Annotated in this window: 44 protein-coding genes, 2 tRNA genes and 2 pseudogenes (1 of these 48 running past the window's edge); 24 read left to right on the forward strand and 24 right to left on the reverse strand. The window is 68.4% G+C overall.

Annotated elements, in window-relative coordinates:
* On the reverse strand, nucleotides 1-361 hold the 5' portion of the coding sequence (locus FFS23_RS05800) for a hypothetical protein (protein ID WP_137897837.1). 134 nt of this gene lie to the left of the window's left edge; 361 of the gene's 495 nt are visible here — the first part of the coding sequence; it begins with the start codon at nucleotides 359-361; its stop codon lies off the left edge, out of view.
* A complete protein-coding gene (hisI, locus tag FFS23_RS05805) occupies nucleotides 358-717 on the reverse strand; it encodes a phosphoribosyl-AMP cyclohydrolase (RefSeq protein ID WP_137897838.1) in 360 nt (119 codons plus the stop codon). The genes FFS23_RS05800 and hisI overlap by 4 nt, the downstream gene beginning before the upstream one ends.
* Nucleotides 718-824: 107 nt before the next feature.
* Between hisI and FFS23_RS05810 the strand changes: the two genes are divergently transcribed.
* Genes FFS23_RS05810 through FFS23_RS05820 form a run of 3 tightly spaced genes read left to right on the forward strand, consistent with a single transcriptional unit; the run spans nucleotide 825 to nucleotide 4,395 of the window.
* Nucleotides 825-2,099 (forward strand): MFS transporter, encoded by a 1,275-nt coding sequence (locus tag FFS23_RS05810; protein ID WP_038659083.1) that lies wholly within the window; start codon nucleotides 825-827, stop codon nucleotides 2,097-2,099.
* Nucleotides 2,096-3,016 carry a cysteine synthase A gene (gene cysK, locus FFS23_RS05815; protein WP_038659080.1) on the forward strand — a complete coding sequence of 307 codons (921 nt, stop codon included), beginning with the start codon at nucleotides 2,096-2,098 and terminating at the stop codon, nucleotides 3,014-3,016. Before FFS23_RS05810 ends, cysK begins: the two co-directional genes overlap by 4 nt.
* A 26-nt stretch (nucleotides 3,017-3,042) precedes the next feature.
* Entirely contained in the window at nucleotides 3,043-4,395 is a 1,353-nt protein-coding gene (locus FFS23_RS05820) for a cell wall hydrolase (protein ID WP_137897869.1), read from the forward strand.
* Nucleotides 4,396-4,561: 166 nt separating this feature from the next.
* Here the strand turns inward: FFS23_RS05820 and FFS23_RS05825 are convergent, their stop codons facing one another.
* A complete protein-coding gene (locus FFS23_RS05825; RefSeq protein ID WP_137897839.1) occupies nucleotides 4,562-4,813 on the reverse strand; it encodes a DUF7218 family protein in 252 nt (83 codons plus the stop codon).
* Nucleotides 4,814-4,937: 124 nt separating this feature from the next.
* Here FFS23_RS05825 and purF point away from each other — a divergent pair, with 124 nt between their 5' ends.
* Entirely contained in the window at nucleotides 4,938-6,395 is a 1,458-nt protein-coding gene (gene purF / locus FFS23_RS05830) for an amidophosphoribosyltransferase (protein ID WP_038659073.1), read from the forward strand.
* 3 nt (nucleotides 6,396-6,398) lie between these two features.
* On the forward strand, nucleotides 6,399-7,106 hold the full coding sequence (locus FFS23_RS05835) for an SDR family NAD(P)-dependent oxidoreductase (RefSeq protein ID WP_137897840.1): 708 nt from the start codon (nucleotides 6,399-6,401) through the stop codon (nucleotides 7,104-7,106).
* Nucleotides 7,107-7,254: 148 nt separating this feature from the next.
* Here the strand turns inward: FFS23_RS05835 and FFS23_RS05840 are convergent, their stop codons facing one another.
* Together FFS23_RS05840 and FFS23_RS05845 are read right to left on the reverse strand one after the other, a co-directional pair.
* Nucleotides 7,255-8,445 (reverse strand): SAM-dependent methyltransferase, encoded by a 1,191-nt coding sequence (locus FFS23_RS05840; protein ID WP_249340541.1) that lies wholly within the window; start codon nucleotides 8,443-8,445, stop codon nucleotides 7,255-7,257.
* 42 nt (nucleotides 8,446-8,487) lie between these two features.
* Complete coding sequence (locus tag FFS23_RS05845) at nucleotides 8,488-9,384, reverse strand: histone deacetylase family protein (protein ID WP_137897842.1); 897 nt, start codon at nucleotides 9,382-9,384, stop codon at nucleotides 8,488-8,490.
* A 54-nt stretch (nucleotides 9,385-9,438) separates the two neighbouring features.
* Here FFS23_RS05845 and FFS23_RS20035 point away from each other — a divergent pair, with 54 nt between their 5' ends.
* The 10 genes from FFS23_RS20035 to FFS23_RS05890 all read left to right on the forward strand — a co-directional run bounded on the left by FFS23_RS20035 (nucleotide 9,439) and on the right by FFS23_RS05890 (nucleotide 18,499).
* Nucleotides 9,439-9,603, forward strand: a complete 165-nt coding sequence (locus FFS23_RS20035) for a hypothetical protein (RefSeq protein ID WP_171009379.1) — start codon at nucleotides 9,439-9,441, stop codon at nucleotides 9,601-9,603.
* A complete protein-coding gene (locus tag FFS23_RS05850) occupies nucleotides 9,600-10,100 on the forward strand; it encodes an RNA pyrophosphohydrolase (protein WP_137897843.1) in 501 nt (166 codons plus the stop codon). The genes FFS23_RS20035 and FFS23_RS05850 overlap by 4 nt, the downstream gene beginning before the upstream one ends.
* 49 nt (nucleotides 10,101-10,149) lie before the next feature.
* Nucleotides 10,150-11,082, forward strand: a complete 933-nt coding sequence (locus FFS23_RS05855) for a DUF481 domain-containing protein (RefSeq protein WP_137897844.1) — start codon at nucleotides 10,150-10,152, stop codon at nucleotides 11,080-11,082.
* A 54-nt stretch (nucleotides 11,083-11,136) separates the two neighbouring features.
* Nucleotides 11,137-12,342, forward strand: coding sequence for a hydrolase (locus FFS23_RS05860; protein ID WP_171009380.1), 1,206 nt, complete (start codon nucleotides 11,137-11,139; stop codon nucleotides 12,340-12,342).
* Nucleotides 12,339-13,355: an arginine N-succinyltransferase gene (locus FFS23_RS05865; RefSeq protein WP_137897845.1), complete on the forward strand. Its 1,017-nt coding sequence runs from the start codon at nucleotides 12,339-12,341 to the stop codon at nucleotides 13,353-13,355. Before FFS23_RS05860 ends, FFS23_RS05865 begins: the two co-directional genes overlap by 4 nt.
* Nucleotides 13,349-14,587 (forward strand): N-succinylarginine dihydrolase, encoded by a 1,239-nt coding sequence (locus FFS23_RS05870; protein WP_137897846.1) that lies wholly within the window; start codon nucleotides 13,349-13,351, stop codon nucleotides 14,585-14,587. Before FFS23_RS05865 ends, FFS23_RS05870 begins: the two co-directional genes overlap by 7 nt.
* A gap of 76 nt (nucleotides 14,588-14,663) precedes the next feature.
* Nucleotides 14,664-14,882 (forward strand): hypothetical protein, encoded by a 219-nt coding sequence (locus tag FFS23_RS05875; RefSeq protein ID WP_038659049.1) that lies wholly within the window; start codon nucleotides 14,664-14,666, stop codon nucleotides 14,880-14,882.
* A gap of 58 nt (nucleotides 14,883-14,940) precedes the next feature.
* Entirely contained in the window at nucleotides 14,941-15,840 is a 900-nt protein-coding gene (gene cysD, locus FFS23_RS05880) for a sulfate adenylyltransferase subunit CysD (RefSeq protein WP_137897847.1), read from the forward strand.
* Nucleotides 15,840-17,753: a sulfate adenylyltransferase subunit CysN gene (cysN, locus tag FFS23_RS05885; protein ID WP_137897848.1), complete on the forward strand. Its 1,914-nt coding sequence runs from the start codon at nucleotides 15,840-15,842 to the stop codon at nucleotides 17,751-17,753. Before cysD ends, cysN begins: the two co-directional genes overlap by 1 nt.
* Nucleotides 17,750-18,499 (forward strand): 3'(2'),5'-bisphosphate nucleotidase CysQ, encoded by a 750-nt coding sequence (locus FFS23_RS05890; RefSeq protein ID WP_137897849.1) that lies wholly within the window; start codon nucleotides 17,750-17,752, stop codon nucleotides 18,497-18,499. Before cysN ends, FFS23_RS05890 begins: the two co-directional genes overlap by 4 nt.
* Here the strand turns inward: FFS23_RS05890 and FFS23_RS05895 are convergent.
* Complete coding sequence (locus tag FFS23_RS05895; RefSeq protein ID WP_137897850.1) at nucleotides 18,489-19,484, reverse strand: bile acid:sodium symporter family protein; 996 nt, start codon at nucleotides 19,482-19,484, stop codon at nucleotides 18,489-18,491. The genes FFS23_RS05890 and FFS23_RS05895 overlap by 11 nt on opposite strands.
* A gap of 102 nt (nucleotides 19,485-19,586) precedes the next feature.
* Nucleotides 19,587-19,663, reverse strand: a tRNA-Arg gene (locus FFS23_RS05900).
* An 82-nt stretch (nucleotides 19,664-19,745) separates the two neighbouring features.
* Here FFS23_RS05900 and FFS23_RS05905 point away from each other — a divergent pair.
* Entirely contained in the window at nucleotides 19,746-20,249 is a 504-nt protein-coding gene (locus FFS23_RS05905; RefSeq protein ID WP_137897851.1) for a hypothetical protein, read from the forward strand.
* Here the strand turns inward: FFS23_RS05905 and FFS23_RS05910 are convergent.
* The gene (locus FFS23_RS05910) at nucleotides 20,246-22,432 is read right to left on the reverse strand and encodes a hypothetical protein (RefSeq protein ID WP_502702115.1); all 2,187 of its coding nucleotides are present in this window, start codon (nucleotides 22,430-22,432) and stop codon (nucleotides 20,246-20,248) included. The two genes, FFS23_RS05905 and FFS23_RS05910, sit on opposite strands and share 4 nt — an antisense overlap.
* A gap of 16 nt (nucleotides 22,433-22,448) precedes the next feature.
* On the reverse strand, nucleotides 22,449-23,441 hold the full coding sequence (gene hemB, locus FFS23_RS05915) for a porphobilinogen synthase (protein ID WP_038659025.1): 993 nt from the start codon (nucleotides 23,439-23,441) through the stop codon (nucleotides 22,449-22,451).
* Nucleotides 23,442-23,529: 88 nt separating this feature from the next.
* Here hemB and FFS23_RS05920 point away from each other — a divergent pair, with 88 nt between their 5' ends.
* A complete protein-coding gene (locus tag FFS23_RS05920; protein ID WP_137897853.1) occupies nucleotides 23,530-24,414 on the forward strand; it encodes a diacylglycerol/lipid kinase family protein in 885 nt (294 codons plus the stop codon).
* Nucleotides 24,415-24,545: 131 nt separating this feature from the next.
* On the opposite strand, the gene FFS23_RS05925 is transcribed toward FFS23_RS05920, so the two are convergent.
* The 6 genes from FFS23_RS05925 to FFS23_RS05950 form a co-directional block, all read right to left on the reverse strand.
* Complete coding sequence (locus FFS23_RS05925) at nucleotides 24,546-25,979, reverse strand: MATE family efflux transporter (protein ID WP_137897854.1); 1,434 nt, start codon at nucleotides 25,977-25,979, stop codon at nucleotides 24,546-24,548.
* 321 nt (nucleotides 25,980-26,300) lie between these two features.
* Nucleotides 26,301-28,991 (reverse strand): valine--tRNA ligase, encoded by a 2,691-nt coding sequence (locus FFS23_RS05930; RefSeq protein ID WP_137897855.1) that lies wholly within the window; start codon nucleotides 28,989-28,991, stop codon nucleotides 26,301-26,303.
* A gap of 56 nt (nucleotides 28,992-29,047) precedes the next feature.
* Nucleotides 29,048-31,084 carry an alpha/beta hydrolase family protein gene (locus tag FFS23_RS05935; protein ID WP_137897856.1) on the reverse strand — a complete coding sequence of 679 codons (2,037 nt, stop codon included), beginning with the start codon at nucleotides 31,082-31,084 and terminating at the stop codon, nucleotides 29,048-29,050.
* Between the two features lie 120 nt (nucleotides 31,085-31,204).
* Nucleotides 31,205-31,744 (reverse strand): DUF2497 domain-containing protein, encoded by a 540-nt coding sequence (locus FFS23_RS05940; protein WP_137897857.1) that lies wholly within the window; start codon nucleotides 31,742-31,744, stop codon nucleotides 31,205-31,207.
* Between the two features lie 40 nt (nucleotides 31,745-31,784).
* Nucleotides 31,785-33,290, reverse strand: coding sequence for a TolC family outer membrane protein (locus tag FFS23_RS05945; protein WP_137897858.1), 1,506 nt, complete (start codon nucleotides 33,288-33,290; stop codon nucleotides 31,785-31,787).
* A gap of 18 nt (nucleotides 33,291-33,308) precedes the next feature.
* A complete protein-coding gene (locus FFS23_RS05950) occupies nucleotides 33,309-33,989 on the reverse strand; it encodes a protein-L-isoaspartate O-methyltransferase family protein (protein ID WP_137897859.1) in 681 nt (226 codons plus the stop codon).
* Nucleotides 33,990-34,145: 156 nt separating this feature from the next.
* Here FFS23_RS05950 and FFS23_RS05955 point away from each other — a divergent pair, with 156 nt between their 5' ends.
* On the forward strand, nucleotides 34,146-34,490 hold the full coding sequence (locus FFS23_RS05955; protein ID WP_137897860.1) for a hypothetical protein: 345 nt from the start codon (nucleotides 34,146-34,148) through the stop codon (nucleotides 34,488-34,490).
* A gap of 7 nt (nucleotides 34,491-34,497) precedes the next feature.
* Here the strand turns inward: FFS23_RS05955 and FFS23_RS05960 are convergent.
* Both FFS23_RS05960 and FFS23_RS05965 read right to left on the reverse strand, forming a co-directional pair.
* Nucleotides 34,498-34,571, reverse strand: a tRNA-Cys gene (locus FFS23_RS05960).
* A 42-nt stretch (nucleotides 34,572-34,613) separates the two neighbouring features.
* On the reverse strand, nucleotides 34,614-35,060 hold the full coding sequence (locus FFS23_RS05965) for a (deoxy)nucleoside triphosphate pyrophosphohydrolase (protein ID WP_249340542.1): 447 nt from the start codon (nucleotides 35,058-35,060) through the stop codon (nucleotides 34,614-34,616).
* Nucleotides 35,061-35,091: 31 nt separating this feature from the next.
* Between FFS23_RS05965 and FFS23_RS05970 the strand changes: the two genes are divergently transcribed.
* Complete coding sequence (locus FFS23_RS05970) at nucleotides 35,092-35,292, forward strand: Flp family type IVb pilin (protein WP_038658998.1); 201 nt, start codon at nucleotides 35,092-35,094, stop codon at nucleotides 35,290-35,292.
* 123 nt (nucleotides 35,293-35,415) lie between these two features.
* On the forward strand, nucleotides 35,416-35,583 hold the full coding sequence (locus FFS23_RS05975) for a Flp family type IVb pilin (protein WP_038666264.1): 168 nt from the start codon (nucleotides 35,416-35,418) through the stop codon (nucleotides 35,581-35,583).
* Between the two features lie 70 nt (nucleotides 35,584-35,653).
* Here FFS23_RS05975 and FFS23_RS05980 read toward each other — a convergent pair whose 3' ends face one another.
* The 4 genes from FFS23_RS05980 to FFS23_RS20575 all read right to left on the reverse strand — a co-directional run bounded on the left by FFS23_RS05980 (nucleotide 35,654) and on the right by FFS23_RS20575 (nucleotide 39,652).
* Nucleotides 35,654-36,601 (reverse strand): acetyl-CoA carboxylase carboxyltransferase subunit alpha, encoded by a 948-nt coding sequence (locus tag FFS23_RS05980; RefSeq protein ID WP_038658995.1) that lies wholly within the window; start codon nucleotides 36,599-36,601, stop codon nucleotides 35,654-35,656.
* A gap of 10 nt (nucleotides 36,602-36,611) precedes the next feature.
* On the reverse strand, nucleotides 36,612-37,529 hold the full coding sequence (locus tag FFS23_RS05985) for a tyrosine-type recombinase/integrase (protein WP_283214442.1): 918 nt from the start codon (nucleotides 37,527-37,529) through the stop codon (nucleotides 36,612-36,614).
* On the reverse strand, nucleotides 37,526-39,319 hold the full coding sequence (locus tag FFS23_RS05990) for a hypothetical protein (RefSeq protein ID WP_171009382.1): 1,794 nt from the start codon (nucleotides 39,317-39,319) through the stop codon (nucleotides 37,526-37,528). Before FFS23_RS05990 ends, FFS23_RS05985 begins: the two co-directional genes overlap by 4 nt.
* A gap of 207 nt (nucleotides 39,320-39,526) precedes the next feature.
* Nucleotides 39,527-39,652: a hypothetical protein gene (locus tag FFS23_RS20575; protein ID WP_283214443.1), complete on the reverse strand. Its 126-nt coding sequence runs from the start codon at nucleotides 39,650-39,652 to the stop codon at nucleotides 39,527-39,529.
* Nucleotides 39,653-39,737: 85 nt separating this feature from the next.
* On the opposite strand from FFS23_RS20575, the gene FFS23_RS05995 reads away from it, so the two are divergent.
* The 3 genes from FFS23_RS05995 to FFS23_RS06005 are packed head-to-tail and all read left to right on the forward strand — an operon-like array spanning nucleotide 39,738 to nucleotide 41,544.
* A complete protein-coding gene (locus FFS23_RS05995; protein ID WP_081974304.1) occupies nucleotides 39,738-40,307 on the forward strand; it encodes a shikimate kinase in 570 nt (189 codons plus the stop codon).
* Nucleotides 40,304-41,404: a 3-dehydroquinate synthase gene (gene aroB, locus FFS23_RS06000; protein WP_137897862.1), complete on the forward strand. Its 1,101-nt coding sequence runs from the start codon at nucleotides 40,304-40,306 to the stop codon at nucleotides 41,402-41,404. The genes FFS23_RS05995 and aroB overlap by 4 nt, the downstream gene beginning before the upstream one ends.
* Nucleotides 41,404-41,544 (forward strand): DUF2256 domain-containing protein, encoded by a 141-nt coding sequence (locus tag FFS23_RS06005; RefSeq protein WP_081974303.1) that lies wholly within the window; start codon nucleotides 41,404-41,406, stop codon nucleotides 41,542-41,544. The genes aroB and FFS23_RS06005 overlap by 1 nt, the downstream gene beginning before the upstream one ends.
* 77 nt (nucleotides 41,545-41,621) lie before the next feature.
* Here FFS23_RS06005 and FFS23_RS06010 read toward each other — a convergent pair whose 3' ends face one another.
* Together FFS23_RS06010 and FFS23_RS06015 are read right to left on the reverse strand one after the other, a co-directional pair.
* Nucleotides 41,622-41,957, reverse strand: coding sequence for a hypothetical protein (locus tag FFS23_RS06010; protein WP_137897863.1), 336 nt, complete (start codon nucleotides 41,955-41,957; stop codon nucleotides 41,622-41,624).
* A 110-nt stretch (nucleotides 41,958-42,067) separates the two neighbouring features.
* Complete coding sequence (locus FFS23_RS06015; protein WP_249340544.1) at nucleotides 42,068-44,122, reverse strand: putative bifunctional diguanylate cyclase/phosphodiesterase; 2,055 nt, start codon at nucleotides 44,120-44,122, stop codon at nucleotides 42,068-42,070.
* Here FFS23_RS06015 and FFS23_RS20705 point away from each other — a divergent pair.
* Nucleotides 44,071-44,226: pseudogene (locus FFS23_RS20705) on the forward strand (hypothetical protein); the annotation flags it as partial. The gene FFS23_RS06015 and the pseudogene FFS23_RS20705 sit on opposite strands and share 52 nt — an antisense overlap.
* Here the strand turns inward: FFS23_RS20705 and FFS23_RS06020 are convergent.
* Nucleotides 44,170-44,628: pseudogene (locus FFS23_RS06020) on the reverse strand (GAF domain-containing protein); the annotation flags it as partial. The pseudogenes FFS23_RS20705 and FFS23_RS06020 sit on opposite strands and share 57 nt — an antisense overlap.
* Nucleotides 44,629-44,848 lie beyond the last annotated feature (220 nt).

The raw sequence follows: 44,848 nt of genomic DNA on the forward strand, positions 1-44,848 counted from the left end.
CGGGCATCGCGGCAGGGAAGACGATGCGTTCACCGTCGAAATGCGCATCGAAGCGGCAGGGGCCGAAGGCGACCGTGACGGTCTCTCCGCGCCGGCGGGCGGTGCCGGCAGCGGCGCAGCCCTGCCCCTCGCCGTAATCGATCAACGCGCCGATCCGGAAGAGGTCGCGGCCGGCGGGGACGATGCAGAGCCGGTCGGTGTCGGCGGCCCACGATCCGGCGAGGCTGGCGCGCGCGGGATCGCCGACGAGGCCGGCACGCAGCGCCGCGCGCTCCAACCGGCTGCCCGGCGTGTCTTGCGGCGCCGGTGGCGGCGATCCGCAGCCGGCGAGCAGCAGCGCCGCGAACAGCGCGCGCCTCATCCGATCGCCTGCAACCGATCGCCGTCGACCCGGCGGTAGAAACAGCTAGCCGCGCCGGTATGGCAGGCGGGGCCGGCGGGATCGGCGATGATCCACAGCGCATCCTGATCGCAGTCGATGCGCATCTCGACGACGCGCAGCACGTTGCCCGACGTCTCGCCCTTCTTCCACAGCCGCGCGCGGCTGCGCGACCAAAAGGTCGCCTCGCCGCTCGCCTGCGTCGCGGCGAGCGCCTCGGCGTTCATGTGCGCGACCATCAGCAGCGCGCCGTCGCGGGTGGTGACGACCGCGGTGATCAGCCCCGCGCCGTCGTATTTGGGATCGAGGACGAGTTCGGTTTCGCGGGGATCGGCCATGCCAGCGTCTATAGCGAGTGCGGAGGCGGCGTCATCCTCCCGTGCATCCGCTGAAAAGCGCAACTATGTTGCCCTTCGGTTGCGCACGCGGCAAAGCTGCGCGCCACATGGCCACCCACCCCTTCCGTATCGCCAATTTCCGCAGTTATTGGCTGTCGCGCCTGTCCGGCACGATCGCGCAGACCGCCTTGGCGATCGTCATCGGCTGGCAAGTCTATGGCCTGGCGCGCGAAACGATGGACGTGCGGCAGGCGGCGTTCCTGCTCGGCATGATCGGCGCGGCGCAGTTCGTGCCTTTGTTCCTGCTCACTCCCGTCACCGGCCTCGTCGCCGACAGCGTCGACCGGCGCTGGATCGTCCGCGCCACGACAGCGGTGATCGCGCTGGTCGCGGCGTTCCTGGGCGTGCTGACCTGGCTCGGCGAGCTGACGCTGCCGGCCTTGTTCTTCGCGGCGGTGGTGATCGGCGTCGTGCGCGCCTTCACCGGCCCGGCCTATTCGGCGCTCGCCCCCAATCTGGTGCCGCGTGAGAGCCTGCCGACCGCGATCGCGATCTCGTCGATCGCGTGGCAGGTCGGCTCGATCGCCGGGCCGAGCGTCGGCGGGCTGCTTTATGCGATCCATCCCGACGTCGCCTATGCGACGATCACGGGGCTGTTCGTTCTGGCGCTGGCGACGATGTTCCTGATCGGGCCGGTGCCGCAGCCGCCGGCGCAGACCGACAAACACCCGCTCACCCGCATCCTCGACGGTTTCCAGTACGTCCGCAACAACCGGCTGGTGCTCGCCACGATCACGCTCGACCTGTTCGTCGTGCTGCTCGCCGGCGCGACCGCGCTGCTGCCGATCTACGCACGCGATATCCTGCACGTCGGCGCGCAGGGGCTGGGCGTGCTCGCCGCCGGCATGGGGATCGGCGCGGCGGTGACCGCGGTATGGTTCTCGGTGCGGCCGATGGACAGCAACGTCGGCACCAAGATGCTGATCGCGGTGGTCGTCTTCGCCGTGGCGGTGCTGACCTTCGGCCTGTCGACCTCCTTCCCGCTCAGCCTCGCCGCGCTCATCGTCGCGGGCGGCGCCGACATGGTGTCGGTCTACGTCCGCCAGTCGCTGATCCAGCTTCACACGCCCGACGAGATGCGCGGCCGGGTGAGCGCGGTGTCGCAGCTCACCATCTCGGCATCGAACGAACTGGGCGAGGCGGAAAGCGGGCTGATGGCGTCGCTGCTCGGTCCGGTCGGCGCGGTCGCGTTCGGCGGGATCGCGGCGATCGTCGTCACGTTGCTCTGGGCGCGGCTGTTCCCCGAACTGCGCGCCGCACGGACCTTCGACCCGCCAGACATGTTACAGATCGAACCGCAGCACGGAGAAGCCAAGCCATGAAGGCCAACACCATCCTGGAAACGATCGGCAACACGCCGCACATCCGCGTCGCCAAGCTGTTTCCAGATTCGGAAGTCTGGATCAAATCCGAACGCTCCAATCCGGGCGGCTCGATCAAGGATCGCATCGCGCTGGCGATGATCGAGGCGGCGGAAGCCAATGGCGATCTCAAGCCCGGCGGCACGATCATCGAGCCGACCAGCGGCAACACCGGCGTCGGCCTGGCGATGGTCGCCGCGGTGAAGGGCTACAAGCTCGTCCTCGTCATGCCCGAATCGATGTCGCTCGAGCGGCGGCGGCTGATGCTCGCTTATGGCGCGACCTTCGACCTGACCCCGCGCGAGAAGGGGATGAAGGGGGCGATCGAGCGCGCGATCGAGCTGGTCCATGCGACGCCGGGCGCGTGGATGCCGCAGCAATTCGAAAACGGCGCCAACATCGATGTCCACACCCGCACGACGGCGCAGGAGATCCTCAACGATTTCCGCGACTCGCCGATCGACGTCATCATCACCGGCGTCGGCACCGGCGGCCATATCACCGGCGTCGCCGAGACGCTGAAGAAGCATTGGCCGAACCTCAAGGTCTTCGCGGTCGAACCCGCCGCCTCGCCGGTCATCGCCGGCGGCCAGCCGGGGCCGCATCCGATCCAGGGGATCGGCGCCGGCTTCATCCCGCGCAACCTGCACACGCAGGCGCTCGACGGGGTGATCGAGGTCGACGCCGCGGTCGCCAAGGACATGGCGCGCCGCTCGGCGACCGAAGAGGGTATCCTCGTTGGTATCTCGTCGGGTGCGACGCTCGCCGCGATCCTCCAGAAGCTGCCGGACCTGCCCGACGGTGTCCGCGTGCTCGGTTTCAACTATGACACGGGCGAGCGCTATCTGTCGGTGCCGGACTTCCTGCCCGAACAGTGACGGTTCCTTCCCAGGCGCGCAGCCCGATGTGGCTGCGCGCGGTGCTGGCGGCGACTGCGATCGTCGCGGTCGCCGTCCCCGCCCTCGTCGTCACCCATCCGCCCGCGATGCCGCAGCCGCACAAGCGTGTCGTGCTGCAACGGCGGGTCGTGCCGCCCGCCGAACTGCCGCCGGTCGAACCGGTGACGTTCATCGATCTGACGCCGGAGGACGCCAAGGCGTTCAACGCCGGCGTACCCTTCTCCGATTTGCCCAATCCGGCGGCGCGGCCGTTCCGCTTCGCCGGCGGCGCGGAGGATCGCGCGCGGGCGACCGACTGTATGGCGGCGGGCGTGCTCTACGAGGCGGGCGACGATACCGAAGGCGAGCGCGCGGTCGCGCAGGTGGTGCTCAACCGGCTGCGCCATCCCGCCTTCCCCAAGACCGTCTGCGGCGTGATCTTCGAGGGGCAGGAGCGCAGCACAGGCTGCCAGTTCAGCTTCGCCTGCGACCATGCGCTGACCCGCTGGACGCCGACCGCCGACGCCTGGCGGCGGGCACGCGAGGTGGCGACGATGGCGCTGGGCGGCGCGGTCTATCGCCCGGTCGGCTATGCGACGCATTACCACACCGACTGGGTGGTGCCCTATTGGCAGGCGAGCCTCGACAAGGTCGTTGCGGTGCACAGCCATCTGTTCTTCCGCTGGACCGGCTGGTGGGGGACGCCGCCCGCGTTCAACCGGCAGGTGAGTTCGAGCGAGCCGGTGATCGCGCAGCTCGCGCCGATCTCCGACGCGCACAAGATGGGCGGCGCGCTTGCGGAGGCGGATGCGGCATTGCTCGAGGCGTCGGCGGCACTCGGACTGATCGCGCCGGACGGCGTGGAGGGCGAGACGGCGCCGTTCACCGCCTCGGCGGCCGATGGCGACAGTTTCTTCGTGACCTTGCCGTGGGGCGTGCAGCCCGAATTGTATCCGACGATCGCCGCCAAGGCGTGCGGCGAGCGCAAGGCGTGCCGCTTCTCGGCGTGGAGCGATGCAGCAAAGACGCCGACCGCCGCGCCGCTGACCGCCGATCAGGTCGCGGCGATGGCGTTCAGCTATATCCGCGACCGCGATGTCGGGCTGGAGCGGACGCTATGGAATTGCGCCAAATATCCGCGCCCTGACCGGCGGCAGTGCATGAAGCAGCAGGTGCTGCTGACAGCCGTGCCGGTGGCGGCAGTGACGCCGACGCCAGTCGCAACGCCGGTAGCGGAACTGGGCGGCGTGCGGCGTAAGGGGGATACGGTAGCCCGCGGTAACGAGGTGCAGGAAGCCACCGGCGCAAAACGGCCAGCGTCCGCCTTCCCGTCGGCTTCGTCTTCCGCGCGTCGCCTTCCGATGACGAGCGAGCGGTAAGCGTCGTCGACGCCCTGTCAGCCACCCCGTCACCCCGGACTTGTTCCGGGGTCCACTCCGCGGCGAGGAGCGCGGCTTGAGGGGATACCATTCCCCTGCGGCCCAGTGGACCCCGGAACGAGTCCGGGGTGACGGGTGGTCGAGGCGCGGTTTGGAACCGCAGCGCCTATTTGTGGCCGCGGATCGCCTTCGCAAGCGCCGCCCCGTCCATCTTCGAACGGCCCTCGATGCCGATCTCGCGTGCTTCCTTCAGCAGGTCCGCCTTGCTGCGGTCCTCCAGTTTCCCGCCGGGATGATCGAGCGTGCCGGCCGCCTTGGCATTGGCGATCCGCGCCGCCTTCTCCTTGGAATTGCCCTGTTTCAGCAGCTCCTCGTAGAGCGCGTCGTCCTTGATCTGCGCGCCATGGTCCTTGGCCATCACCCTCTCCTTCGCGCCCGAAACGCGCATCGCGACAATCGGTTCGTTTTGCGCATTACAAATACGCGACAAACGCGGAATGCGTTCCTATATGGCCACCCGCACGATGTGAGCCCCCGCCACCATGCTGACGACCCATCCGTTTGAAGACGACAAGCTGCGCGAAGAGTGCGGCGTATTCGGTGTATCCGGCAGCGACAGCGCCGCGGCGCTCGTCGCGCTCGGCCTGCACGCACTGCAGCACCGCGGCCAGGAGGCGGCTGGCATCAGCAGCTTCGATGGCCATCACTTCCACACCCATCGCGCGATGGGCCATGTCGCGGGCAATTTCGACCGCGACGACGTGATCCGCGCGCTGCCCGGCGATTATGCGGTCGGCCACGTCCGCTATTCGACGACCGGCGAGACGGCGCTGCGCAACGTCCAGCCGCTCTATGCCGAACTCGCCAGCGGCGGCTTCGCCGTCGCGCATAACGGCAATATTTCCAACGCGATGAAGCTGCGGCGCGAGCTGATCCGGCGCGGCTCGATCTTCCAGTCGACCAGCGACACCGAGACGATCATCCATCTCGTCGCGACCTCCAACTATCGCACCCTGCTCGACCGCTTCATCGACGCGCTGAAGCAAATCGAGGGCGCCTACAGCCTCGTCGTGATGACACCCGAGGGGATGATCGCCTGCCGCGACCCGCTCGGCATCCGGCCGCTGGTGATGGGCAAGCTCGACGGCGCGGTGATCTTCGCCTCCGAAACGGTGGCGCTCGACGTCTGCGGCGCGACCTTCGAACGGCAGGTCGAGCCGGGCGAGCTGGTGATCGTCCAGAACGGCGAGATTCGGTCGATTCGCCCGTTCGCGCCGATGGCGCCGCGGCCGTGCATCTTCGAATGGGTCTATTTCAGCCGCCCCGATTCGATCGCCGGCGACCAGTCGGTCTATACGGTGCGCAAGGAGATCGGCGCACAGCTCGCGATCGAGACGCCGGTCGAGGCCGACCTCGTCATTCCGGTGCCTGATTCGGGCGTGCCGGCGGCGATCGGCTATGCGCAGCAATCGGGCATTCCGTTCGAGCTCGGCATCATCCGCTCGCATTACGTCGGCCGCACCTTCATCCAGCCGGGCGACAAGGTCCGCCACCTCGGCGTCAAGCTGAAGCACAATGCCAATCGCGCGCTGATCAAGGGCAAACGGATCATCCTCGTCGACGATTCGATCGTGCGCGGCACCACCAGCCTCAAGATCGTGCAGATGATGCGCGATGCCGGCGCGGCCGAGGTGCATATGCGCATCGCCAGCCCGCCGACGCGGCATAGCTGCTTCTACGGCGTAGACACGCCGGAGCGTGCCAAATTGCTCGCCGCCAAGCTCGACCTCGGCGGGATGACCGACTTTATCCACGCCGACAGCCTGTCGTTCGTGTCGATCGACGGTCTCTACAAGGCGCTGGGCGAGGCGAAGCGCGCCGACATCCGGCCGAAATATTGCGACGCCTGCTTCACCGGCGACTATCCCACGACGCTGACCGACCAGGACGATAGCGTCGCGGTCGACCAGTTCGCGATGCTGGCGGAGCGGGTCAACTAAGGCATGGCCAGTCCGCTTGCGAACCAACTCGCGCTGGTCACCGGCGCGAGCCGCGGCATCGGCGCCGCCACCGCGATCGCGCTGGGTGCGGCGGGCGCGCATGTCGTGCTGACCGCGCGCACCGCCAAGGATCTGGAGGCGGTCGAGGAAACGATCTTCGACGCCGGCGGCTCGGCGACGATCGCACCGCTCGACCTGACGCAGACCGACAGTATCGCGCGGCTCGCCGCGGCGGTCGGGGAGCGCTGGCAGGCGCTCGACGTGCTGGTGCTCAATGCGGCGATGCTCGGCAGCCTCGCCGCGGTGCCGGCGATCGACGCCAAGGAACTGGCGCAGGTGCTGACGCTCAACGTCAGCGCGCAGGTGGCGATGATCCAGGCGTTCGACCCGATGCTGCGCAAGGCGGCGGCGGGCAAGGTGATCGGGCTGACCTCCAGCGTCGGGCGCAATCCGCGCGCCTATTGGGGCGCCTATGGCGCGTCGAAGGCGGCGTTCGAAACGATGCTCGGCGCCTATGGCGACGAGACCGCCGACATCAGCCAGATCCGCACCGCGATCGTCGACCCCGGCGCGACCCGAACCAAGATGCGCGCGCGCGCCTATCCGGGCGAGGCGCCCGAGTCGGTCAAGCCGCCCGAGACGGTGGCAGACCGGATCGTCGCGCTGGCGGTGGCGGGCTTCGAGGCCGGACACCGCGAACGGGTGGGGTGACTCCAAGTCCTCCCCCGCCAGGGGGAGGTGGCAGGCCGAAGGCCTGACGGAGGGGGGGATACGGTCCGCTCAGCGTATGCGGCAACGCCCCCTCCACCACCCGGCTAGGCCGGGCGGTCCCCCTCCCCCGCTAGCGCGAGGGAGGAATTTACTTGCGCTTCACCAGCGTCACCTGTGCGACGTCGATGCCGCGGCCGCGGAAGCCGCCTTCGCAATACATCAGATAATAGCGCCACAGATCGCGGAACCGCGCATCGAGCCGTTCGGGCAGACGCCCGGCCTTGTCGGCATTCTCGAACCGCTCGCGCCAGTGGCGCAACGTCTGCGCATAATCGAGCCCGAAGCTGTAGGGATCGGTCCACGCCAGACCCCGCGCCTCGCACAAGGCACGAAAGCGGCTTTCCGACAGCAGCATGCCGCCGGGGAAGACATAGCGCTGGATGAAGTCGACGCTGGTCGCATAGCGGTCGAACACGTCGTCGGCGATGCTGATATATTGCAGCGCTGCGCGCCCGCCCGGCTTGAGCACCCGCGCCAGCGTGTCGCAATAGGCCGACCAGTAATCCTGGCCGACCGCCTCGACCATCTCGACGCTCGCCACCGCGTCGAACTGGCCCGTGACGTCGCGATAGTCGGTCAGTGCCACCGTCACCCCCGGCAGGTTCCGCGCATCGACCGCCGCCTTCTGCTCGGTCGACAGCGTCAGCGCATGGACGAGCCGCCCGCCCGCCGCCGCGGTGGCGGCGAACGAACCCCAGCCGCAGCCGATCTCGAGGATCGTCTCGCCCGGCGCCGTGCCGGTGCGATCGAGGATCGCGGCGAGCTTGCGGGACTGTGCGTCCTCCAGCGTATCGCCCCGTTCAAAGATCCCGCTCGAATAAGTCAGGCCGGCATCGAGCCATTCGCGGTAGAAGTCGTTGCCGAGGTCGTAATGGTCGGCGATGTTGCGCCGCGAACCCTGCTTGTCGTTGCGGCGCAGCCGGTGCCAGAGGCGCAGCAACAGCTTCGATCCGCCGCCGGCTCGCGCGACGTCGGCGAGCTCGACCCGATTGCGCATGAAGAGATCGAACAGCGGCACCGGGTCGGGGCTCGACCAGTCGCCGTCGCGCCACGCGCGATACCAGCCGACAGAACCGCCCGTCGCCAGCCGGACCAGCGCGCGCCAGCGGTGAAGGGTGACGATCGGCACCGGCCCCGGCTTGCGTCCGCCGAGCAGCCGGTGGGTGCCGTCGGGCAGTCGCGCCTCGATGCCGCCGCTCGCCAGCCCGGCATCGATCCGGTCGAGAAAGCGGTGGAAGATCGGGGCGAGCGCGCGTGTCTGAAATGTGTCCGCAGCCATGTCGCGGGCGCTCATGCCGCAGCTTGGCCGATCAGGAAAGGGTCAGCGCGCCGCAACCGCCTCGCCGAGCGTCAGGATCGCGGCGACATGCCGTCGCGCGATCTCCAGCGCGTCGTCGCCATAGCCGCCGCCGACGGTGCTCGCGATCGGGATGCCGCGGGTCAGCCGCGCGATCAGCCGCTCGCGCCGCGCCAGTCCGTCGAGCGTCAGCGACAGCCGTCCGAGCCGGTCGCCCGCAAAGGGATCGACGCCCGCCTGATACAGGATCAGCTGTGGCCGATGCTCGGCGAGGAACGGCGTGAGCGTCGCCGCCAGCGTCGCCAGATAGGCGTCGTCGCCGACCCCGTCGGCAAGCCCCACGTCGAGCGTCGAACGCGCTTTGCGCACCGGGAAGTTCTTCTCGGCGTGGATCGAATAGGTTGCGATCTCCGGCCGACCGGCGAGCAGCGCGGCGGTGCCGTCGCCCTGATGGACGTCGCAATCGACCACCGCCAGCCGGTCGACCGTCCCCTCCTCGATCAGCCGCACCGCGGCAAGCGCGAGGTCGTTGAACACGCAATAGCCCGCACCGGTGTCGGCGAGCGCGTGATGGCTGCCGCCCGCGGTGTTTGCCGCGAAGCCGTAATCGAGCGCGAGATGCGCCGCCAGCCACGTGCCCCCCGGCACCGCCTGCGCGCGCGCCGCGACCTCGGGCGTGATCGGGAAGCCGATCCGTCGGGTCTTGAGATACGGCACGTCGGCGGCCAGCACCTCGGCGACGTAGCCGGGGTCGTGCACCGCCTCCAGCCAATGCAGCGGCATCGATTCAGGGGCGTGCCACGCCACCCGCGGCCCCTCGGCCAGCAGGAGGTCACGGATCAGGCCGTTCTTGTTCCAGCGGTAGGTGGAGCGCGCCGGCGCGGGCGCGACATAGGCGGGATGATGGACGATCGGGATCACGCCCGGTAATTGGGGATGCGGTGGCCGTTCCCCAAGCCGCCTGCGGAGTGACGCATGACCGATACGCCCCCTGACGTCCGGAGTTTCCTCGATTATCGCAACGCCTTGCCCGGACCGGCGCGGCACGCGATGCCGCCCGCCGAGGCGCGCGAGGCGTTTCGCGCGACTCGCGCGCTCGCCGATCTGCCGGTCGGTGAGCCGGCGGCGGCCGGCCGATGAGCAACGACGCCAACGCGCGCCTGCCCTACCGTCCTTGCGCCGGCGTCATGCTGGTCAACCGCGACGGCAAGGTCTTCGTCGGCCAGCGCATCGATACGATCCTGGAGGCATGGCAGATGCCGCAGGGCGGGATCGATCCCGGCGAGGACGCCCATGCGGCGGCGGTCCGCGAGCTCGGCGAGGAGACGGGGATTTCGCCCGACAAGGTCGAACTGGTCGCCGAGGCGCCGGACGACTTCTTCTACGACCTGCCCGACGACATGGTCGGCAAGGTGTGGAAGGGCAAATGGCGCGGCCAGCGTCAGCGCTGGTTCCTGTTCCGCTTCCTCGGCGAGGATTCCGACGTGCGGATCGACACGCCCCACCCCGAATTCCGCGCCTGGCGATGGAGCGATCCGGACGACCTGCCGACGCTGATCGTGCCGTTCAAACGCGATCTTTACACGGCCGTGCTCGCCGCGTTCCGGCCTCGGCTCGGCGCAGACCAAACGGGGTGAGCGGATTTTGGGGGTTTCCTCTACGGACTCAACGGGTAGAGCGCGCGATGTGCGCGCTACCCTGCTGTCCCCGATCCTCGTTCTGATCCTCGCCCCGCTGCTGCTCGCCAACGCGCCGGCGGATGGCGAGCCGGACGACAGCAAGGTGCCGATCCCTGCCGCGATCCGCTCGATGCTCGATGCCGCGCTCGAGAGCGGCAACGACGGCGACGTGTCGGTGGTGGTCAAATATGCTCGCCTCGCCGATCCGGCGAGCGCCGATGCGGTGCTGGCGATCGCGCAGAAATGGCGCAGCGATCGCGCGCAGGCGCGGCAGACGACGATCCGGCAGGCGAGCATGTTCGACCTGTGGAGCGGCCGCGCCGAGCTCGGCGGCTACATCACCACCGGCAACACCGACAGCAAGGGTGGATCGGCGGTGCTCGACCTGACCCGCGAAGGCCTGCAATGGCGGCACAAGTTCCACATCCAGGCGGATTATCAGGAAAACGCCGGGATCACGACGCGCGAACATTATCTCGCCAGCTACGAGCCGAACTACAAGATCAAGGATCGCGTCTACCTCTACGGCGCCGCGCAATATGAGGAGGACCGGTTCCTCGGCTTCTATCACCGCTATTCCGCCTCGACCGGCGTCGGCTACAGCGCGATCAAGACCTCGGCGATCCGGCTCGACATCGAGCTCGGCCCGGCGTTCCGCCAGACGGCGTTCACCGACCAGACCGACCAGAGCAACATCGCCGGTCGCGGCACCCTGGCGTTCAACTGGCGGCTGCTGCCCGGCCTGTCGGTGACGCAGAACGCGTCGGCCTACGTGCAAAGCTCGAATTCGACGCTCAGCGGCACGACCTCGGTCAACGCCAAGCTGATCGGGCCGCTGTCGGCGGCGCTGTCGTACAACGTCCAATATGAAAGCATGCCGCCGGTGGGGTCGCTGTCGACGGACACGACCAGCCGCGCGTCGCTGGTATACAGCTTCTAGGCTCACGCGCAGCGGCCGGTTCCCCCCGCCGCGTCCATCGGCTAACGTCCCCGGATGAGAGGATTGCCGGACGACGAAGACGCAATGGTCGCGACGATCGACCAGGCCGCGATGCTGGATCAGGTCGAGCGCTGGGCGGCGGTAAACAGCGGGACGCGCCATCTCGCCGGGGTCGGGCGGATGGCGGCACTGCTCGCCGACGCCTTCGCGGTGCTGCCGGGGGAGATCATGCTGGTCGACCCCGAACCGGCCGAAGCGGTTGCCGCCGACGGCAGCGTCGCGGACATCGCCCACGGCCGCCACCTCCACCTGCGGGTCCGGCCCGACGCGCCGGTGCAGATGCTGTTCACCGGCCATATGGATACCGTCTATCCCGCCGATCATACTTTCCAGACGCTGACCCGCCGCGCCGACGGCACGATCAACGGCCCCGGCACCGCCGATATGAAGGGCGGCCTCGCGGTGATGCTCGCGGCGCTACGGGCGGTCGAGGCGGCGGGCGCGGCGCGGCTCGGATATGAGGTGGTGATCAACTCCGACGAGGAGACCGGATCGTTGTCCTCGGCCGCGTTGCTCGCGCGGGCCGCGCGCGGCAAGGTCGCGGCGCTGACCTACGAACCGGCGCTGCCCGACGGTACGCTCGCCGGTGCACGCGGCGGCACGGGCAATTTCTCGATCGTGGTCCGCGGGCGCAGCGCGCACGCCGGCCGCAATCCCGAAGACGGCCGCAATGCGATCGTCGCCGCCGCCGTGCTGGCGTTGCGGCTCGCCGAGGCGCGCGCGCCGGGCCTCGCGGTCAATCCGGCGCGGATCGACGGCGGCGGCCCGAACAACGTCGTCCCCGATCTCGCCGTGCTGCGCGTCAACTTCCGCCCCGCCGCCGCCGCCGAGATCGCCCGTGCCCGCGCCGCGATCGACGCGGCGGTCGCAGAGGTCGCCGCGGCGCATGACGTCGCGATCGCGGTCCACGGCGGCTTCAACCGCCCGCCCAAGCCGCTCGATACCGGCGCGGAGGCGCTGTTCGGGCTCGTCGCCGCCGTCGGTGCCGATCTCGGCATTCCGATCGCATGGCGCGCCACCGGCGGGGTGTGCGACGGCAACAACATCGCCGCCGCCGGAGTCCCCGTCGTCGACACGATGGGCGTGCGGGGCGGAGCGATCCATTCGCCGGACGAATTCATGATCGTCGACAGCCTCGCCGAGCGGGCGGCGCTGTCGGCGCTCACCATCCACCGCATCCTGCGAAAGGGGCATGCATGACCTTCCGGATCAGGGCGGCGCGTGCCGACGACCTGCAGCATCTCTACGAAATGGCCAAGCTGACCGGCGGCGGCTTCACCAATTTGCCACCCGACCGCACCGCGTTGCGCGGCAAGCTCGACCGCGCCGGCGCCGCCTTCGCGCGGCAGGACGGCGCGGTCACCGACGAATTGTTCGTGCTGATGCTAGAGAATGTCGCGACCGGCGAGGTGCGCGGCACCTGCCAGTTGTTCACGCAGGTCGGGCAGCAGCATCCCTTCTACAGCTACCGCCTCGGCACGCTGACCCAGCACAGCAAGGAGCTGGCGCGCACCTTCCGTGCCGAGATGCTGGCGCTGACCACCGATCTGGAAGGATCGTGCGAGGTCGGCGGGCTGTTCCTCCACCCCGGCGAACGCGCCGGCGGGCTTGGCCTGCTGCTCGCGCGCAGCCGCTATCTGTTCATCCGCGCGCACCGCGCCCGCTTCGCCGACCGTATCCTCGCCGAATTGCGCGGGGTGATCGACGAGGCGGGCGGCTCGCCGTTCTGGGACGGGCTGGCGGGGCGGTTCTTCGGGATGAACTTCCAGGACGCCGATCAATTCAACGCGATCAACGGCCATCAGATGATCGCCGACCTGATGCCCAAACACCCCATCTATACCGCAATGCTGTCCGAGGCGGCGCGGTCGGCGATCGGCCTGCCGCATCCCAGCGGTCGCGCGGCGATGCGGATGCTGGAGAACGAAGGCTTCAGCTACGAACATTATGTCGACATCTTCGACGGCGGCCCGACGATGACCGCGCGGACCGACCGGGTGAAGACGATCGAACAGGCACGCGAGCGGCGGATCGTCGCGATCGACGACGTCGACGGCGACGAATCCCTGATCTCGGTCGGCCGGCTGGCGGACTTCCGATGCGCTTATGGGATGATCCGCCACGATGACGGCGGCATCGCCCTGTCGCGCGACTGCGCGGAGGCGCTCGGCGTCGGTCCCGGCGATGACGTGTTGCAGGTGCCGCGGTGGTGATCGAGATCAATTTCGACGGCATCGTCGGCCCCAGCCACAATTATGCCGGCCTTTCGCCGGGCAATCTCGCCGCGACCGCGCATGCCGGGCAGCTGTCGCAGCCGCGCGCGGCGGCGTTGCAGGGGCTCGACAAGATGCGCGCCAATCTCGCGCTCGGGCTGACGCAGGGCGTGCTGCTGCCGCACCGGCGGCCGGACCGGGCGTGGCTCGATGCGCTGTCGACCCGCTACGAAGACGCGCCGCCGCTGTTGCAGGCGCAAGCCATGTCCGCCTCGGCGATGTGGGCCGCCAATGCCGCGACCGTTTCGCCGGCGCCGGATACGGCGGACGGCCGCTGCCATCTCACCGTCGCCAATCTTATGACGATGCCGCATCGCAGTCACGAATGGCCCGAGACGCTGGCGCAGCTCCGCACCGCCTTTGCGAAAGACGCCTTTGCCGTCCACGGGCCGATCCCCGCCCCGTTCGGCGACGAGGGCGCGGCCAACCACATGCGGCTCGCCGCGGCGCATGACGCGCCGGGGGTCGAGCTGTTCGTCTACACCGTCGCCGGCGGCCATTTCCCCGCCCGCCAGCACCTGCAGGCGAGCGCCGCGATCGCACGCGCGCATCGGCTTGATCCGGCACGGACGCTATTTGTCCAGCAGTCGGAGGAGGCGGTCGCCGCCGGTGCCTTCCACAACGACGTCGTCGCGGTCGCCAACGAACGCGTGCTGTTCGCGCACGAGCGCGCCTTCGCCGACAAGGACCGGCTCTACGCCGACCTGCGCCGCCTGCTGCCCGAAGTCGAGGTCGTCGAAGTGCCGGAGAGCGAGGTCAGCCTCGCCGACGCGATCGCCTCCTATCTGTTCAATGCACAGCTCGTGACGACCGCGCACGGGCCGACGCTGGTCGTGCCGATGGAGGCCAGGGCCAATAGCGCGGTCTGGGGCTGGCTCGAACGGCATCGGGCCGGCAACGGCCCGATTCGCCGGGTCGAGACGGTCGACGTCACACAGTCGATGGCCAATGGCGGCGGCCCCGCCTGCCTGCGGCTGCGGGTCGTCGCCGATCCCGCGACGATCGATCCGCGCTTCCTCGTCGATGCGGCGAAGCTCGATGCGATCGGCGCGATCGTCCGCCGCTGGTGGCCCGAGACGATCGACCCCGACGCCCTCGGCGACGACGCCCTCATCCGGGACATCGAAACCGCCCACGGCCGGCTGCGGCAGGCGCTGGACCTGTCGGGTTAATTGACAATTAACCTAACTCTGCCCGCGGCGAATGGCAGTTTTCCGCCACTGGCCCGGTGCTTGCGTGGGGCAGCGCATGTGGACACGGATCAAACGCCTCTTCACCATCAAGACGAAATTCGAGGCGTTCCTCGTCATCTATGGGCTCGGCCTCGGCGCGGTCGAGCGCGGCATCCATTATCTCCAGCAATATCCGGGCTATGGCGGCTGGCTGCTATTCGCCTGCTGTCCGATAGCGGTGTTCATGGTCGGCGGCGTGTTGCTCGATTCGGTCGAGCGGCGGCAGTCGGACTAGGGCCGCCCGATAGGATAAGTTCGTCGCTTCGTCGCGCAGGATGCTTATCTGGACGCTGATGAGCGGGCTTACCCATTTACAACGGCTTGAAGCCGAAAGCATCCACATCATGCGCGAAGTCGTCGCCGAGGCGGAACGGCCGGTGATGCTCTATTCGGTCGGCAAGGATTCGGCGGTCATGCTGCATCTCGCGCGCAAGGCCTTCTTCCCCGCACGCCCGCCCTTCCCGCTGCTGCACGTCGATACGACGTGGAAATTCCGCGCGATGTACGATCTGCGCGACAAGGCCGCGGCCGATGCCGGGATGGAATTGATCGTCCACACCAATCCCGATGCGCTCGCCGCGGGGATCAACCCCTTCGACCACGGCAGCCGCCATACCGATCTGTGGAAGACCGAGGGGCTCAAACAGGCGCTGAAAGCGGGCGGCTACGACGTCGCCTTCGGCGGCGCGCGCCGCGACGAGGAAAAGAGCCGCGCCAAGGAGCGGATCTTCTCGTTCCGCTCGGCGAGCCAGGGCTGGGACCCCAAGGCGCAGCGGCCCGAATTGTGGAGCCTCTACAATGCGCGCATCCACCGCGGCGAGAGTATCCGCGTCTTCCCTTTGTCCAACTGGACCGAGCTGGATATCTGGCAATATATCCTCGATCAGGGGATCGAGATCGTCCCGCTTTATTTCGCCGCGCCCCGCCCGACGGTGGAGCGCGATGGCATGTTGCTGATGGTCGACGACGATCGCTTTCGGCTGCATCCCGGCGAAGTGCCGGTCGAACGCTCGATCCGCTTCCGCACGCTCGGCTGCTATCCGCTGACCGGGGCGGTGGAGAGCGCGGCGGCAACCCTGCCCGACGTGATCCAGGAGATGCTGCTCACCACCACCTCCGAACGGCAGGGCCGCGCGATCGACCACGATCAGGCCGCCAGCATGGAGAAGAAGAAGCGCGAGGGGTATTTCTGATGACCGCCTATACGCCCGACGCGCTGATCGCCGCGGATATCCACGCCTATCTCGACGGCCATGCGCACAAATCGATGCTCCGCTTCATTACCTGCGGGTCGGTTGACGACGGCAAGTCGACGTTGATCGGGCGGCTGCTCTACGATTCGAAGACGATCTTCGAGGATCAGCTCAGCCAGCTCGAGGCGGACAGCAAGCGGCTCGGCACGCAGGGGCAGAATATCGATTTCGCCCTGCTCGTCGATGGGCTCGCCGCCGAGCGCGAACAGGGCATCACGATCGATGTCGCCTATCGCTTCTTCGCCACCGACAAGCGCAAGTTCATCGTCGCCGACACGCCCGGCCACGAACAATATACCCGAAACATGGTGACCGGCGCCTCGACCGCCGACCTCGCGGTGATCCTGATCGACGCGCGCAAGGGCGTGCTGACGCAGACGCGGCGCCACTCCTTCCTCGCCCATCTGATCGGCATCCGCCACATCGTGCTGGCAGTGAACAAGATGGATCTGGTCGATCACGATCGGGCGCGGTTCGAGCAGATCGTCGCCGATTACACGGCGTTTGCGGACAGTATCGGCATCGCCGGCTTCACCGCCATCCCGCTCTCCGGCCTGACCGGCGCCAACATACTGGCGCGCTCCGACGCCATGCCCTGGTACGAGGGTCCGGCGTTGCTGCCGCATCTCGAGACGGTGCCGATCGAGGCCGATCGGGCGACCGCCGCACCGTTCCGGCTGCCGGTGCAATGGGTCAACCGGCCCGATCTCGATTTCCGCGGCTTCGCCGGCACGATCGCCGCCGGCCGCATCCGCACCGGCGATCCCATCCGGATCGTCCCATCGGGCAAGACGAGCAAGGTCGCGCGGATCGTCACCTATGACGGCGATCGCGACACGGCCGGCGCCGGCGAGGCGGTGACGCTGGTGCTCGCCGACGAGGTCGATTGCTCGCGCGGCGACGTGATCGCCGCCGCCGAGGCGCCGCCCGAGGCCGCCAACCAGTTTGAGGCGACGCTCGTCTGGCTCGCCGATACCGCGCTCGTCCCCGGTCGCGGCTATTGGCTCAAGCTCGGCACGCGCACCGTCGGCGCGACGGTGCAGCCACCGGCGCACGTCGTCGACGTCAACACGCAGGCGCATCTCTCGGCCAAGACGCTGGCGCTCAACGATATCGGCGTGGCGGAGGTGTTCACCGACGCGCCGCTGGTCTTCCAGCCCTATGCCGACAGCCACGAACTCGGCGGCTTCATCCTGATCGATCGCGAGACCAATGCAACGGTCGCCGCCGGGATGATCCACCACGCGCTGCGCCGCGCGCAGAACGTCCATTGGCAATCGGTCGACATCACCCGCGAGGCGCACGCCCGGCAGAAGGGCCAGTCGCCACGGCTGCTGTGGTTCACCGGCCTGTCGGGATCGGGCAAGTCGACGATCGCCAATCTGGTCGAGAAGAAGCTGCATGCGCTCGGCCGCCACAGCTTCCTGCTCGACGGCGACAACGTCCGCCACGGGCTCAACAAGGACCTCGGCTTCAGCGATGCCGACCGGATCGAGAACATCCGCCGCGTCGGCGAGGTCGCCAAATTGATGACCGATGCCGGGCTGATCGTGTTGACCGCCTTCATCTCGCCGTTCCGTGCCGAGCGCGATCTGGTGCGCGGCCTGCTGCCCGCCGGCGAGTTCGTCGAGATCTTCGTCGATACGCCGCTGGCCGAGGCGGAGGCGCGCGATCCCAAAGGGCTCTACGCCAAGGCGCGGGCCGGTGAGATCGCGCATTTCACCGGTATCTCCAGCCCCTACGAACCGCCGGAACGGCCCGACATCCATATCGACACGCGTCGCGAAAGCGCCGAGGCTGCCGCCGAACGGATCGTCGAGCATGTGCTCGGCGTGTGGAGTTTCGAACTGTGACGGCTGCGGCCACCGACGTCGAACTGGCGCGCAGCGTCGCCGTAGAGGCCGGCGCGCTGCTGCTCGCGATCCGCGACCGTGGCGACACGCACGGCAAGGCGCTCGGCGACGCCGGCGATCGCGAGGCGAACACGCTGATCCTCGATCGCCTGCGCGCCGCGCGACCCGACGACTTCATTCTGTCGGAGGAATCGATCGACGACCGCGCCCGCTGTGCGGCCGAGCGGGTATGGATCGTCGACCCGCTCGACGGCACCCGCGACTATGCCGAGGGGCTCGACGATTGGGCGGTGCATATCGGCCTCGCGATCGGCGGCCGTCCGACGGTGGGTGCGGTGGCGGTGCCGACCACCGGCCGCGTCTACACCACCGCCGAGGCGCGCTGCACGCACCTGCGCAGCGCAGCCGCCCCGCGCATGGTGGTCAGCCGCACTCGCATGACCGACATGGTCGCGCGGGTCAGCGAGGCGCTGGCGACGACGCGGGTCGGCATGGGGTCGGCGGGGGTCAAGGCGATGGCCGTGGTCGACGGTCGCGCCGACATCTACCTGCACGACGGCGGCCAGTATGAATGGGACAATTGCGCGCCCGCCGCGGTGGCGCTGGCGGCGGGCCTCCATGCCTCGCGCATCGACGGCAGCCCACTGGTCTACAATTGCGCCAATCCGCTGCTCCCCGACCTGCTGATCTGCCGCCCTGAACTGGCGGATCAGGTGCTGGCGGCGGTCGCTGCGGCTACGCGCTGACCTCCGCTTCGGTTACGCCCGCCGCATCGGCATAGCGCCGCGCGATCATCGCGCAGGCGATCAGCTGGAGCTGGTGGAACAGCATCACCGGCAACAGCACCGCGCCGACCTGCGCCGCGGGAAACAGCACGCCCGCCATCGGCACGCCGGCGGCGAGGCTCTTCTTGGAGCCGCAGAATAGCAGCACAATCGCATCCTCGCGGGAGAAGCCGAGCAGCCGCCCGGCCAGCCAGGTGAACGCCAGCACCGCGGCGAGCAGCACCGAACAGAAGAGGCCGATCAGCATCAGGTCCTCCGGGGATACGCGGTGCCACAGGCCCTCGACCACCGCCGCCCCGAAGGCGCTGTAGACGACGAGCAGGATCGAGCCGCGATCGACGATCGTCAGCAGCCGCTTCTGCCGCGCGACGAAGCCGCCGATCCACGGCCGCAGCAGATGGCCGGCGACGAACGGGAGCAGCAACTGCGCGACGATCGCCTCGACCGCCGACAGCGAAATGCCGCTCCCCTGCCCGCCCACGCCGCTGCCGATCAGCAGCGCGACCAGCGCCGGGGTCAGCACGATGCCGACCAGGTTGGAGAAGGAGGCGCTGCACACCGCCGCGGCGACGTTGCCGCGCGCGATCGCGGTGAAGGCGATCGAGGATTGGACCGTCGACGGGAGCAAGGTGAGGAACAGCATCCCCGTCGCCACCGCGCCGGTGAGACCGGGCAACCGGCCGAGCGCGAGGCCGAACAGCGGGAAGACGAGGAAGGTGGTGGCGACGACGTTGAGATGCAGTCGCCAGTTGCGCGCCCCCTCCCAGATCGCGGCGCGTGACAATTTGGCGCCGTGCAGGAAGAAGAGCAGCACGATGCCGACATCCGCGGCGCCGGCGACGATATCCGCATAGACCCCTCGCGCCGGCACCAGGCTGGCGATCACCACCGTGCCGAGCAGCATCAGGATGAAGGGTTCGAAGAAGGAGAGGATCGCGCGCAGCATGGCCAGCGCTTAGGCCGTCATCCGCCGCACGGCCACCCCGCGATCGCCGACGGGGGATATGAAAACCCCCGCCGAACCATCTCTGGTCCGCGGGGGAGATCCTGGTGCGCCCGGAACGATTCGAACGTCCGACCCTCAGATTCGTAGTCTGATGCTCTATCCAGCTGAGCTACGGGCGCACATCGGAGGCGCGCTGATAGCAGACGTTTCGCCCGGCGCAAGTGCGTTGCGCCATTTTCTGCGCGCGCATAGACCGATGGCATGAAAACCGCCCCCCTGCTCGCACCCGTGCTCGTCCTCCTCCCGCTCGCCGGCTGCGCGCACGATGCGACGCCCTATCCGTCGCTGGCCCCGCGTGCGGTGGAGAAACTGGGCTTCGCCGAACCGGCGGTCGCGATCGTCGAAGCCAAGCCCGATCCGGCGCTCGATGCGAAGATCGCCGACTGGCAGCGCACGCTCGATACGATCGCCAAGGGGTATGGCAGCGATGCCGCCAAAGCCGACGCCGCCGCCGGCCGCGCGCGGGGCAAAGGCGTCGGCAGCGATGCCTGGCTCGATGCGCAGTCGGCACTGGCCGGACTGGACGACTGGCGGGCGCAGACCTCGTCGCTGCTCACCGATCTGGACCGGGCGGCGACCGACCGCGCCGCGGCGCTCGCCCCCGCCTATCCCGCAGTCGCCACGCTGCGCGAACGGATCGTCGCCGAGGCGGATCGACAGAGTGCCACGATCGACCGGCTGCAGGCGATGCTGCCCGCCGCCTAGCGACGCCACTTGAGCAGCGGCAGGATCGTCGAATAATCGTCGGTCCAGGCGACGAAGCCGGCGCGCGGGGTAAGCGGCACCCAGCGCGCATCCGCCTTGCCCAGCGCACGCATCGTCGCCGGGGCCCGCGACAATGCGATCCACTGGCTCGGCGAGGCGACGGGCGTGGGCTGCTCGGGTTGATAATAGAGCTTGGCCGCCCGCCAGCCGCCCGCCTGCGCCGCGGCGGCGACGACCGGCTCGAGATCGAGGAAGCGGTTGGAGATATGGACGAGCAGCAGCCCCTTGGGTTGCAGCACCCGCGCATAATCGCCGAACGCCTCGCGCGTCATCAGATGCATCGGAATCGCGTCGGACGAGAAGGCATCGAGCGCGAGCAGGTCGAGGCTCGCCGGCCGGTCCGCCTCGATGCTGATCCTCGCGTCACCGATACGGATGTCGGGCCGCGGCAGGCAGTTCCTGAGATAGGTGAACTGGCCGGTGTCGCGCGCGATCCGCACCACCGCCGGATCGATCTCGTAGAAGCGCCAGCGCTGCGCCGGCTGCGCATAGCAGGCGAGCGTCCCGGTCCCCAGTCCGACCACCCCGACCCGCGCCGCCGGGCCGTACAGCCCGTCGAGTGCCTCCATCGCGCGGCCGATGCCGGAGGGCGGCGCGTAATAGGTGGTCGGCAGCCGTTCGAGCACCGGGCTGCCGATGAACTGGATGCCGTGTACCGTCGTGCCATGGTCGAGCTCGCGTACGCCGCGCCCGTCGCGGATCGTGTAGACGCCGAAATAGCTGCGCGTCCGCGCGCCCTGTTCGAGCGACAGCTCCACCGCGCGCCAGCCGCCGAAGATCACCAGCGTCACCGCCAGGATCATCGCATAGGACAGGCGCGCACCGACCGAGATCACCCCGATCAGCGCAATGCCGATGAAGGTCAGCCCCTGATGCCCCTCGCCGAACAGCGCCGCCGGCCCGCGGAAGGTCAGCGCCGTGAGGAGCACCAGCGTCGCCACCACGCCGGCATAGGCGAGGCGGCGCTTCGTCGGCGTCGTCCACAGGCTGCGGATGCGGTGCGTCAGGAACACCTGCGGCACGAGCAGCCCGGCCGCGAAGATCAGGATCGGATATTCGTAGGTCCAGTCGAACACCACCGGCGCGATCAGCGCGGCGAACACGCCGCCGAGCGCGCCGCCGAACGCCATTGCGAGGTAGAATCCGGTCAGCCGGTCGGGCTCGGGCCGCAGCCGGTACATCTGGGTGTGCAGCGCGACCGACGCCATGAACAGCAACGTCAACGCGATGGTGAGATTGACCAGCGGCGATTCGTTGAAGCCGCCGATCATTACCCCGCCGAACATCAGGATGGTGATCGGCGCGATCCGGGTGAGCAAATCCGCGATCTCGCGGTTGGCGGCGAAGGCGATCGTGAAGCTGAGCAGATAGAGGCCGAGCGGCAGCACCCACAGCAACGGCATCGCGACGATATCGGTGGTGATATAGGTCGAGGTCGCGAGCATCAGCCCCGACGGCACCAGCGCGAGCGCGACCCAGTGCATTATCCGTCGCCGCGTCGCCGGTACGCTGGTCGGCCGCGCGACATCGGCGCTCGCCCCGCGCGGCAGGCGGAACGCGCAGGCGATCACGAGCACGATCAACAGTACATAGCCGCCGCTCCATAGCCAGCTCTGCTGGCGTAGCGCGAGCAACGGCTCGACTAGCAACGGATAGGCGATCAGCCCGCCGAAACTGCCGAGGTTGGACGCCGCATAGAGCGCATAGGGATCGCCCTCGCGGCTCGCGATGCTGAACCAACGTTGCACCAGCGGCGCCTGCGCGGAGACGGCGAAGAACAATGGTCCGATCGATGCACCGAGCAGCCACGGCACCCACAGCGCCGGGGTGACGCCCGCCGGACTGCCGGTCAGCGCGAGCCCGATCGGCAACCACGCCGCGCCGACCAGCAGCACCCCGAGGTGGATGATCACCTGCAACCACGGCCGTACCCGCGCCAGCGCGTGCGCATAGGCGTAGCCGCCGAGCAGCAGCGTTTGATAGACGAGCATCGCCGAATTCCACACGGCGGGCGCGCCCCCGAGCCGCGGCAGCGCCATCCGCGCGACCATCGGCTGGACGAGGAACAGCAGGAACGATCCGGTGAGGATCGTGACCACGAAGGTGATGCGGCAGGCGCGCATGGCGCCCTCCGTTGACTCAGCCATTCAACAGTCGCGCCGCATGCGCCGCGTGATAGGTCAGCACGCCCGAACAGCCGGCGCGCTTGAACGCCATCAGCGTCTCCAGCACCAGCGCGTCGCGCTCGCCCGCGCCGGCGGCGACCGAGGCCTCGAGCATCGCATATTCGCCCGACACCTGATAGGCGAACACCGGCACCTCGAAGCGCGTCTTCACCCGCACGATGATGTCGAGATAGGGCAGGCCGGGCTTGACCATCACGCTGTCCGCGCCCTCGGCAAGGTCGAGCGCGACCTCGCGCAGCGCCTCTTCCGCGTTCGAGGCATCCATCTGATAGGTCTTCTTGTCGCCCTTGAGCAGCCCGCGGCTGCCGACCGCGTCGCGGAACGGGCCGTAGAAGCCGCTGGCATATTTGGCGGCATAGCTCATGATCTGGACGTTGTGGGCGCCCTCGCCTTCGAGCGCGCTGCGGATCATGCCGATGCGGCCGTCCATCATGTCCGACGGCGCGATGATGTCGGCGCCGGCGCGCGCCTGGTTGAGCGCCTGCTGGATCAGCAGGTCCGCGGTCGAATCGTTGACGACATAACCCGCCGCGTCGACCAGCCCGTCATGGCCGTGACTGGTATAGGGATCGAGCGCGACGTCGGTCAGCACGCCGACCTCGGGCACCGCATCCTTGATCGCGCGGATCGCACGGCACATCAGATTGTCCGGGTTGAGCGCCTCGCGCCCGTCGTCGGTCTTGAGCTCGGCCGGCGTGAACGGAAACAGCGCGACGCAGGGGATGCCGAGATCGTGCGCTTCTTTCGCCCGCGCGACGATGCCGTCGACCGACCAGCGCGACACGCCGGGCAGGCTGTCGATCGGCTGTTCGACGCCCTCGCCCCCGACGATGAACATCGGCCAGATCAGATCGGCCGGGGTCAGCACGGTTTCGGCATGGAGGCGGCGGCTCCAGCCGCTCGAACGGGTACGGCGCAGACGGAGCGCGGGATAGGCAGCGGTCATGACGCATCCTGCTTGACGGGTTAGGCTGGCTTTGAGGGATCGCGGCGCACTTGCCAAGCGTTGCGCGCCCGTAACCGATCGGAACCCCATGACCCAGTTCACGTCCGCCGCTCTGATCGTCAACGCCAAGTCCCGAAAAGGTCAGGCCCTGTTTGAACGCGCATGCAAGGCGTTGAGCGGACTACCTTATCCCGTCGATGCCCATGCCGTGGAAAACCCCGACGACCTCGTCGAGACGGTGCGCAACGCGCTCGCCAAGAAACCGCAGCTCGTCATCCTCGGCGGCGGCGACGGCACGATCAGCGGGCTGGTCGACCTGCTCGTCGGCCATGACGTGGTGCTCGGCGTCCTTCCGCTCGGGACCGCCAACAGTTTCGCGCGTACGCTCGGCCTGCCGATGGACGTCGAGGGCGCGATCGAGGCGATCCGCACCGGCGTGCGCAAGCGCATCGACCTCGGCCGCATCGACGGCGACTATTTCGCCAATTGCGCGGCGATGGGGATCAGCCCCCAGATCGCCGAGACGGTGCCGCACGGCCTCAAGAAGGTGCTCGGCCGGATCGGCTATCTCGGCTGGGCGAGCTGGCAGTTCGCGCGGTTCAAGCCGTTCATCCTGACCGTCGACGACGGCAACGAGACCAAGACGATGCGCGTCGTCGAGGTGCGCATCTCCAACGGGCCGTATCACGGCGGCACCTGGCTGGTCGACGAAGCCTCGGTCAATTCGGGCGAAATCGTCGTGCAGGCGGTCACCGGCCGCTACAAACGGACGCTGGTGAAGAACTGGGCAGCGAGCTTCTTCGGCCACGAATCGCGACATCAGGATACGGTGAGCTTCTCGGGCAAGTCGTTGCGTATCGACACCAAACCGTCGCTGCCGATCTCGATCGACGGCGAGGTGCTGGCACACACGCCGGTGATGGCGGAGGTCGCCGCCGGGGTGATCGAGGTGATGGTTCCGGCCTCGGGGTGATCTGCTGCGGATACGGGGAACGGGCTTCACTGTAAGGCGCGGAGAGGCGGGGTCTTTGCAGGGCGATGCGAACTCCCACCGTTTGCCCTGAGCCTGTCGAAGCCTGCCCCCTTCGCATCTTCGCACGCAAGTCATCCCACCGGCATCTGCTTGGCGGTCGGTTCGGTGGCGGCCTTGGCGTGCTCCTCGCCCTCGACCGCGGGCAGCAATTGCCCCTTACGCCAGCTGCCGTAGCGGTAATAAGCGATCGTCATCACCATCGATGCCGCCGAGCCGGCCGGGAAGCTCCACCAGATCGCGTCGGCGCCCCAGCTCGGTTGCAGGGCATAAGCCAGGCCGAGCCGGATCGGAAAGAGCGCCACCGCCAGGATCAGCAGCGGCCCGACCACCGCGCCATTGGCACGCACCGTCGCCGACAGCACCATCGAGACGCCGAACAGCAGGAAGCTCGCCGAGCCGATGATATTGATATGCGCCGCGAGATCGATCGAACCGGCATCGCTGCCGAGGAACAGCCCCAGTGCGGCGCGGTCCAGCACCGCCACCGCGACGATCAACGCCGCCGTCATCGCGAGGTTGAGCAGCAGCCCCGATCGCGTGATCCGCGCCACCCGGTCCCAGCGGCCCGCGCCGATATTCTGCGCGACCATCGCACTCACCGCTGCGCCCACCGACATCGCCGGCATCTGGATATAGGTCCACAGCTGGCTCGCCGCGCCATAAGCGGCGGTGGTCGTCGTGCCGTAACCGTTGACCAGCCCGATCATCGCCAGCGCCGATCCGGTCGCGACCAGCATCTGCAACCCCATCGGCACGCCCTTGGTGACGATCGGCCACAGCAGCGCCGGATCAGGGATCAAATAGCGCCACTCCGCGCCGCGCAGCCGCACGACGAGATCGCGGCGATAGACATAGGCGAGCAGCGCCGCGAACGACACGGTATTGGCGATGAAGGTCGCCGTCGCCGACCCGGCGATGCCGAGCGCCGGGATCGGCCCCATGCCACGGATCAGCACCGGATTGAGCAGCACGTCGATCAGCGATCCCAGCGCCATGAACTTGAGCGGCGTCATCGAATCGCCTGCCCCGCGCAGCACCATGCTAAGCAGCACCGCCAGAAAGCTGGTCGGCATCGCGATGAAGATCACTCGAAGATAGGAAAGTGCCAGCGGATAGGCGTCGACCGGGGTGCGCAGCGCGGTGAGGATCGCCGGCGCGGTCATCCAGCCAGCCGCGACGACGAGCAGCGACAGGATCGCGAACAGGCCGTGTGCGGTGCCGACCACGCGGCGGACGCCGTCGATATCGCGCCGGCCCATCGCCTGCCCGATCAGGATCGTCGCCGCCATGCCGAAGCCGAACACCGCCGACACCAGCAGGAACATGACTAGCCCGGCATTGGTCGTCGCCGCCAGCGCGCGCTCGCCGAGCAGCTGGCCGATCCAGATTGCGTTGATCGAGCCGTTGATCGACTGGAGCACGCTCGACCCCAAAGTGGGGAGCGCGAAGAGCAGGAGCGTCTTGCCGATCGGCCCGGACGTCAGGTCGCGTTGCGGTCTCGCCATTCGTGGTGCCCCTCCTGCGCTCGCATCTGCGAGGGCGCGGCCTTACGCGATAACCGCGTCGCCGCGAAGACGTGGCGATCGTTCAGTCGGGTCGAGCCTTCACCGTCTACCTGTCACCCCGGACTTTTCCGAGACCACTGTAAAGCCCACCAGTGCTCCTGCGTACGCAGGAGCCCAGGGTTCCGAGCACCATAAGGCGTTGTTTTCTCCTGGCCCTGGGCTCCTGCTTTCGCAGGAGCACTTTGCTGTTCCAGAAGCGATGCGGACTTACGCACAGGTTTCCACTTGTTTCAAGGATGACGGCGGGATTGGTTCGATCGCCTATCCCAGCCGCGCAAGCGCCGCCGACAGCCGCTCGGCCTCCGCCGCCTTGTCGGCATGGTCTGCCTTGGCCTTCTCCACCGCTTCGGGCTTGGCGCGCTCGACGAAGCTCGGATTGCCGAGCCGCCCCGCCAGCGCGTCGCGCTCCTTCGTCGCCGCGGCGATCGCCTTGGTCAGGCGGGCGCGCTCGGCATCGAGATCGATGATGCCGTCGAGCGGGATGACATAGGTCGCCTCGTCGACGACCAACTGGATCGCCGCTCCCGCCGGCGCAGGCGCGAACGACACCTCCTGCAAGCGCGCGAGCTTGCGCAGCGCGGTATAGGCGCCCTCGACCCGCCGCTGCGTCGTCGCGTCGGCATCGCGGACATAGGCGGTGAGCTGCGTGCCCGGCGCGATGCCGAGCTCGTTCTTGGCGGTGCGCACCTCGCCGATCAGGCGAATGCGCCATGCGATATCGGCCATCGCTTCCTGATCGATATGCTCGCCGTCGACCAGCGGCCATTGTGCGACGATCAGGTCGTGGTCGCGTGGCGCCATCGCATGCCACAGTTCTTCGGTGATGAACGGCATGAACGGGTGGAGCAGGACGAGGATCTGGTCGAGCACCCAGCCCGCCACCGCGCGTGTCTCGGCGGCATGCTCCGGATACGTCAGCGCATCCTCGCCGAGCGTCGGCTTGATGAGCTCGAGATACCAGTCGCAGAAGCGATTCCAGACGAACTGGTAGATCGCCTCCGCCGCCGCGTCGAAGCGCAGGTCAGCAAGCGCGAGGTCCATCGCCTGCACCGTCGCGATCGTCTCGCCGATGATCCACTGGTTGACCGCCAGCGTCGCCGCGGGCGCCTTGCCCGGCGTCGAGCCGCCGATGCCGTTCGCCTGCGCGAAGCGGCTGGCGTTCCACAGCTTGGTCGCGAAGTTGCGATAGCCCTCGACGCGCTTCTCATCCATCTTGATGTCGCGGCCCTGGCTCTCCATCGCCGCCATGAAGAAGCGCAAAGCATCGGCGCCATATGTGTCGATCAGCCCGAGCGGATCGACGGTATTGCCCTTCGACTTGGACATCTTGGCGCCATCGGCGGCGCGGACGAGCCCGTGCAGATACAGCGTCTTGAACGGCACTTCCTGCATGAAGTGCATGCCCTGCATCATCATCCGCGCATCCCAGAAGAACAGGATGTCGAAGCCGGAGATCAGCACGTCGTTGGGGTAACGCCCGCCGAGCGTCGGGTCGTCGTTCTCCGGCCAGCCGAGCGTCGCGAACGGCCACAGCGCCGAGGAGAACCACGTGTCGAGCACGTCGGGGTCGCGGGTCAGCGCGACGCCCTCCCCGGCCCGCGCCTGCGCGGCCTCCTCGGTCTCGGCGACATAGGCCCTGCCGTCGGCGTCGAACCACGCCGGGATCTGATGTCCCCACCAGAGCTGGCGCGAGACGCACCATGGCTGGATATTGTCCATCCAGTTGAAGAACGTCTTTTCCCAGCTCTTCGGCACCATTTTGATCGCGCCGGACTTCACCGCCTCGATCGCCGGCTGCGCCAGCGTCTTGGCGTCGACATACCATTGGTCGGTCAGCCACGGCTCGATCACCACGCCGGACCGGTCGCCGTACGGCGTCTGGATCGTGCGCGGCTCGGCGTCGTGTTCGACGCCCTCCTTGTCGACGTGCGCGATCAGCACGCCCTCGGCCTTGAGCCGTTCGACGATCGCCCCGCGCGCCGCGAACCGGTCGAGCCCGATCAGCTCGGCCGGGATCAGCCCGTCCGCGGTCTGGCAGACCTGCGCCTTGGCATCGAGCATGTTGAGCATGTCGCGCGCCTCGATGCCGGCGCGACGGCCGACTTCGAAGTCGTTGAAGTCATGCCCCGGCGTGATCTTGACCGCGCCGGATCCGAGCTCGGGATCGGCATGGTCGTCGGCGACGATCGGGATCAGCCGGCCGGTGATCGGCAGCTTCACCTGCTTGCCGACCAGGGCGGTATAGCGCGCATCCTCGGGGTTCACCGCCACCGCCATGTCGGCGAGCATCGTCTCGGGTCGTGTCGTCGCCACCTCGATGAAACCCGAGCCGTCGGCGAGCGGGTAGCGCAGATGCCAGAATTTGCCCGCGATCTCCTTGGTCTCGACCTCGAGATCGCTGATCGCGGTGCCGAGGCCGGGGTCCCAGTTGACCAGCCGCTTGTCGCGATAGAGCAGGCCTTGCCGATGCAGCTCGACGAACACCTTGAGCACGGCCTTCGAAAAGCCCTCGTCCATCGTGAAGCGTTCGTTGGCCCAGTCCATCGAACAGCCGAGCCGGCGCAGCTGGCGGGTGATCTCGCCGCCGCTCTCCGCCTTCCAGTCCCAGACCTTGGCGACGAAGTCCTCGCGGCTGAAGTCGGTGCGCTTCTTGCCTTTCGCGGCCATCTGCCGCTCGACGACCATCTGCGTCGCGATGCCGGCATGGTCGGTGCCGACCACCCACAAGGCGTCCTTGCCCTTGAGCCGCGCATGCCGCGTCAGGATGTCCTGCAGCGTATTGTCGAGCGCATGGCCGATATGCAGCGAGCCAGTGACGTTGGGCGGCGGGTTGACGATCGTCCACGGCTCGGCGTTGGGCCGGTCGGGGCGGAACAGGCCGTTCGCCTCCCAATGCTGGTACCAGCGGGTCTCGATGGCGGCGGGGTCGAAGGTCTTGGGAAGCTCGGTCATGCCCCGCGCTTTAGACGGGGAGGGGGTGATTCGTCACCTCCCCGTCTGCGCGGCGGTTACTTCGCCGTCCAGCGGTCCATCCAGCCGAGCACTTCGCGATACCATTGCCGCGAATTGTTGGGTTTCAGCACCCAATGGTTCTCGTTCGGATTGACCAGGAGGCGCGACGGGATGCCGCGGCGCTGGAGCGCGGTGAAGGCGGCGATCCCTTGCGTATAGGGAATGCGGAAGTCCCTCTCGCCGGTGATGACGAGCTGCGGCGTCTTCCAGTTCTGCACGTAATTGACCGGGTTCCATTTCTCGAACGCGGCGGGATCCTCGTAATAGGCCTTGCCGCCGTGTTCCCATTCGTCGAACCACAATTCCTCGGTTTCATAGGCCATCGCGCGCGCATCGAAGACGCCGTCGTGCTGGACGATGCACTTGAAGCGATCGGGCCACCGGCCCTCGATCCAGTTCATCATATAGCCGCCGTACGACGCACCAAGCGCGCAAGCCCGGTCGCCGTCGAGCCAGCCGAATTTGTCGGTCGCAGCCTTGAGCCCGGCTTTCAGGTCGTCGAGCGGCCAGCCGCCCCAATTGTTGCTGATCGCGTCGGTGAACGCCTGACCGTAACCGGTGCTGCCGTGGAAATCGACCGCGACCAGCCCATAGCCGGCGCCGGCGAATACCGCCGGGTTCCAGCGATACGACCAGCTGTTGTCGCTCGATCCCTGCGGGCCGCCGTGGACCATGAAGGCGACTGGCACCTTGCCGGTGCTGCCCGCCGGCTTGACCGCATAGCCCCAGACGGTGTCGTTGTTCGCGCCGGTGAAGCTGAAGCGCGTCACGCTCGGCATATCGATGCCGGCGAGCTTGGCGGCGTTGACCTGCGTCAGCCGCACCGGTTTGCCCTTGCTCGCGACGGCGTAGAAATCGTCGGGCGCGGTCAGGCTATTGAGCGCGATCACCGCGCCCTTCGGCGTCGCCGCCACCGCGGAGACATGGCCCTGCTGCGTCAGCCGCGTCACCTTGCCGCTCGCCGGGTCGACCGCGAACAACGGGTTTTCCTGCGTGTCCTGCACGCTGACGTAGAGGCGCTTCGAATCGGGCGACCAGGCGATTGAGGACACCGACCGGTCCCAGCTTTCGGTCAGCGCACGCACCTGCCCGCTGGCGAGATCGCGCAGCATCAGCACCTGCCGGTCCGCCTCGAAGCCGGGTCGCTTCATCGCCACCCAGGCGAGACTGCGGCCGTCGGGCGAAACCGTCGGCAGCGTGTCGGTGGCGCGGTTCGCCGGGGTCAGATTAACCGGCGCGCTCGACCCGTCCGCAGGCGCCGACCAGATATCGAGATTGGTCGACAGTGGCTCGGTGGTGCCGGCGATACGCAGCGCGAAATAGACGGTCTTGCCGTCGGCGCTCCACGACACTTCCTCCCCGCCGCCGAACGGGCGCGAGGGGGCGTCGCCATCGAGGCCGTGTTCGATCGCCACGCCGTCGCCCGGCGCGCCCGCCGCGGTCAGGGGCAGGACGAAGAGCTGCGAATGGCTGCCGTCGACCCATGTATCCCAGTGCCGCACGAACAATTTGTCGTAGACGCGGCCCTCGCCAGCCTGCGGGTCCTTCTTCTCGATCGCCGGGGCGAGGCTCGGTGCATTGGGCTTGCGGTCCGCCCAGACGAGGATGCGGTCCGCGGTCGGCGCGACCTTGAAGCCGCCGAACCCGCCCTGGAAGCCGGTCAGCTTGCGCGGCGCGCCGCCGGCAACCGGCACCGACCAGATCGCATCGTCGCCGCCCTTGTTGGAGCTGAAATAGACGGTGCCGCCGACGATCTGCGGATCGTTCTCGTTGACCTCGGGCTCGGCGACCAGCGGTTCGGGCTTGGCGCCCTTGCGCGACAGGTCGAGCCGCCAGAGGTCGTAGCGTCCGCGATTCGCGGCGAGATCGGTCTCGCGTTGCGCCCAGACCATCCATTTACCATCCGCGGAGACGGTCGGCGCCCCGATCCGGCTGAGCGAGGCGACATCGTCGATGGTGAGCTGGCGGGCGGCGGCGGGTGCGGCAACGACCGCGACGGTGGCGAGCAGGCTCGCGGCGAACAGGGTTCTCATGCGCGGCAGGTTAGGCAGAAGTCCGCGGCGGAGCAACGGGTCGCCGGCTACCGTGTATCCGCCGTAAACCGTCATCCCCGCCGAGGCGGGGATGACGCATAGTGATCGAAGGGAAACCCCTCAGCGCATCTGCGAGGTGATCTTGGCGATCTCGCGCGCGACCATCGTCTCGACCATCTCGGGCAGATGCGCGTCGAGCCACTCGCGCAGCATCGGGCGCAGCATCTCGCGGACCAGACCCTCAAGCGTACCTTCGCTCTCGGGCTCGGGCTTGACGAGCAGCTTGCTCAGCGTTTCCAGCGAGCCAAGGCTGGCGGCGGCGGCACGGTTGGACAGGATCGGTTCCTCGGACATCGGCGTCTGAACGGCTGCGGCGCGCGTCGGTTGCGGCGAAGGGGCGGGTTGCGGTTGTGCCTGGGCACGCGGGGCGGGCACCGGCTCGACGTCGGGCTCGGGTTCGAAATGCGGCTGCGGCTCCGGGATCGGGGCGTGCAGCGACGGCATCGGATCGCTCAGCTCGAGCACTTCTGCCGCTTCCGATTCGATCGGCTGGGGCTGCGTGCGGGTCCGGCGCGAGCGCGCCTGCGTCCCCTCGCCTTCCTCGGCGATGATCCGTTTGATCGACGACAGGATCTCTTCCATCGACGGCTCCGCGCTCATATCCCCCATGATCCTGACGTCCCTACCCTTTTCGACGCCGTTATTGGCGGCTTGGCGATGCAGCACCTGTCGTCAGACCGGGGCTCCTGTCAACCGGCGTGTTGAGCAAAGGGTCGCTCGGCTTCGCAACGGCAGCATTTTGTGCCGGCGTCTGCGCGGTCGATACCGCCACCGGAACCGGCTCGCCGTCGCTGCCGTAATCGCTGATCCGGTTGCGCACGCGCTTGTAGTTGACGGTCGGATCGTACAGCGCACCCCCGTCGAGGCCGAGGTCGCGCGCCTCGGCATTGCCCATCGCGGCGAGCAGCGCGAAGCCGGCGACATAGGCGTCGCGGCGGGCGCTCACCAGCGTCACCTGGCTGTTGAGCAATTCCTGTTCGGCGTTGAGGATGTCGAGAATCGTGCGCGTGCCGACGCTGTTCTCGGCGCGCACACCTTCGAGGCTCAGCTTGTTGGCGTTCACCGCGGTCTCCGACGAGGCGATCACCTGCTGCGACGATTGCCACACGGCATAGGCCGACCGCACCTGCGAGATCACCGCGCGCTCGGTCGCGGTGACGTTCTCCAGCGACTGGCCGCGCAGCGCCTCGGCCTGGCGGATCTGCGCCGCGGGGCGCCCGCCCTGGAACAGCGGCAGCGTGACCTGGAGACCTGCCGATGCGGCGGTGCCCGAATTGGGCAAGCCTGAACCGGCGGGAAGCGTCTGGAGATAGTTGAAATAATTCGGCCCGGCGACGACCGACAGGCGTGGTAGCCGGTTGGCGCGTGCGACGTTCACGTCATAGCGGGTCGCATCCGCCTGACGCCGCGCGGCGATCAGGTTGGGATTGTTGTTGAGCGCGACGCTCATCGCCGCATCGGGTGCAGTGGGCAGATTGGGCAGCGCCGGCGGCTCTTCGAGCGCGACCGGCGGCGTGCCGACGATCTGGATATAGGTCTCGCGGCTGGAGATCAGCTGCGCCTCCGCCTGCTGCAATTGCGCGCGAGCCAGCGCCAGCCGCGCCTCGGACTGGGCGACATCGGTGCGGGTCAGGTCGCCGACCTGGAACCGGTCGCGGCTCGCGCGCAAATTGACCTCGAGCACCCGCACGTTCTGCTGGTTGAGCGAGGTGATCGCCTCGTCGCGGATCACGTTCATATAGGCCGCGACGACGTTGGTGAAGGTGCTCGCCTCGGTGCCGCGCAGCGTCGCGCGGCCGGCATCGACACGCGTCTCGGCGGCGCGCACCGCATTCTTCACGGCACCGCCCTGGAAAATCGGCACCGACAAATTGAGCGATCCCGCCGCGGTCCGCTCGGGATTGGCGAAGTTGTTGTTCGCCTGCAGGAAATTGTCGGTGAGCGACCCGGACACGTTGACGCCCGGGATGCCGTTCGACCGCGCGATCGGCACGTTTTCGTCGCTCGCGCGCTGCGCGGCGCGCTGCCCGGTCAGCGTCGGGTTCGATGCATAGGCCTTGGCCAGCGCCTCGCGTAGCGTCTCCGCGCTCGCCGGCGCGGCAACCCCCAGCAGCGCCGCGCCCCCCAGCAACAATCCCCGCATCATCCCCCCGTTTATCATTGTCTAGAACTTGAAACCCTGCGGCGTCGCGAAGCCGGGCAGCACGACGCAATCGCAGTCGAGGAACGGCGACAGTCCGAACCCGCCTTCGGTCTTGCGACCGCTGGCGAGCCGGATCACGCCATGTTCGGTCAGCCCGGTGACGACGCGGCCGCCCGTCTTGATCTGATCGACCAGCGCCTCGGGCAGATGCTCGACCGCGCCGTCGACGATCAGCACGTCATACGGCGCGCCGTCGGAATGGCCGGCGGTGAGCGGTCCCTCGACGAGGGTGACGTTCGGCGTTCCGGCCAGTCCGTCGCGGGCCAGCGCGACGAGCGCCGGGTCCTGCTCGACCGCGATCACCTCGGCGACGATCTGCGCGAGCAGCGCCGCGGTATAGCCGCCCGCCGCGCCGATCAGCAGCACGCGGTCGCCCTTCTCCAGATAGGCTTCGGTCAGCAGCCGCCCGGTGACCATTGGCAGGTTGATCGCACGGCCGCCGCCGACCGGCAGCGCGGTGTCGCGATAGGCGAGACGGCGCGATTCGGCGGGGACGAACATCTCGCGCGGCACGGTGTTCATCGCCACCAGCACGCGCTGGTCGCTGACCGCATTGGTGCGCAGCTGGCTGGCGACCATCGCCTGCCGCATCACCGCCAGATCGGTGGAATCGTGCTGGATGGTGTCGACGCTGATATTCATGCTGATCCCTCTCGCACAACCGTATTAGCTGCGCAATACACTTCGTGATGAACCGGCTTGTATCGCGCGCGATGCGTCGCGCCAAGCGGACGCAGGCGTATTGCCGTGCGGCGGAACGGATGGCCAGCATCGTGCACAGTCCGTATGAGGCGCGGCATGCTTCCTGCGACCTATCACAAATTCATCGACTGGATCGGCGACGGCACCGGCCTTCCCGATACGATCCTCCACATCCACGCCGGTATGGCGGTGCTGATGATCGCCCGGCTGCTCACCCGCCGCTCGCTCGGCAGCTTCGTGCCCTGGTCGTTCGTCGTCCTCGCCGAGGCGTTCAACGAGGTGATGGACCGACTGAACTTCGGCTCGTGGCGCTGGGAGGACACGACCTCGGACGTCCTCAACACGCTCTTCTGGCCGACGGTGATCTGCCTCGGCCTGCGGATGCGGCCGATGCTGCTGCCGCGCGACGCGGCGCGGGTGAAAATGTCGGAAACCGCATAACGGAGATTGGAGGCCCGACCGGGAATCGAACCCGGGTGCAAGGATTTGCAGTCCTCTGCGTCACCACTCCGCCATCGGGCCTCGACGCGGGAGGGCGGCTGATGATCGGTTTTGGCCGGACCGTCAACCGCCGATTTGCAAGAAACGCTCCAGCATCGCCACCAGCGGCACGTCGGCGGGCGGCATCGCCAGCGACCGCATCGCCGCGGGCTCGACCCAGGCGAGCGCCGTCGCCTCCAGCGCCTGCGGAACGCCCTGCCAGCAGCGTACGACGTAGAGCAGCAAGAGCAGGTGCCGCTCGCCGAGCCCGGCGCTGGCGAAGGTCAGCGGCACCAGCGCCGCCGGATCGACGGTGATCGCCAGTTCCTCGTCCAGCTCGCGGACGAGTGCGGCCTCGGGCGCCTCGCCGGGCTCGATCTTGCCACCGGGGAACTCCCACAGGTCCGCCATCTGCTTGCCGGGTGGCCGGCGCTGGAGCAGCACCCGACCGTCGGCGTCGATCAGCGCCGCTGCGACGACCGGCATCAGTCGCACCGGCATCGGCGTCGTTTCGGACCTGTCGTCAGCCATTCCTTAAATTTCTCCAGATAGTTGATCGGCCATGTCAGGCCATACGCCCCCTCGCCGCCGGCGCCGCGCGGCGGCCGATCTCCGGCGCGATTCGCGGGGCGCCACCGCCGTGGAATATGGCCTGATCGTCGCGCTGATCGTCATCGTCATGGTGGTCGCGCTCAAACAGGTCGCCCGGGCCAATACCGATGTCTGGCAGCAGGTCAGCACCAAAGTGGTCAACGCCGGCTGACCTCGCCCTCAAAAAAGCTAAACTGGTTTAAACGTTTAGCAACCTTGCGCCGGTTATGTCCGCCCTGCTGCTCCGGTTCACCGGTTCAGCCGGGTGACTGAAGTGTCGATTATGGAGACCGGAATGCAGACGATTCGCAAGTTCATCAAGAACAGCAAGGGCGCGACCGCCATCGAATACGGCCTGATCGCAGCGCTGATCGCCGTCGCCGCGATCGCCGCGATGCAGGGCCTCGGCAACAAGCTGAAGACCACGTTCAACAACGTGTCGACGAACATGTCGGCGACCTGATCCCACCTTCGGGTAGGATCGATGCGAAGGGCGGCGGAACTCCGGTTCCGCCGCCCTTTTCTCGTGAGGCTTACAGGCGGCCCATCGCCAGGAACTTCTCGCGCCGGTCCTGCCGCAACGTCGCGGCGTCGCGGTGATCGAGGCCAGCCAGCGCCTCGTCGAGCGCGTCGCCCAGGGCACGAATCGCTTCGGCGGGATCGCGATGCGCGCCGCCGAGCGGTTCGGGGACGATCGTGTCGATCACGCCGAACGTCTTGAGATCCTGCGCCGTCACCCGCATCGCCTCGGCCGCGTCCGCCGCCTTGTCGGCGGTGCGCCACAGGATCGAGGCGCAGCCTTCGGGGCTGATCACCGAATAGATGGCATGTTCGAACATCAGCACGCGATTGCCCGCCGCCAGCGCCACCGCACCGCCCGAGCCGCCCTCGCCGACGATCGCCGCGACCACCGGTACGCCCGCCGCCAGACACGCCTCGGTCGAGCGCGCGATCGCCTCGGCCTGGCCGCGCTCCTCCGCCTCGATACCGGGGAAGGCGCCCATCGTATCGACCAGCGTCACCACCGGCAGGCCGAATCGGCTCGCCATCTCGACCAGCCGGATCGCCTTGCGATAGCCCTCGGGCTTGCCCATGCCGAAATTGTGGCGCAGCCGCGTCGCGGTGTCCGACCCCTTCTCATGGCCCAGCACCATCACCTTGCGGCCGCGGAAGCTGGCGAAGCCGCCCATGATCGCCTGATCGTCCGAAAAGGCGCGGTCGCCCGCCAGCGGCACGAACTCGTCGAACAGCCCGGCGACATAGTCCTTGAAATGCGGCCGTTCCGGGTGCCGCGCGACCTGCGTCTTCTGCCACGGGGTCAGCTTCGCGAAGGTATCGCGCAACAGCTTGTCCGACTTGGCCTGCAGCCGCGCCAGATCGGCCGCGATGTCGATCGTGCCGTCCGCCGCGGTCGCGCGGAGTTCGTCGATCCGCCCCTGCAGCTCGGCAATCGGTTTTTCAAATTCGAGGAAGCTCGCCATGGAACGCCGGTTACGGGCGACGCGCGCGTCCGTCAACGCGCCCGGGATCGCCGAGCGGGTGGCGCGCATTGACCAGCTCGACCAGCCGGCTCGCATCGACATGCGTGTAGATCTCGGTCGTCGCGATATCGGCATGGCCGAGCATCGACTGCAAGGCGCGCAAATCGGCGCCGCCGGCAAGCAGATGTGTCGCGAAGGCGTGGCGCAGCACGTGCGGGCTCACCCGGTCGGGCGCGATGCCCGCCTCCACCGCCAGCGCCTTGACGAGCTGGTAGAGGCGGATGCGCGACAAATGTCCCTTGCCCGATGGGAAGAGCCACGGCGTCTCGACCGCGACGTGCCCGCGCCACGCCGCTACTGCCGCCCGCGCGCGGTCGGACAGCGGCACCAGCCGCTCGCGCCCGCCTTTGCCCTTGAGGATCAGATAGGGCCGGTCGGGATGGACGGCATTGCGCGGCAGGCTGACCAGCTCGGTCGCGCGCAGCCCCGATCCGTAGAGCAGCTCGACCAGCGCCGCGAGCCGCAGGTCGTTGGGCAGCGGCCGTTCCACCCCGATGCACGCGGCGATCGGCGCGAACAGCCGTTCGACATCGCCATGGCCCAGCACCTTTGGCAGCGGCCGCGCTGCGCCGGGACGCGGCAGCGCCTTGCCCGGATCGTCGGCGCGATGCCCCTCGTCGACAAGGAAGGCGTAAAAACGCCGCAACGCCGCCGACTTGCGCGCGACGGTGCTCCGCGCCAGCGCGCGCCAGTCCTCCGCCAGCACCTGCAACCGTGCATCATCCGCCGCGACGAGCCCGCCCGGCACCGACGCCGAGGCGAGCGTCAGGTCGCTGCGATAGGCGGCGATCGTATTCGTCGCCGCGCCGGCCTCGGCGACGAGCATCTCGAGGAACCGCTCGATCAGCGCGCGGTCGCCGCTACTCACACCCGCGCGAGCGCCTCGGCGGCGATCATCCGCGCCTCGCCCTCCAGCCCGACCGCGCGCAGCGCGCTGACGATCCGGTAGAGCATCGCCGGCGGCACGCCGCGCCATTGCGGCGTCTGCATGCCAATCGCGGCAAGGAGCACCACCGTCCCCGGCTGGCCATCGGATGCGGCACGATCGATCGCACGCGTCCAGCTGTTCTCGGCGCCGATCTTCACGTCGAGCGCCGCCGCGGCGCGTTCGGTATCCTCCTGCGTCAGCCGGCCGAGACCGGCGAGGCCGGCGAAGAACAGTCGCTGCTTGAGCGCGGCATTGCCGCTGCCCGCATAGGACGACAATTGCCGGTAGCTCAGCCGCCCGCCGCTGTCCGGGTCGGCGAGCGCGATCATCGCCCAGGCGTCGCTGCCCTCGTCGACCGCGGCCCGCCAGCGCGCCGCGCTGCGATCGAGCCCCGCGGTCAGCATCGACGTGACGAGCTGCGGCGCGTCGGCGATCCCGGTCCGTACCGGCAGCCGCGCCGCGGCGCGCGCGGTCAGCACCAGCCGCGGATAGGCGGGCGTGGTGCCCCACAGCGCGCGCAACGCGGTCAGCCGCGTGTCCATGTCGCCGCCGATGTAAGCGGTGCGCAGGTCGTTGATCGACGCGGCGACTGGCGCCGGCGTGTCGTTGGCCGCATCGAGTGCGCCGTACAGATCGACCAGCGCCGCGGCGGACAGCACCCCCTGCCCCGCCGCTGCCTCCGCCGATGTCAGTCGCTCGGCCATCGGGATCCCCGGCGCGAGCGCATACCAATAACGCGCCTGCGGCCCCACGGTCGCGAACATGTCGGCGGGAATCGTGACTCCGGTCGCCGCGGCGAGGCCGAAACGCCAGGCGGTCAGCGCGTCGACGCCCGCCCATTCGATCGTCACCGCCTGTCCGCCACCGGGACCGGCACCGACCACCTTCTGCGCCAGTTGCAGGTCGATTCCGGTCGCGACGTTGCGCTTGCGCGCGGCGGTGACGAGCGCCTTGGCGCGCGCCGGTTCGCCGGCGAGCCCGGCGCACATCGCCTGCGCCAGCGTCCAGCCCCGCTCGCGCGTCGCCGCGAAGCCGGCATCGGCGATCGGGCACAATTCCGCCGGATCGCCGGTCGCCAGCGCGGCGTTCATCGCGACCTGATAGAGTTTGGGCGTGTAGCCGGCATTGTCGACGCTCTGCACGACCGCACGCGCGCCGACCGCCTCGCCCATGCGCAGCAGCAGCCACGCGCGTTCGGCGGCGAAATCGGCGCCATGGACCTGCGCCGGCGTATCGAGCTGCGCGACCAATGTCCGCCGCAGCAGGATCGACAGCCAGCGCGACGGCAGCGGCGCGGCGACGCGGCGCATCAGGCCTTCGAGATAGCGCCCGTCCGCCTCGCCGAACGCATCCGCGGCGAGCGCGCCCTCGCGCTCCCCCGCCGGCCCGACCCGATCGAGCGACCGGCGCGCGGACAGCGGCATCTCATATTGGGCGAGCACCGCCGGATCGACGGTCGGCGTCGGGCTCGGCGTGGCGCTCGCCACCGGTGCCGGCAGGTCGAGCGGCAGCGGCTGGACGAGCCCGGTGGCGGCGGGCGCCGGCGCGGCGATCGTGCCGGTCGGCGTGGTACGGGGCGTTGACGCGGTTGCGCGCGCCGAGGGTGCGGGAGCCTGCGCCGGTTCGCCGAAGCCCGGCGGCAGGATCGATTCGGGCCGCTCCTGCGCATAAGCCGCAACGGCGGCGGCGGTGATCGCGACGGCGGCGACGCCGCGCGTCAGTCGACGCATGCCTGAGCGCCGCCTATGCCCTGAAACCGCTGCCAAGATTCCCCCGTCATGCCGGACTTGTTCCGGCATCCACCGTTCCGCAGGCGACTGATCCGTTGCTCCTGCGGCACCGTGGACCCCGGAACAAGTCCGGGGTGACGGCGTGGATGGAGCAGTCGGATCGCTCATCGCCAAGCCACTGTCCAGGCGACACGCACAGCGTACGCCCTAGCTGAGGTTGGCAAGCGTCACGGCCTTTTCGACATGCGTCTGCGGCCGCTCCGAAGCGCGGCCGGCGAGCAGGAACAGGCCGCCGCCCACCACGACGAGGAGCACGATGACGGAGAGGACCAAGCGAGACATACCGTACCTTAGGACACGTAAAAGACGGATGCGGAGCTTTTGCCCCGTCCGGACCCGCTGTATAGCGCTCCATTCCATGTTGCAAAGCGCTCATCCCCCGGCTGCCGCCCCTGCCCGCCACGATCCCGCTCGGCCGATCGTGCTGGTGGGGCTGATGGGCGTCGGCAAGTCGACCGTCGGCCGCCGGCTGGCGAACCGGATGCGCCTGCCCTTCGTCGACGCCGACACCGCGATCGAACAGGCCGCCGGCATGACCGTTGCGGAAATCTTCGCGCGCTTCGGCGAGCCCTATTTCCGCGACGGCGAACGCCGCGTCATCCAGCGGCTGATGGACGGCACGCCCAAGGTGATCGCCACCGGCGGCGGCGCCTTCATCAACGACGAGACGCGCGCGTTGATTCTAGCCGAGGCGACCGCGATCTGGCTGCGCGCACATCCCGACGTGCTCGCCGAACGCGTAGGCCGCCGCGACACCCGCCCGCTGCTGCGCGGCAAGGACCCGCGCAAGGTCCTCGCCGAGCTCGCCGCCATCCGCAACCCGATCTACGCCGAGGCGCATATCCACATCACCAGCAACGCCGCCCCGCACGAAACCACGGTCAATGCGATCCTGAAAGCGATCGGCCATGGGCGGCACGCGGCATGAGGACCGTCACCGTCGAGCTCGGCGACCGCCGCTATCCGATCCATATCGCGGCCGGGCTGCTCGCAAGCGCCGCCGACCATCTCGCCCCACTCGCGCGTGGCCGCACGATGGCGATCGTCACCGACGAGAACGTCCGCCCCCATGCCGACACGTTGCAGGCGGTGCTCGCCGCCGCCGGGGTGCGGAGCGAGGCGATCATCCTGCCGCCCGGCGAGAAGACCAAGAGCTGGGAGCATCTCGCCGGCCTGTGCGACCGGCTGCTCGACCTCGGCGTCGAGCGCGGCGACCATGTCGTCGCGCTGGGCGGCGGGGTGATCGGCGACCTCGTCGGCTTCGCCTGCGCGATCCTCAAGCGCGGCTGCCACTTCGTCCAGATCCCCACCACCCTGCTCGCGCAGGTCGACAGTTCGGTCGGCGGCAAGACAGCGATCAACACGCGCGCAGGCAAGAATCTGATCGGCGCCTTCCACCAACCGTCGCTGGTGCTGATCGACCCGTCGCTGCTCGACACGCTGCCACTGCGCGAAGTCCGCGCCGGTTATGCCGAGGTCGTCAAATACGGCCTGATCGACGATCCCGCCTTCTTCGAATGGTGCGAGGCGAACGGCGCGGCGCTGCTCGCCGGCGATCCGGCGGCGCGCGACCATGCGATCGCGCATGCCGTCGCCGCCAAGGCGCGCATCGTCGCCGCCGACGAGCATGAGATCAACGGCACGCGCGCGTTGCTCAACCTCGGCCACACCTTCGGCCATGCGCTGGAGGCCGAAGCGGGCTTCTCGCAGAAACTGATCCACGGCGAAGGCGTCGCGGCGGGCTGTTCGCTCGCCTTCGCCTTCTCCGCCGCGCAGGGTATCGGTTCCGGACAGGACGCGGGCCGCGTCGCCGCGCATTTTCGCAGCGTCGGCCTGCCTGACGGTCTCGCCGCCGCCGGCATCGCCGCAAGCGGCGCCACGCTGGTCGACCATATGCGCCACGACAAGAAGATGGCGGCCGGCACGCTCCCTTTCCTGCTCGCCCGCGGCATCGGCCGGACCTATCTCGACAAATCGGTGGACCTCGCGGATGTTGCCGCATTCCTCGACGCGCAGCCACGCTGATGCCCAACGGCATCGCCAAGGGCAATCTGCCGACCAAGATCTGCCCGGCGTGCGAGCGCCCCTTCGCGTGGCGCAAGAAATGGGCGCGCGACTGGGACTCGGTGATCTATTGCTCGGACGCCTGCCGCAAGAAGCGCTAGGCGTCCGGAAGGACAACGGTCGGGTAACCGCATGGATTTGGTGGGCCTGTCGAATGGCAGTGCCACCATTCGGACGTTCAGGACGTCCGGGTTCGCATCGCAACCCTACCGGCAATGAATGAGACCGCTGCGGCTGGAACTGCCAGGATGCACAGGAAGAGCAATCCTGCCGCGAGCAACGGGCCTGTTCCGGCGTTGATCCACATCACTGGCAGCTGCGAGAACGTGATGATGACTCCGGCCAGCCACCCGTGGCTTCTCGATAAGTACCCGGCGACCGCCGCCAATGCGAGGGAGACGGGATACCAGAATATCCAATAACCATCGCTATCCCAGGGCTCCTGCGCTCCCGTCACCTCACAAACCAGCTGCCAGTACAATCCGCTGGCGAGCAGCAGGGCAAGAAGCTTCATCAATCGCGCATTCATGCCCGGTTGTTCTCACATCGCCGCCCGGGTGCCAACCTGCGGATAAGCCTTCGATGTCCGCCCGTGATCGCTCGCCCGGCGATGCCAACGCCTCCTCACCCCGTCGCGGCGATCCCCGGCACCAGCGATCGCGGCTTGAGCAGCATCGCCTGCCGCACCTCGCCGGGGTCGGCGAGCATGCGCGCGGGCTTGCCGATCAGATAGCCCTGGATCGCCGAACAGCCCTCGCGCGTCACGATCGACAGTTGCGCAGGCTGCTCGATCCCCTCGGCGAGCACCGACATGCCGAGCGTCCGGCCGAGCGCCGCCACCGACCGGAGGATCGACACCGCCTGGTCGTCATGGTCGATCGCCGACACGAACGAGGCGTCGAGCTTGATCCGGTCGAACGGGAACGAGCGGAGCACGTCGAGCGACGAATAGCCGACACCGAAATCGTCGAGCGCGATGCCGATTCCCATCGCCTTGAGCGCCTGCAACTGGTCGAGTGCGAAGTTGCGATCGTGGATGATCGCGCTCTCGGTCAGTTCGAGCACCAGCCGATCGGGCGGCAGGCCGCTGTCGGCGAGCGCCGCCGCCACCGTCTCGACCAGCCGCGGGTCGGCGAGATGCTTGGGCGACAGATTGACCGCAACGATGTGCCGGTTGGTCCACAAGGCCGCCTCGAAACACGCCTGACGCAGGATCCAGATGCTCAGCGGCACGATCTCGCCGCTTTCCTCCGCCAGCGGAATGAACACCAACGGCGCGATCCGCCCCCGGGTCGGGTGGTTCCAGCGGACCAACGCCTCGTAACCGGTGATCTCTCCGGTTTCGACCGACGCCTGCACCTGGTAATGGAGTTCGAACGCCTCCGCCTCGACCGCCGCGCGCAGATCGGTGACCAACTCGCGGCGCGCGCGTACCGCCTCGTCCATCTGTGCATCGTAGAAACACGGTTCCGGCGAGCGCGCCGCCTTGGCGCGGCTCATCGCCAGATCGGCCTTGGCGAGCAGCGCATCGGGATCGAAGCCGTCGTGATGCGCCAGCGCGACGCCGATATTGGCGTCGATCGTCGCGCTGAAGCGGTCGAACACGAACGGCGTGGCGAACGCCGCGCGCAGCCGCAGCAGGAAGGCATCGAGCTCCTCCCCCGCGTCATAGGAGATGATCGCGGCGAATTCGTCGCCGCCCAGTCGCGCGATACATTCGCCGGGACGCAGGCTTGCGGTCAGCCGCGCCGCCAGCGCCATCAGCAACTGGTCGCCGGCCTGATGGCCATAGGTGTCGTTGACCACCTTGAACCGCGACAGGTCGAGCATCACCGTGGCGAGCCGGTGGTAGCCGCCGTCGATGCGGAAGCGCCGCTCCAGCTCCTCGGTGAAATGCATCCGGTTGGGCAGGTCGGTCAGCGCATCGTGCAGCGCCATGCGCCGCAGCCGCCGATACGATTCGCCCTGCGTATGGCCGTCGATCAGCGCGCTCACCGCGGCGCCGCCGATGACGATCATCGCCGCGATCGCGGTGGTGATCGCCAGCGTCGTCATCGTGACGTCGGACAATCCCTCGCCCAGCGTCAGCGCGGTGATCGACAGCGCCGCCATGCCGGTGAAATGGAGCGTCGCCACCGCCAGCGCGAGCGTCGCCGCCGCACCGACGTTGCGCCAGCCGCGGCGGCGCCTGAACATCGCGAACGCGGCACCCGACAGCAGCATCGCGCAAATCAGCGAGGCGACGACGAAACGCGCGTCCCAATGAACGATGCCGTCGACGCGATAGGCAGCCATGCCGAGATAATGCATGATCGTCATCGCCATCCCGACGATCGCGCCACCGCCGAAGCGCGCCGCGAGCGGCCGCCGCGCCGCGATCGCCAGCCCCGGCGCGGCCAGGACGATCACCGCGAGCAGCGAGGCGAGCGTCAGCAGCGGATCGAGCACCACCGGCGCGCTGGCGCGATAGGCCATCATCGCGACGAAATGCGTCGCCCACACCATCGTGCCGATGCCGACCGCGGTGAGCCCGATCCAGCCGGTGCGGCTGGGGCCGGGTGCCAGCGCGATGCGGCGGAAGGTCTGCAACGTCGCCAGCGAGCCGAGCAGCGCCACCGCCAGCGCCAATGCGACGAGCCGCAGGTCATGATCGTGTGCGAGACAAGCCACCACCCGCATCATGCGGCGTAGCCGAGGATATCGAGCCGCGCCTCGAGCGCCTGCGACGCCTGACGTGCGAGCCCGAGCAGATAGGCTTTCTGATCGGTCGAGGCGGGCGGACGCTCGACGGTATCGACGACGCACAGGGCGCCGACATCGACCCCGCTCAGCAGCCGTAGCGGAGCGCCGATATAATAACGGATGTGCGGCTCGCCGACCACGCCGGGCAGCTTGGCGAAACGCGGATCGTCGAGCGCGGCGCAGCATTCCAGTACGCCGTCCCGGTCGAGCGCGAAGCTGCAGAACCCGGCCTGTCGCGGCATGCAATGCAACGCGATACCCCGCGCCGCCTTGATCGCCTGCACGTCGTCATGGATCAGCGACAGCGCCGCGATAGGCGCGTGGAAGGCCGCAGCGGCGGCACCGACGAAACGATCGAACGCCGGCTCCGCCGACGCCTCAAGGCGGGCAAGCCCATGCACGGCTATCGAGCGGCGACGCTCGCGCAACAGGCTCTTGAACATCCCCGACCCACTATCATCCCGACGAGTATCGACAATGGCCGTAAGACGTTAACAAATGTTGCAAATCTAGCGACGGGAAGCCGTACTGCCGGGCAAAGGCACGATCAGGCGATCGTCTCGCCTGCGCGGTGGTTAGGCCACTTTCTTCGGTGGCTGTTCGCGATTTTCTATTGCGCGTGGCGGAGGGACGCTAGGAGGGGGGTGGAAGGCACGCCGGGGG

This window comes from Sphingomonas sp. 2SG (assembly GCF_005503285.1).
Lineage (GTDB): Bacteria > Pseudomonadota > Alphaproteobacteria > Sphingomonadales > Sphingomonadaceae > Sphingomonas > Sphingomonas taxi.

Excerpts from the sequence above, each read along its gene's own strand:
- hisI (WP_137897838.1), bottom strand. The coding sequence starts at position 717 with ATGGCCGATCCCCGCGAAACCGAACTCGTCCTCGATCCCAAATACGAC.
- FFS23_RS05810 (WP_038659083.1), top strand. The coding sequence starts at position 825 with ATGGCCACCCACCCCTTCCGTATCGCCAATTTCCGCAGTTATTGGCTG.
- cysK (WP_038659080.1), top strand. The coding sequence starts at position 2,096 with ATGAAGGCCAACACCATCCTGGAAACGATCGGCAACACGCCGCACATC.
- FFS23_RS05820 (WP_137897869.1), top strand. The coding sequence starts at position 3,043 with ATGTGGCTGCGCGCGGTGCTGGCGGCGACTGCGATCGTCGCGGTCGCC.
- FFS23_RS05825 (WP_137897839.1), bottom strand. The coding sequence starts at position 4,813 with ATGGCCAAGGACCATGGCGCGCAGATCAAGGACGACGCGCTCTACGAG.
- purF (WP_038659073.1), top strand. The coding sequence starts at position 4,938 with ATGCTGACGACCCATCCGTTTGAAGACGACAAGCTGCGCGAAGAGTGC.
- FFS23_RS05835 (WP_137897840.1), top strand. The coding sequence starts at position 6,399 with ATGGCCAGTCCGCTTGCGAACCAACTCGCGCTGGTCACCGGCGCGAGC.
- FFS23_RS05840 (WP_249340541.1), bottom strand. The coding sequence starts at position 8,445 with ATGGCTGCGGACACATTTCAGACACGCGCGCTCGCCCCGATCTTCCAC.
- FFS23_RS20035 (WP_171009379.1), top strand. The coding sequence starts at position 9,439 with ATGACCGATACGCCCCCTGACGTCCGGAGTTTCCTCGATTATCGCAAC.
- FFS23_RS05850 (WP_137897843.1), top strand. The coding sequence starts at position 9,600 with ATGAGCAACGACGCCAACGCGCGCCTGCCCTACCGTCCTTGCGCCGGC.
- FFS23_RS05860 (WP_171009380.1), top strand. The coding sequence starts at position 11,137 with ATGAGAGGATTGCCGGACGACGAAGACGCAATGGTCGCGACGATCGAC.
- FFS23_RS05865 (WP_137897845.1), top strand. The coding sequence starts at position 12,339 with ATGACCTTCCGGATCAGGGCGGCGCGTGCCGACGACCTGCAGCATCTC.
- FFS23_RS05875 (WP_038659049.1), top strand. The coding sequence starts at position 14,664 with ATGTGGACACGGATCAAACGCCTCTTCACCATCAAGACGAAATTCGAG.
- cysD (WP_137897847.1), top strand. The coding sequence starts at position 14,941 with ATGAGCGGGCTTACCCATTTACAACGGCTTGAAGCCGAAAGCATCCAC.
- cysN (WP_137897848.1), top strand. The coding sequence starts at position 15,840 with ATGACCGCCTATACGCCCGACGCGCTGATCGCCGCGGATATCCACGCC.
- FFS23_RS05895 (WP_137897850.1), bottom strand. The coding sequence starts at position 19,484 with ATGCTGCGCGCGATCCTCTCCTTCTTCGAACCCTTCATCCTGATGCTG.
- FFS23_RS05905 (WP_137897851.1), top strand. The coding sequence starts at position 19,746 with ATGAAAACCGCCCCCCTGCTCGCACCCGTGCTCGTCCTCCTCCCGCTC.
- FFS23_RS05910 (WP_502702115.1), bottom strand. The coding sequence starts at position 22,432 with ATGCGCGCCTGCCGCATCACCTTCGTGGTCACGATCCTCACCGGATCG.
- hemB (WP_038659025.1), bottom strand. The coding sequence starts at position 23,441 with ATGACCGCTGCCTATCCCGCGCTCCGTCTGCGCCGTACCCGTTCGAGC.
- FFS23_RS05920 (WP_137897853.1), top strand. The coding sequence starts at position 23,530 with ATGACCCAGTTCACGTCCGCCGCTCTGATCGTCAACGCCAAGTCCCGA.
- FFS23_RS05925 (WP_137897854.1), bottom strand. The coding sequence starts at position 25,979 with ATGGCGAGACCGCAACGCGACCTGACGTCCGGGCCGATCGGCAAGACG.
- FFS23_RS05930 (WP_137897855.1), bottom strand. The coding sequence starts at position 28,991 with ATGACCGAGCTTCCCAAGACCTTCGACCCCGCCGCCATCGAGACCCGC.
- FFS23_RS05935 (WP_137897856.1), bottom strand. The coding sequence starts at position 31,084 with ATGAGAACCCTGTTCGCCGCGAGCCTGCTCGCCACCGTCGCGGTCGTT.
- FFS23_RS05940 (WP_137897857.1), bottom strand. The coding sequence starts at position 31,744 with ATGAGCGCGGAGCCGTCGATGGAAGAGATCCTGTCGTCGATCAAACGG.
- FFS23_RS05945 (WP_137897858.1), bottom strand. The coding sequence starts at position 33,290 with ATGATGCGGGGATTGTTGCTGGGGGGCGCGGCGCTGCTGGGGGTTGCC.
- FFS23_RS05950 (WP_137897859.1), bottom strand. The coding sequence starts at position 33,989 with ATGAATATCAGCGTCGACACCATCCAGCACGATTCCACCGATCTGGCG.
- FFS23_RS05955 (WP_137897860.1), top strand. The coding sequence starts at position 34,146 with ATGCTTCCTGCGACCTATCACAAATTCATCGACTGGATCGGCGACGGC.
- FFS23_RS05965 (WP_249340542.1), bottom strand. The coding sequence starts at position 35,060 with ATGGCTGACGACAGGTCCGAAACGACGCCGATGCCGGTGCGACTGATG.
- FFS23_RS05970 (WP_038658998.1), top strand. The coding sequence starts at position 35,092 with ATGTCAGGCCATACGCCCCCTCGCCGCCGGCGCCGCGCGGCGGCCGAT.
- FFS23_RS05975 (WP_038666264.1), top strand. The coding sequence starts at position 35,416 with ATGCAGACGATTCGCAAGTTCATCAAGAACAGCAAGGGCGCGACCGCC.
- FFS23_RS05980 (WP_038658995.1), bottom strand. The coding sequence starts at position 36,601 with ATGGCGAGCTTCCTCGAATTTGAAAAACCGATTGCCGAGCTGCAGGGG.
- FFS23_RS05990 (WP_171009382.1), bottom strand. The coding sequence starts at position 39,319 with ATGCGTCGACTGACGCGCGGCGTCGCCGCCGTCGCGATCACCGCCGCC.
- FFS23_RS05995 (WP_081974304.1), top strand. The coding sequence starts at position 39,738 with ATGTTGCAAAGCGCTCATCCCCCGGCTGCCGCCCCTGCCCGCCACGAT.
- aroB (WP_137897862.1), top strand. The coding sequence starts at position 40,304 with ATGAGGACCGTCACCGTCGAGCTCGGCGACCGCCGCTATCCGATCCAT.
- FFS23_RS06005 (WP_081974303.1), top strand. The coding sequence starts at position 41,404 with ATGCCCAACGGCATCGCCAAGGGCAATCTGCCGACCAAGATCTGCCCG.
- FFS23_RS06010 (WP_137897863.1), bottom strand. The coding sequence starts at position 41,957 with ATGAAGCTTCTTGCCCTGCTGCTCGCCAGCGGATTGTACTGGCAGCTG.
- FFS23_RS06015 (WP_249340544.1), bottom strand. The coding sequence starts at position 44,122 with ATGCGGGTGGTGGCTTGTCTCGCACACGATCATGACCTGCGGCTCGTC.